The 56,287-nt window shown below is 74.9% G+C and carries 54 protein-coding genes (1 of these 54 cut by a window edge); 21 read left to right on the forward strand and 33 right to left on the reverse strand.

Annotated features, from left to right (window positions below; translation table 11 throughout):
* Nucleotides 1–134: 134 nt before the first annotated feature.
* The 6 genes from Q1K26_RS07725 to truB form a co-directional block, all read right to left on the reverse strand.
* On the reverse strand, nucleotides 135–1,457 hold the full coding sequence (locus Q1K26_RS07725; RefSeq protein ID WP_300008880.1) for a pitrilysin family protein: 1,323 nt from the start codon (nucleotides 1,455–1,457) through the stop codon (nucleotides 135–137).
* A complete protein-coding gene (locus Q1K26_RS07730; protein WP_300008881.1) occupies nucleotides 1,454–3,694 on the reverse strand; it encodes a polyribonucleotide nucleotidyltransferase in 2,241 nt (746 codons plus the stop codon). Before Q1K26_RS07730 ends, Q1K26_RS07725 begins: the two co-directional genes overlap by 4 nt.
* Nucleotides 3,695–3,895: 201 nt before the next feature.
* Nucleotides 3,896–4,165 (reverse strand): 30S ribosomal protein S15, encoded by a 270-nt coding sequence (gene rpsO / locus Q1K26_RS07735; RefSeq protein WP_300008882.1) that lies wholly within the window; start codon nucleotides 4,163–4,165, stop codon nucleotides 3,896–3,898.
* 172 nt (nucleotides 4,166–4,337) lie between these two features.
* Nucleotides 4,338–4,889, reverse strand: a complete 552-nt coding sequence (locus Q1K26_RS07740; RefSeq protein ID WP_300008883.1) for a helix-turn-helix domain-containing protein — start codon at nucleotides 4,887–4,889, stop codon at nucleotides 4,338–4,340.
* A 50-nt stretch (nucleotides 4,890–4,939) separates the two neighbouring features.
* Nucleotides 4,940–5,863, reverse strand: coding sequence for a bifunctional riboflavin kinase/FAD synthetase (locus tag Q1K26_RS07745; protein ID WP_300008884.1), 924 nt, complete (start codon nucleotides 5,861–5,863; stop codon nucleotides 4,940–4,942).
* Between the two features lie 125 nt (nucleotides 5,864–5,988).
* A complete protein-coding gene (truB, locus tag Q1K26_RS07750; protein WP_300008885.1) occupies nucleotides 5,989–6,864 on the reverse strand; it encodes a tRNA pseudouridine(55) synthase TruB in 876 nt (291 codons plus the stop codon).
* A gap of 174 nt (nucleotides 6,865–7,038) precedes the next feature.
* Here truB and Q1K26_RS07755 point away from each other — a divergent pair, with 174 nt between their 5' ends.
* The 6 genes from Q1K26_RS07755 to Q1K26_RS07780 all read left to right on the forward strand — a co-directional run bounded on the left by Q1K26_RS07755 (nucleotide 7,039) and on the right by Q1K26_RS07780 (nucleotide 12,019).
* Nucleotides 7,039–8,667: an ABC transporter ATP-binding protein gene (locus Q1K26_RS07755; protein WP_300008886.1), complete on the forward strand. Its 1,629-nt coding sequence runs from the start codon at nucleotides 7,039–7,041 to the stop codon at nucleotides 8,665–8,667.
* Nucleotides 8,664–10,388, forward strand: a complete 1,725-nt coding sequence (locus Q1K26_RS07760; protein ID WP_300008887.1) for an ABC transporter ATP-binding protein — start codon at nucleotides 8,664–8,666, stop codon at nucleotides 10,386–10,388. The genes Q1K26_RS07755 and Q1K26_RS07760 overlap by 4 nt, the downstream gene beginning before the upstream one ends.
* Nucleotides 10,389–10,413: 25 nt before the next feature.
* On the forward strand, nucleotides 10,414–10,647 hold the full coding sequence (locus Q1K26_RS07765) for an AbrB/MazE/SpoVT family DNA-binding domain-containing protein (protein ID WP_300008888.1): 234 nt from the start codon (nucleotides 10,414–10,416) through the stop codon (nucleotides 10,645–10,647).
* Nucleotides 10,631–11,092: a type II toxin-antitoxin system VapC family toxin gene (locus Q1K26_RS07770; protein WP_300008889.1), complete on the forward strand. Its 462-nt coding sequence runs from the start codon at nucleotides 10,631–10,633 to the stop codon at nucleotides 11,090–11,092. The genes Q1K26_RS07765 and Q1K26_RS07770 overlap by 17 nt, the downstream gene beginning before the upstream one ends.
* Nucleotides 11,093–11,376: 284 nt before the next feature.
* On the forward strand, nucleotides 11,377–11,604 hold the full coding sequence (locus Q1K26_RS07775) for a CopG family transcriptional regulator (RefSeq protein WP_300008890.1): 228 nt from the start codon (nucleotides 11,377–11,379) through the stop codon (nucleotides 11,602–11,604).
* Entirely contained in the window at nucleotides 11,576–12,019 is a 444-nt protein-coding gene (locus Q1K26_RS07780; protein WP_300008891.1) for a PIN domain-containing protein, read from the forward strand. Before Q1K26_RS07775 ends, Q1K26_RS07780 begins: the two co-directional genes overlap by 29 nt.
* A 301-nt stretch (nucleotides 12,020–12,320) precedes the next feature.
* Here the strand turns inward: Q1K26_RS07780 and Q1K26_RS07785 are convergent, their stop codons facing one another.
* The 11 genes from Q1K26_RS07785 to rimP form a co-directional block, all read right to left on the reverse strand.
* Entirely contained in the window at nucleotides 12,321–12,746 is a 426-nt protein-coding gene (locus tag Q1K26_RS07785; RefSeq protein ID WP_300008892.1) for a type II toxin-antitoxin system VapC family toxin, read from the reverse strand.
* Nucleotides 12,743–12,994 carry a hypothetical protein gene (locus Q1K26_RS07790; protein WP_300008893.1) on the reverse strand — a complete coding sequence of 84 codons (252 nt, stop codon included), beginning with the start codon at nucleotides 12,992–12,994 and terminating at the stop codon, nucleotides 12,743–12,745. The genes Q1K26_RS07785 and Q1K26_RS07790 overlap by 4 nt, the downstream gene beginning before the upstream one ends.
* Before the next feature lie 39 nt (nucleotides 12,995–13,033).
* Nucleotides 13,034–14,344, reverse strand: a complete 1,311-nt coding sequence (locus Q1K26_RS07795) for an MATE family efflux transporter (RefSeq protein ID WP_300008894.1) — start codon at nucleotides 14,342–14,344, stop codon at nucleotides 13,034–13,036.
* Nucleotides 14,341–14,952 carry a methyltransferase domain-containing protein gene (locus Q1K26_RS07800; protein WP_363320438.1) on the reverse strand — a complete coding sequence of 204 codons (612 nt, stop codon included), beginning with the start codon at nucleotides 14,950–14,952 and terminating at the stop codon, nucleotides 14,341–14,343. The genes Q1K26_RS07795 and Q1K26_RS07800 overlap by 4 nt, the downstream gene beginning before the upstream one ends.
* Nucleotides 14,949–15,938, reverse strand: a complete 990-nt coding sequence (locus Q1K26_RS07805) for a DHH family phosphoesterase (protein ID WP_300008895.1) — start codon at nucleotides 15,936–15,938, stop codon at nucleotides 14,949–14,951. Before Q1K26_RS07805 ends, Q1K26_RS07800 begins: the two co-directional genes overlap by 4 nt.
* 145 nt (nucleotides 15,939–16,083) lie before the next feature.
* A complete protein-coding gene (gene rbfA, locus Q1K26_RS07810) occupies nucleotides 16,084–16,536 on the reverse strand; it encodes a 30S ribosome-binding factor RbfA (RefSeq protein ID WP_300008896.1) in 453 nt (150 codons plus the stop codon).
* An 11-nt stretch (nucleotides 16,537–16,547) separates the two neighbouring features.
* Nucleotides 16,548–16,844 carry a DUF503 domain-containing protein gene (locus Q1K26_RS07815; protein ID WP_300008897.1) on the reverse strand — a complete coding sequence of 99 codons (297 nt, stop codon included), beginning with the start codon at nucleotides 16,842–16,844 and terminating at the stop codon, nucleotides 16,548–16,550.
* A 64-nt stretch (nucleotides 16,845–16,908) separates the two neighbouring features.
* Complete coding sequence (gene infB, locus Q1K26_RS07820; protein ID WP_300008898.1) at nucleotides 16,909–19,971, reverse strand: translation initiation factor IF-2; 3,063 nt, start codon at nucleotides 19,969–19,971, stop codon at nucleotides 16,909–16,911.
* Nucleotides 19,972–20,064: 93 nt separating this feature from the next.
* Complete coding sequence (locus Q1K26_RS07825; RefSeq protein ID WP_300008899.1) at nucleotides 20,065–20,424, reverse strand: YlxR family protein; 360 nt, start codon at nucleotides 20,422–20,424, stop codon at nucleotides 20,065–20,067.
* Between the two features lie 2 nt (nucleotides 20,425–20,426).
* Complete coding sequence (nusA, locus tag Q1K26_RS07830) at nucleotides 20,427–21,470, reverse strand: transcription termination factor NusA (RefSeq protein WP_300008900.1); 1,044 nt, start codon at nucleotides 21,468–21,470, stop codon at nucleotides 20,427–20,429.
* Complete coding sequence (rimP, locus tag Q1K26_RS07835) at nucleotides 21,467–22,000, reverse strand: ribosome maturation factor RimP (RefSeq protein ID WP_300008901.1); 534 nt, start codon at nucleotides 21,998–22,000, stop codon at nucleotides 21,467–21,469. The genes nusA and rimP overlap by 4 nt, the downstream gene beginning before the upstream one ends.
* A gap of 166 nt (nucleotides 22,001–22,166) precedes the next feature.
* Between rimP and Q1K26_RS07840 the strand changes: the two genes are divergently transcribed.
* Together Q1K26_RS07840 and Q1K26_RS07845 are read left to right on the forward strand one after the other, a co-directional pair.
* Entirely contained in the window at nucleotides 22,167–22,649 is a 483-nt protein-coding gene (locus Q1K26_RS07840; protein WP_300008902.1) for a hypothetical protein, read from the forward strand.
* A gap of 31 nt (nucleotides 22,650–22,680) precedes the next feature.
* A complete protein-coding gene (locus tag Q1K26_RS07845) occupies nucleotides 22,681–23,121 on the forward strand; it encodes a ferritin-like domain-containing protein (RefSeq protein WP_300008903.1) in 441 nt (146 codons plus the stop codon).
* 61 nt (nucleotides 23,122–23,182) lie between these two features.
* Here the strand turns inward: Q1K26_RS07845 and Q1K26_RS07850 are convergent, their stop codons facing one another.
* Nucleotides 23,183–24,220: an aminotransferase gene (locus tag Q1K26_RS07850; protein WP_300008904.1), complete on the reverse strand. Its 1,038-nt coding sequence runs from the start codon at nucleotides 24,218–24,220 to the stop codon at nucleotides 23,183–23,185.
* A 27-nt stretch (nucleotides 24,221–24,247) separates the two neighbouring features.
* Between Q1K26_RS07850 and Q1K26_RS07855 the strand changes: the two genes are divergently transcribed.
* From Q1K26_RS07855 to Q1K26_RS07865, 3 genes are all read left to right on the forward strand, one after another.
* Nucleotides 24,248–24,661 (forward strand): secondary thiamine-phosphate synthase enzyme YjbQ, encoded by a 414-nt coding sequence (locus Q1K26_RS07855; protein ID WP_300008905.1) that lies wholly within the window; start codon nucleotides 24,248–24,250, stop codon nucleotides 24,659–24,661.
* A gap of 56 nt (nucleotides 24,662–24,717) precedes the next feature.
* The gene (locus tag Q1K26_RS07860; RefSeq protein ID WP_300008906.1) at nucleotides 24,718–25,710 is read left to right on the forward strand and encodes a hypothetical protein; all 993 of its coding nucleotides are present in this window, start codon (nucleotides 24,718–24,720) and stop codon (nucleotides 25,708–25,710) included.
* Nucleotides 25,711–25,772: 62 nt separating this feature from the next.
* Complete coding sequence (locus tag Q1K26_RS07865) at nucleotides 25,773–27,524, forward strand: serine/threonine protein kinase (protein WP_300008907.1); 1,752 nt, start codon at nucleotides 25,773–25,775, stop codon at nucleotides 27,522–27,524.
* A gap of 47 nt (nucleotides 27,525–27,571) precedes the next feature.
* On the opposite strand, the gene Q1K26_RS07870 is transcribed toward Q1K26_RS07865, so the two are convergent.
* Entirely contained in the window at nucleotides 27,572–28,534 is a 963-nt protein-coding gene (locus tag Q1K26_RS07870; RefSeq protein ID WP_300008908.1) for an NAD(P)-dependent alcohol dehydrogenase, read from the reverse strand.
* Nucleotides 28,535–28,619: 85 nt separating this feature from the next.
* Between Q1K26_RS07870 and Q1K26_RS07875 the strand changes: the two genes are divergently transcribed.
* Nucleotides 28,620–29,270, forward strand: coding sequence for a TetR/AcrR family transcriptional regulator (locus Q1K26_RS07875; RefSeq protein WP_300008909.1), 651 nt, complete (start codon nucleotides 28,620–28,622; stop codon nucleotides 29,268–29,270).
* A gap of 28 nt (nucleotides 29,271–29,298) precedes the next feature.
* Here Q1K26_RS07875 and Q1K26_RS07880 read toward each other — a convergent pair whose 3' ends face one another.
* Nucleotides 29,299–30,165 carry a protein kinase gene (locus tag Q1K26_RS07880; protein WP_300008910.1) on the reverse strand — a complete coding sequence of 289 codons (867 nt, stop codon included), beginning with the start codon at nucleotides 30,163–30,165 and terminating at the stop codon, nucleotides 29,299–29,301.
* Nucleotides 30,166–30,282: 117 nt separating this feature from the next.
* On the opposite strand from Q1K26_RS07880, the gene Q1K26_RS07885 reads away from it, so the two are divergent.
* Nucleotides 30,283–32,376 (forward strand): cation:proton antiporter, encoded by a 2,094-nt coding sequence (locus Q1K26_RS07885; protein ID WP_300008911.1) that lies wholly within the window; start codon nucleotides 30,283–30,285, stop codon nucleotides 32,374–32,376.
* A gap of 23 nt (nucleotides 32,377–32,399) precedes the next feature.
* Here Q1K26_RS07885 and Q1K26_RS07890 read toward each other — a convergent pair whose 3' ends face one another.
* Genes Q1K26_RS07890 through Q1K26_RS07900 form a run of 3 tightly spaced genes read right to left on the reverse strand, consistent with a single transcriptional unit; the run spans nucleotide 32,400 to nucleotide 35,788 of the window.
* Nucleotides 32,400–33,779, reverse strand: a complete 1,380-nt coding sequence (locus Q1K26_RS07890; protein WP_300008912.1) for an FHA domain-containing protein — start codon at nucleotides 33,777–33,779, stop codon at nucleotides 32,400–32,402.
* A gap of 2 nt (nucleotides 33,780–33,781) precedes the next feature.
* Nucleotides 33,782–34,201 carry a hypothetical protein gene (locus Q1K26_RS07895; RefSeq protein WP_300008913.1) on the reverse strand — a complete coding sequence of 140 codons (420 nt, stop codon included), beginning with the start codon at nucleotides 34,199–34,201 and terminating at the stop codon, nucleotides 33,782–33,784.
* A 12-nt stretch (nucleotides 34,202–34,213) separates the two neighbouring features.
* Entirely contained in the window at nucleotides 34,214–35,788 is a 1,575-nt protein-coding gene (locus Q1K26_RS07900; protein ID WP_300008914.1) for a hypothetical protein, read from the reverse strand.
* Between the two features lie 190 nt (nucleotides 35,789–35,978).
* Here Q1K26_RS07900 and Q1K26_RS07905 point away from each other — a divergent pair, with 190 nt between their 5' ends.
* Nucleotides 35,979–37,778: a serine/threonine-protein kinase gene (locus tag Q1K26_RS07905; protein WP_300008915.1), complete on the forward strand. Its 1,800-nt coding sequence runs from the start codon at nucleotides 35,979–35,981 to the stop codon at nucleotides 37,776–37,778.
* A 13-nt stretch (nucleotides 37,779–37,791) separates the two neighbouring features.
* Here Q1K26_RS07905 and Q1K26_RS07910 read toward each other — a convergent pair whose 3' ends face one another.
* The 3 genes from Q1K26_RS07910 to Q1K26_RS07920 form a co-directional block, all read right to left on the reverse strand.
* Entirely contained in the window at nucleotides 37,792–39,540 is a 1,749-nt protein-coding gene (locus Q1K26_RS07910) for a proline--tRNA ligase (protein WP_300008916.1), read from the reverse strand.
* Nucleotides 39,541–39,667: 127 nt separating this feature from the next.
* Nucleotides 39,668–40,810 (reverse strand): homoserine O-acetyltransferase, encoded by a 1,143-nt coding sequence (locus Q1K26_RS07915; protein ID WP_300008917.1) that lies wholly within the window; start codon nucleotides 40,808–40,810, stop codon nucleotides 39,668–39,670.
* Nucleotides 40,811–40,824: 14 nt separating this feature from the next.
* Complete coding sequence (locus tag Q1K26_RS07920) at nucleotides 40,825–42,117, reverse strand: bifunctional o-acetylhomoserine/o-acetylserine sulfhydrylase (protein ID WP_300008918.1); 1,293 nt, start codon at nucleotides 42,115–42,117, stop codon at nucleotides 40,825–40,827.
* Between the two features lie 172 nt (nucleotides 42,118–42,289).
* Here Q1K26_RS07920 and yaaA point away from each other — a divergent pair, with 172 nt between their 5' ends.
* From yaaA to Q1K26_RS07940, 4 genes are all read left to right on the forward strand, one after another.
* Nucleotides 42,290–43,039 (forward strand): peroxide stress protein YaaA, encoded by a 750-nt coding sequence (yaaA, locus tag Q1K26_RS07925; protein ID WP_300008919.1) that lies wholly within the window; start codon nucleotides 42,290–42,292, stop codon nucleotides 43,037–43,039.
* A gap of 208 nt (nucleotides 43,040–43,247) precedes the next feature.
* Entirely contained in the window at nucleotides 43,248–44,171 is a 924-nt protein-coding gene (locus Q1K26_RS07930; RefSeq protein WP_300008920.1) for an RIO1 family regulatory kinase/ATPase, read from the forward strand.
* 363 nt (nucleotides 44,172–44,534) lie between these two features.
* The gene (locus tag Q1K26_RS07935) at nucleotides 44,535–45,869 is read left to right on the forward strand and encodes a DEAD/DEAH box helicase (RefSeq protein WP_300009085.1); all 1,335 of its coding nucleotides are present in this window, start codon (nucleotides 44,535–44,537) and stop codon (nucleotides 45,867–45,869) included.
* A gap of 187 nt (nucleotides 45,870–46,056) precedes the next feature.
* Nucleotides 46,057–46,788 (forward strand): HNH endonuclease family protein, encoded by a 732-nt coding sequence (locus tag Q1K26_RS07940; RefSeq protein ID WP_300008921.1) that lies wholly within the window; start codon nucleotides 46,057–46,059, stop codon nucleotides 46,786–46,788.
* Between the two features lie 2 nt (nucleotides 46,789–46,790).
* Here Q1K26_RS07940 and Q1K26_RS07945 read toward each other — a convergent pair whose 3' ends face one another.
* The 4 genes from Q1K26_RS07945 to Q1K26_RS07960 all read right to left on the reverse strand — a co-directional run bounded on the left by Q1K26_RS07945 (nucleotide 46,791) and on the right by Q1K26_RS07960 (nucleotide 50,290).
* Nucleotides 46,791–47,201: a YccF domain-containing protein gene (locus Q1K26_RS07945; RefSeq protein WP_300008922.1), complete on the reverse strand. Its 411-nt coding sequence runs from the start codon at nucleotides 47,199–47,201 to the stop codon at nucleotides 46,791–46,793.
* Nucleotides 47,202–47,229: 28 nt separating this feature from the next.
* Entirely contained in the window at nucleotides 47,230–48,483 is a 1,254-nt protein-coding gene (locus Q1K26_RS07950; RefSeq protein ID WP_300008923.1) for a deoxyguanosinetriphosphate triphosphohydrolase, read from the reverse strand.
* Nucleotides 48,484–48,485: 2 nt separating this feature from the next.
* Complete coding sequence (locus Q1K26_RS07955; protein ID WP_300009086.1) at nucleotides 48,486–49,094, reverse strand: YdcF family protein; 609 nt, start codon at nucleotides 49,092–49,094, stop codon at nucleotides 48,486–48,488.
* Nucleotides 49,095–49,267: 173 nt separating this feature from the next.
* A complete protein-coding gene (locus tag Q1K26_RS07960) occupies nucleotides 49,268–50,290 on the reverse strand; it encodes an XdhC family protein (protein ID WP_300008924.1) in 1,023 nt (340 codons plus the stop codon).
* Nucleotides 50,291–50,473: 183 nt separating this feature from the next.
* On the opposite strand from Q1K26_RS07960, the gene Q1K26_RS07965 reads away from it, so the two are divergent.
* A complete protein-coding gene (locus Q1K26_RS07965) occupies nucleotides 50,474–51,820 on the forward strand; it encodes a hemolysin family protein (RefSeq protein ID WP_300008925.1) in 1,347 nt (448 codons plus the stop codon).
* On the forward strand, nucleotides 51,817–52,812 hold the full coding sequence (locus Q1K26_RS07970) for a hemolysin family protein (RefSeq protein ID WP_300008926.1): 996 nt from the start codon (nucleotides 51,817–51,819) through the stop codon (nucleotides 52,810–52,812). Before Q1K26_RS07965 ends, Q1K26_RS07970 begins: the two co-directional genes overlap by 4 nt.
* A gap of 66 nt (nucleotides 52,813–52,878) precedes the next feature.
* Here Q1K26_RS07970 and Q1K26_RS07975 read toward each other — a convergent pair whose 3' ends face one another.
* The 3 genes from Q1K26_RS07975 to Q1K26_RS07985 form a co-directional block, all read right to left on the reverse strand.
* Nucleotides 52,879–54,276: a glycine--tRNA ligase gene (locus Q1K26_RS07975; protein WP_300008927.1), complete on the reverse strand. Its 1,398-nt coding sequence runs from the start codon at nucleotides 54,274–54,276 to the stop codon at nucleotides 52,879–52,881.
* Between the two features lie 188 nt (nucleotides 54,277–54,464).
* Complete coding sequence (locus Q1K26_RS07980; protein WP_300008928.1) at nucleotides 54,465–55,394, reverse strand: hypothetical protein; 930 nt, start codon at nucleotides 55,392–55,394, stop codon at nucleotides 54,465–54,467.
* 191 nt (nucleotides 55,395–55,585) lie between these two features.
* On the reverse strand, nucleotides 55,586–55,930 hold the full coding sequence (locus Q1K26_RS07985) for an antibiotic biosynthesis monooxygenase (protein ID WP_300008929.1): 345 nt from the start codon (nucleotides 55,928–55,930) through the stop codon (nucleotides 55,586–55,588).
* Between the two features lie 71 nt (nucleotides 55,931–56,001).
* Between Q1K26_RS07985 and Q1K26_RS07990 the strand changes: the two genes are divergently transcribed.
* On the forward strand, nucleotides 56,002–56,287 hold the 5' portion of the coding sequence (locus tag Q1K26_RS07990) for a metalloregulator ArsR/SmtB family transcription factor (RefSeq protein ID WP_300008930.1). Its footprint extends 140 nt past the window's final position; only the first 286 of its 426 coding nucleotides appear in the window; it begins with the start codon at nucleotides 56,002–56,004; the stop codon falls past the right edge of the window.

The raw sequence follows: 56,287 nt of genomic DNA on the forward strand, positions 1-56,287 counted from the left end.
CGCGTATCTTCCGCATCTGATGGGTGCCCTTCCGCCCGGGACTTTGATCTCTTCGCACAGACCATTTTCCCAGCTCAGCAGGGCACCCATCCTCATTTCGGGGCCCGTGTCGCGCACCTACCTGCGGATTCGGGTCAGACCAGGGCGCGGAGCGGATCCGGGAGGTCGTCCACCTCGTCGTAGGGGCCTACCACCGCGGCGGTGAGCGGCCCGGAGAGCAGCTCGCGCGCGACGTCCGCCACCTGCTCGGGCGTGACGGCGGCGATCCGGCCGAGGCTCTCGGCGAGCGTGCGCTGCCGGCCGTGGTCGAGCTCCGAACGCCCGAGCCGGTTCATCCGCGACGGGGTGTCCTCCAGCCCGAGGACCAGCCCGCCGCGCAGGTTGCCCTGCGCCCGCTCCACCTCGGCCGGGGTCAGCCCGCCCGCGGCCACCTCGCCCAGCACCGACCGGACGACCGAGGCGACCTCGCCGAGCCGTTCGGGCGCGCAGCCCGCGTAGACGCAGAACGTGCCGGCGTCGGTGTAGCCGGTGAGCCCGGAGTACACCGAGTACGCCAGGCCGCGCTGTTCGCGGACCTGCTGGAACAGCCGCGAGCTGGGCCCACCGCCGAGCGCGGTGTTGAGCACCGACAGCGCGCTGCGCCGCGGGTCGTGCCGCGACACCCCGGGGACGCCGAGCATGAGGTGGGCCTGCTCGGTGTCCTCGCAGCGCAGTACCAGCCGGGGGCCGCGTGGCAGCGCGACCGTGCCGGCCGGCCGTGGCGCCGCCGGGGCCGCCGCGCCCGCCCGGCTCGTGGCCGCGTCGAACGCCTTCTCGACGAGGGCGACGAGGTGCGGGTGCGCCAGGTTCCCCGCCGCGGCCACCACCATCCGCGGTGTCGTGTACTCGCCGCGCCAGAAGTCGTGGAGCGTGTCGCGGACCATCCCGCGGATCGAGGACTCCGAGCCGATCACCGGCCGGCCCAGCGGGTGGGAACCGAACAGCGACTCGTCGAACAGCTCGCCGAGCAGGTCCTCCGGGTCGTCGTCGCGCATGGCGATCTCCTCGAGCACCACTCCACGCTCGATCTCGACGTCGGCCGGCGCCATGACGGCGTCGGTGACGACGTCGGCGAGCACGTCGACGGCCATCGGGAGGTCGTTGTCGAGCACGTGCGCGTAGAAGCAGGTGTGCTCCTTCGCGGTGAACGCGTTGAGGTCGCCGCCGACGGCGTCGAACTCCTCCGCGATCCCCGCGGCCGTGCGGGTACGGGTGCCCTTGAACAGCAGGTGCTCGAGGTAGTGCGCGGCCCCTGCCTGGGCCGGGGTCTCGTCGCGCGACCCGATGGCGATCCAGATGCCCAGCGAGACCGAGCGGACCCCGGGCACCGTCTCCGACAGCACCCGCAGCCCGCCGGCCAGCTCCGTACGGGAGACGCCGGGGACGGAGGCCGTCCCCGGCGTCAGGAGGTCGGTCAAGAGGAAGCGACCTCGGCAGGCTCCGCGGGGGCGGTGACGTCACCCGCGGGGGTGGCGTCCCCCTCCTCGACCGGGATCAGGCTGATCTTGCCGCGGTTGTCGATGTCGGTGACCTCGACCCGGATCTTCGAGCCGACCGAGACGACGTCCTCGACCTTGGCGATCCGCTTGCCGTTGCCCAGCTTCGAGATGTGGACGAGACCGTCCTTGCCGGGCACCAGCGAGACGAACGCGCCGAAGGCGGCGGTCTTGACGACCGTGCCCAGGAAACGCTCGCCGATCTTCGGCAGCTGCGGGTTGGCGATGGCGTTGACCATGCCGATCGCGGCGTCGGCCGACTCGCCGTCCGACGCGCCGACGTAGACGGTGCCGTCGTCGTCGATGGAGATGTCGGCACCGGTCTGCTCGGTGATCGAGTTGATCATCTTGCCCTTCGGGCCGATCAGCTCGCCGATCTTGTCGACCGGGATCTTGATCGCGATGACGCGCGGCGCGAACCGGCTCATCTCGTCCGGGCGGTCGATCGCCTCGCCGATGACCTCCAGGATCGTCATGCGGGCGTCCTTGGCCTGGGCCAGCGCCGCGGCGAGGACGGCCGACGGGATGCCGTCGAGCTTGGTGTCGAGCTGCAGCGCCGTGACGAACTCCGGCGTGCCCGCGACCTTGAAGTCCATGTCACCGAACGCGTCCTCGGCGCCGAGGATGTCGGTGAGCGCGACGTAGCGCGTCTCACCGTCGACGGTGTCGGAGACCAGGCCCATCGCGATGCCCGCGACCGGCGCCTTGAGCGGCACGCCGGCGTTGTAGAGCGACATCGTGGACGCGCAGACCGAGCCCATCGAGGTGGAGCCGTTGGAGCCCAGCGCCTCGGAGACCTGGCGGATCGCGTACGGGAACTCCTCGCGCGAGGGCAGCACGGGCACCAGCGCCCGCTCGGCCAGCGCGCCGTGCCCGATCTCGCGGCGCTTGGGCGAGCCGACGCGACCGGTCTCACCGGTCGAGTACGGCGGGAAGTTGTAGTCGTGCATGTAGCGCTTGCGGGTGACCGGCGACAGCGAGTCGATCTGCTGCTCCATGCGCAGCATGTTCAGCGTGGTGACACCCAGGATCTGGGTCTCGCCGCGCTCGAACAGTGCCGATCCGTGCGCCCGCGGGATGATCTCGACCTCGGCCGAGAGGGGCCGGATGTCGGTGAGCCCGCGCCCGTCGATGCGCACGTTGTCGCGCAGGATCCGCTGCCGGACCGCCTTCTTGGTGATGGCGCGGAACGCCGCGCCGATCTCCTTCTCGCGGCCCTCGAACTTCTCGCCGAGCACGTCGAGCAGGCCCGCCTTGATCTCGTCGAGCCGGGACTCGCGCTCCTGCTTGCCGGCGATGGTGAACGCCGCGGCGACGTCCTCGTAGCCGGCGTCGGTGACCGCGTCGTAGGCGTCGGGCTGGTAGTCGAGGTACAGCGGGAAGTCCGCGGTGGGCTTGCCCGCCACCTGCGCCAGCTGCTGCTGGGCCTGGCAGAGGACCTTCAGGAACGGCTTGGCCGCGTCGATGCCGGCGGCGACCACGGCCTCGGTGGGCACCTGGGCGCCGCCGTCGCGCAGCGCGAGGACGTTCTCGGTGGCCTCCGCCTCGACCATCATGATCGCGACGTCGTCGCCTGCGATCCGGCCCGCGATGACCATGTCGAACGTGGCGGTCTCGAGCTGCTCATGGGTCGGGAACGCCACCCACTGCGTGTCGATGAGCGCGACTCGCACGGCCCCGACCGGGCCGTTGAACGGGATGCCCGAGATCTGGGTCGACGCGGACGCGGCGTTGATCGCCAGCACGTCGTAGAGGTCCTGCGGCGCGAGGCTCATCACCGTCAGCACGACCTGGATCTCGTTGCGCAGCCCGGTGGCGAACGTCGGGCGCAGCGGCCGGTCGGTGAGCCGGCAGGTGAGGATGGCGTCGGTGCTCGGACGGCCCTCGCGGCGGAAGAACGAACCGGGGATCCGGCCCGCGGCGTACATCCGCTCCTCCACGTCGATCGTGAGCGGGAAGAAGTCGAGGTGGTCCTTGGGGTGCTTCGACGCCGTGGTGGCAGAAAGGATCATGGTCTCGTCGTCGAGGTAGGCGGCGACGGAGCCGGCGGCCTGGCGCGCGAGGCGCCCGGTCTCGAACCGGACGGTGCGGGTGCCGAAGCTCCCGTTGTCGATCACGGCGGTCGTCTCGTGGACGGCGTCTTCGATGGGGTCGGTCAAGGTGCATCTCCTCGTGAGATGTCAGCCCCCGCCCCGGTGATCCTCGTCGGGCCGGCCTTCGATCGAAGCCGTCGGGGCCCGTCCTTCGCGACTGGGTGCCCGGCGGCCACTACCGAGGACCGGCGGATCTGCTGCCGGGCGCAGGGGGTGTGGATGGAGTTGTGACGGGCCGGGCCACCGGAGGGTGCCCGGCCCGGGAGGTCAGCGGCGGATGCCCAGGCGCTCGATCAGCGAGCGGTAGCGCGCGACGTCGACCTCACGCAGGTACTTGATGAGCCGGCGGCGGCGGCCGACGAGCAGCAGCAGGCCGCGGCGGGAGTGGTGGTCGTGCTTGTGGGTCTTCAGGTGCTCGGTGAGGTCGATGATGCGCTTGGTCAGCAGCGCGATCTGGGCCTCGGGCGACCCGGTGTCGCCCTCGTGGGTGCCGTACTGGTCCAGCACGGTCTTCTTCTGTGCGGCGTCGAGAGCCACGGTGGGATTCCTCTTTCGTCTACGGTGCCGTGCGGCCGGGCGTCGACACGTGGGACGCCCGGAAGACGGTCACGGCCGCCACGGACTGCAGCCGGACCCAGTACGCCAGGTTACCAGCCGGTCCGGCGACCGGTGTCCCGCCCCGGCACGGGCGGTGGGCGGCCGGACGGGGTCAGCCCGGCCGGCCCGCCGCCTGTCGCAGCACCTCGGCGAGCTCCGGGAACCCGGGGCCGAGCGTGGCGGCGGCCGCGGCGAGGCGGGCGGGCGCGGCGATGCGACGCAGGGCGTCGGCCGCGGAGCTCCCGCCCGCCGGGGGCGCGACCGGGGCGACCGGACGGAGCCGGACGGGCGGGGCGGGCGGCAGCGGGGTCGGGGAGAACTGCCAGTGCGCCCGCGCGACGTCGGAGAGCAGCACCTCCACCGCGCGCGGCGGGATCGGCTCGGCGGGTGCGCCGAGCTCGGTGCAGCGCTGGTCGAGCAGCAGCAGGCGGGCCAGCACCGCCGGATCGCCGATCTTGACCCGCCGCCCGCTCGCGAGCTGGCTGAGCATGGCGGCGCTGATCCCCAGCGCCCGGGCCAGCCGGGCCTGGGTGATGTGCAGGCCGGTGGTGAGCCTGCGCACCCGGTCGCCGAGCGGGGCCCCGTAGAGCTCCGCCTGCCGGGCTCGGTTCTCGACGACACCGGGCGGGTACGACCCGGTCCCGGACCGCGCAGCACTGGTCATGCACCGATGCTGGCATCCCGACCCCCTCGCCCGTGGGCGAACGGGCAAACTCACGCGAGCAGTTCCCGGGTCCGCGCGACGTCGCGGTGCATCTGTTCGACCAGCGCCGCGATGTCGTCGTAGTGCACCTGCCCGCGCAGCCGCGCCACGAGGTCGACGGCGACCTGGTGGCCGTAGAAGTCCTCGTCGACGTCGAGCACGTAGGCCTCGACGGTACGCACCCGGCCGGAGAACGTGGGGTTGGTGCCGACGGAGACGGCAGCGGGCAGCACGCGCTCCCCGATCGCGAACCGGCCCGCGTAGATGCCGTCGGCGGGCAGCGCGGTGTGGGGGGCGGTGGCGATGTTGGCGGTGGGGAACCCCAGGTCACGGCCGCGGCGCGCGCCGTGCACGACGACCCCCTCGACGCGGTGCGGGCGACCCAGCGCCGCCGCGGCCGCGGCGACGTCGCCCGCGTCGATGCAGGCACGCACGTAGGTGGAGGAGAAGGTGACGGTGTCGTCGCCGGTGAGGTCGAGACCCTCGACGGCGAAGCCGAAACGCTCCCCCAGCTCGACGAGCAGCGGGACGTCGCCCGCCGCCCGGTGCCCGAACCGGAAGTTGCGGCCCACCAGCACCACGGCCGCGTGCAACCGCTCCACCAGCACGTGGTGGGCGAACGCCGCGGGCTCGGTGCGGGCGAGCTCCGGGGTGAAGGGCAGCACGCAGAACGCGTCGATCCCCAGCTCGGCGGCGAGGTCCGCGCGCCTGCGCAGGGTGGTGAGCTGGGCGGGATGGCTTCCCGGCCGCACCAGTTCGGCGGGGTGCGGGTCGAACGTGACGAGCACGGCGGGCAGCCCGCGTTCCCGGGCACGCGTCACGGCGTGGCCGACGAGCTGCTGGTGGCCGCGGTGCATCCCGTCGAAGACACCCACCGTGACGACGCTGCGTCCCCATCCGGTCGGCACGCCGTCCAGACCCCGCCAGCGCTCCACACCCGGAGCCTACGACCCGATGCCGGACGGCGGCCGCAGCCCCGTCCCCGACCCCGGCCGCACCCCCCGTTGCAGCATGGCCACCTTCACGCAATGTCGTTGCGTGAAGGTGGCCTTGCTGCAACTCAGCCGGGCTCGTTCGCCGGCGCCAGCACGACCACCGGGCGGGCGTGCTCACCGCGGTCCTGCATCAGGGCCAGCACGCGGCCGTCCGGGGCGAACGTGCCGTGCACCCCCGGCCGGCCGTAGGGCGGCAGCGGCCTGCCGTGCCGGACATCGGCTGCGGCGGCCGCGTCGAGGTCGCGGCGCGGGAAGGCGACGGCCACGGCGTCGTCGAGGGTCAGCGACAGGGCCGGGTCCGCGTCCAGCTGCTCCAGCGTGCGGGCGTGGTCGAGGACGAACGGGCCGACGCGGATGCGGCGCAGCGCGGTGAGGTGCCCGCCCACGCCGAGCCCGGCGCCGAGGTCGCGGGCCAGCGCCCGCACGTAGGTGCCGGACGTGCACTCCACGGCGACGTCGAGATCGGCCCCGCTGCGGGCGAGCAGGGTGAACGCCGACACGGTGACCGGGCGGGCCGCGAGCACCACGTCCTCCCCCGCCCGCACCCGCGCGTACGCCCGTTGCCCGCCCACCTTGATCGCGCTGACCGAGCTGGGGACCTGCGCGAGGTCGCCGGTGAGCGCGGCGATGCCCGCGGCCACCGCGGGGTCGGTGACGCTCGACGCGTCGGCGGTGGTGAGCGTCTCCCCCTCGGCGTCGTCGGTGGTGGTGGCGGCGCCGAGCCGGATCGTGGCGGTGTAGGCCTTCGTGTCCAGCGCGAGGTGCCCGAGCAGCTTGGTCCCGCGACCGACGCCGCAGACGAGCACGCCGGTGGCCATCGGGTCGAGGGTGCCGGCGTGCCCGACCTTGCGGGTGCGCAGGATGCGCCGCAGCCGGGCCACGACGTCGTGCGAGGTGAGACCGGCGGGCTTGTCGACGACCACCAGGCCGGAGGGGTTCACGGCCGGAGATTCTCCCCGCCGTGCGGTCGGCCGCCCCGCCGGGTGCGTCGGCGGGGTGCGGCCGCGGGCGGTCGACGTCGGCCCGCGCGACGTTCACCGGAAGGGCCGCGCATCCGTGGGGTCCGAGAGATTAGTGTCGGCTCACTGATCGATCTCCCGCCCGAACGGACACCCATGACCACCCCCTCGGCCGTCCTGCGCGGCGCGGCACGGGGCCAGCGCCGCGACGTGGTGCTGGCGTCCCTGCTCGTCGCCGGGCACCAGCTCTCGGAGGCGGCCGTACCGGTGGTCGTCGGCGTGGTGATCGACCTGGCCGTGTCCACCGGTGACGCCTCGGCGCTGGGGCGCTGGCTCGGGGCCGTGGCCGGGGTGTTCGTCGTGCTCGCCTCCAGCGCCTACTTCGGGTACTGGCTCATGGTCCGCACCGAGAAGCAGGCCGCCCACGGGATCCGGCTCGACGTGACCCGTCGCGTGTTGCACCCGGCGGGCGGGGCGCCGGGACGCTCGGGCGAGCTGGTCAGCCTGGCCGGATCCGACGCCGACCGGGCCGGGCTGGTGTGTGTGGCGATCATCAGCGGGATCGCGGCGCTGTCCGCGCTCGCCGGGGGCGCCGTGGTCCTGATCAGCGCGTCGGTGCTGCTGGGGCTCGTGGTGCTCGTCGGGGTGCCGCTCGTGCTGGTCGCGTCGCGGCTGCTGGCGCGCCCGCTGGTCGGGCGCGCGGAGGCCGAGCAGGGCACGCTCGCCGCCGCCACCGGCATCGCCACCGACGTCGTCACGGGGCTACGGGTGATCAAGGGCATCGGGGCCGAGGCGGCGGCGGGCGAGAACTACCGCCGCGCCAGCCGGAAGGCCCTGACCGCCCGGCTCGCCGCGGTGCGGTTCGAGGGTGGCTACACCGCGGCGACCGGGATCATCACCGGGGTGTTCCTCGTCGTGGTGGCGTGGGTCGGCGGGCGGCTGGCGCTGGACGGCACGATCAGCGTCGGCGAGCTGGTGGCCGGGGTCGGGCTCGCGCAGTTCCTGATCGGCCCGCTGGAGCGGCTCACCGCCGTCGGGCCGCTGCTCGCCGGGGCGCGCGGCTCGGCGGAGCGGGTGGCCGCCCTGCTCGCGGCCGCGCCCGCCGTCCGGGCAGGCGACGCGGTGTTGCCCCCGGAGCCCGCGGGCGCGCTGCGGGTACGGGACATCGACGTCGGCGCGGGCGAGCACCTCGGCGTGGTGACCCTCGCCGCCGCCGACGCCGCCACCCTGCTCGACGTGCTGGCCCGCGACCGGGACCCCGGCAACGGCGCGGGCCCCCTGGTCCTGGACGGCACCGATCTCGCGGGCGTCGATCTCGACGAGGCCCGCCGCGCCGTGCTCGTGGCCCGCCACGACGCCACGCTGTTCGAGGGCACCGTCGCGGACAACACCGGCACCGACGCCGCGGCGCTGGCCGCGGCGGCCGCCGACGAGGTGCTCGACGCCCTGCCCGGCGGCCTGGACGCCGAACTCACCGAGCGCGGCCGCACCCTGTCGGGCGGGCAGCGCCAGCGCCTGGCCCTGGCCCGCGCGCTGGCCGCCCACGCCCCGGTCCTGGTGCTGCACGACCCGACCACCGCCGTCGACGCCGCCACCGAGTTCCGCATCGCCGCGGGCATCGCCGCGCTGCGCACCGGTCGCACCACGGTCATCCTCACCTCCAGCCCGGCCCTGCTCGCCCGCTGCGGGCGGGTCCTGCTGGTCGACGGCGCGACGGTGGTCGCCGCGGGAACCCACGCCGAGCTCGTCGAGGACGAGCGCTACCGGGCGGCGGTGCTGGCGTGAGCGACACCCTCCTGCCGATCGCGACCGCCGCCCGCACCCGTCGGTCGGTGGGCGCGCTGGTCCGCCCGCACCGGCGCCTGCTCGCCGGCACGGTCGTCACGCTGGTGGCCGCCGCCGCCTCGATCCTGGCCGTCCCTCCGCTGCTCGGCGCGATCGTCGACGTCGCGATCTCGCGCGGGGCCGTGGGCGCCGTCGACCTGCTGGCCCTGGGGATCCTCGCCGCGCTCGTCGCCCGGGCCCTGCTGTCGGCGCTGGGCACGGTGCTGGTGGCCCGGCTCGGGGAGATCGTGCTGGCCGGGCTGCGCGAGCGCGTGGTGAGCCGGGCACTGGGCGTGCGGATCGCCGACGTCGAGCGGGCCGGGTCCGGTGACCTGCTCCAGCGGGTCAGCGGGGACATCTCGGTGATCTCCGAAGGTATCCGCCAGGCCATCCCGATGCTGGTCATCGCGGGCCTCGACGTCGGCCTGACGCTGGTCGGGCTCGCCCTGCTGGACTGGCGCCTCGCGCTGGCCGGGCTCGTCCCGCTGCCCGTCTGGATCCTCGCCACCCGCTGGTACGCCCGCGTGTCCGGCGCCCTGTACGCCCGGGAGCGGGTGGCCGAGGGCGTGCGCACGCAGTCGCTGCTGGCCGGGGTCGGCGGGGCCGCCACCGTCCGGGCCTACCGGCTGCGGGCCCCGCTGCTGGCCCGGATCGAGGGCCACTCGGCCGCCGCGGTGCGCGCGTCGCTGCGGGCGATGCGCGCGCAGTCGAAGTTCGGCGCGATCCTCAACGGCGCGGAGCTGACCGGGGTGGTGGCGCTGCTCGTGGCCGGGTTCTGGCTGGTCCGCGCCGACGCCGTGACGGTCGGGGCCGCCACCGCCGCGGTGCTGTACTTCCTGCGCCTGTTCGACCCCATCGGCGCCCTGCTCTACCTGCTCGACGAGGCGCAGTCGGCGGGCGCGGCGCTGGCGCGGCTCGTCGGCGTCACCGACATGCCGGTGCCGGCCCCGCCCGCGGCCCCCCGGCGGCCGCGGGACGGGAGCGTACGGCTCACCGGCATCCGGCACGCCTACGACGGCGGGCCGGAGGTGCTGCACGGCGTCGACCTGGAGATCGCGGACGGCGAGCGCGTCGCGATCGTCGGGCCCAGCGGGGCCGGGAAGACCACGCTGGGCGCCGTGCTGGCCGGGGTGCAGGCCCCCACCGCGGGCTCGGTCGAGATCGGCGGGGTGGCGCTGGCCGACCTGGCGCAGCTGCGCCGCCACGTCGCCGTCGTCACGCAGGAGGTGCACGTGTTCGCCGGAACGGTGGCCGACAACCTGCGCCTGGCCCGCGCGGGCGCCACCGAGGTCGAACTGCTCGCCGTGCTGGAGCGCGTGGGCGCCCCGCTCGGGCTCGACGACGTCGTGGGCGACGGCGCCGACGAGCTGGGCGCCACTGTGGCCCAGCAGCTCGCCCTGGCGCGGCTGGTGCTGGCCGACCCGGCGGTCGCGGTGCTGGACGAGGCCACCGCCGAGGCCGGCAGCGCGGGCGCCCGCCGCCTGGAGGTGGCCGCCGACGCCGCGCTGGCCGGCCGCACCGCGATCGTCATCGCCCACCGCCTCACCCAGGCCGCCGCGGCCGACCGGGTCGTCGTGCTGGACAAGGGCCGGGTGGTGGAGTCGGGCCCGCACGACGAGCTCGTCGCGGCGGGCGGGAGCTACGCGGCGCTGTGGGCCGCCTGGGCGGGACCCCGTGGATAGCCATCTGGGCCGGTAGGATCCAGGCATGAAGGCAACCATCGACAGTGCCGGAAGATTGGTGATCCCCAAGCAGCTGCGCGACCGCCTCGGCCTGACCCAGGGCGAGGTGGAGGTGGAGGCCGACGGCGCGGATCTGCGGGTGCGGCCCGTCGCCGACGACACGCTCGCCGAGGAGGACGGATGGCTCGTCGTGCCGTCCACCGGGCAGCGGCTCACCGACGACGCCGTGCGGGAGATCCGCGATGCCGACCAGCGCTGAGCCCGATCCCGACCGGCCCGATCCCGACCACCCCGGCCCCGAGCTGCTGGTCGACACGAGCGTCGCCGTCGCGCTGAGCGTGGCCGACCACGAGGGCCGGGCGGCGGCGCGGGCGGCGGTCGAGGGCCGCCGCATCGGTCTGGCCGGGCACGCGGCGTTCGAGACGTACTCGGTGCTCACCCGTCTCCCCGCGCCGGCCCGCCGCACCCCCGCGGCCGTCGCCCGCCTGCTCGCCGCGAACTTCCCGCACTCGCGTTTCCTCGCCGCCGCGCGATCCGCCGAGCTGCTGGCCGGGCTGGCGAGGGCCGGGCTGTCGGGTGGATCGGTGTACGACGCGCTGGTCGGCGCCACCGCCGTGGAGCACGGGGTGCCGCTGGTCACCCGGGACCGCCGCGCGTTGGGCACCTACCGCGCCCTCGACGTCGACGTGGTACTCGCCTCGTGATCGTGGTGACGCCGTGGCGGGTACCTGCCTGATGGCGATGCACGCCGACCAGCTCGACGTGCCGCCCGCGGTGGCGCGCGCCCTCGTCGACACCCAGGCGCGCGAGCTGCTCCGCGCGGACTCGACTGCGCCGACCTGGAGTGCGAGCGCGGCCGGGCGTGGGCGTTCGCGCAGGCCATGGGCCTGGTCTGGTACTACGCCGACACCAACCCCGCGATGAGCACGCTGGGCAGGCGCACGCTGGACCGGCTGCTCGACGCCTGACGTATGTTACTGTGTATGGCATGCAGCGGACGACCATCTACCTGCCCGACGAGCTGAAGGCCCGTCTGGAGTCCGCAGCCCGGGAAGAGCGCCGGACGGAGGCCGACATCATCCGGGAAGCGCTGGACGCCGCGCTGCAGCGACGACGCAGGCCCCGTCCGCGGATCCCGCTGCTGCCCGGCACCGGGCTCGGTCGACCCGATGCCGCCGAGCGGAGCGATGAACTGCTCGACGGGTTCGGCGCCTGACGAGGTGCTGATCGACACCGGCGGACTTCTCTCCGCACTGTTCCCCGACCAGCACCGCCACCGGGAGTGCGCCGAGGCGCTCGAGGCGGCCCCAAGCCCCCTGGTCCTGTCTCCCTTCGTGCTGGCCGAGCTGGACTACCTCATCGGCAAGCTCGCCGGAGTCGACGCCCAGCTCGCCCTGCTCGACGAGGTCTCCCGCGGCGTGTACGAGCTGGCCGCTTTCTCCGCCTACGAGGTCGGGCTCGCCCGCAGGATCGCGGACACCTATCGCGACCTGCGCATCGGGCTCGCCGACGCCTCGGTCGTGGTGCTGTCGAACCGGCTGTCCGACCGGGACGTGCTGACCGTCGACGAGCGCCACTTCCGCGTCCTCGCCGGTGATCACCCGCTGCGACTGCTGCCGGCCGACGCCTGACGCCGTCGACGAGGTGCTGCTGCTCGACGAGCCGGACACCGCATCGGAACACGTTTCGGCCTCGACGTCCCCGGCAAGCGTTGGCTCGAGGAGCGGATCGGCGAGTCGGGCAGGAGCGTGCTGTTCGTCAGCCACGACCGGGACCTGCTGGCCGACACCGTGCAGCGCGTGCTCACGGTGGACCGTGCCGGCCGTGACGCGCCCCCTAGTCACCCGCGGCTTCGACCGCTTCGTCCTGTTCGCCGGTGACGGCGAGGTGCGCGAGACCCCGAGCCGGTGTGGGAGGTGAGCCGCTGAGCCCTCAGCCCGGCGGGCGCCAGTCGACCCCGGGAAAGCGCCCGAAGCCGGAGTCGTAGGTGATCACGGTGGCCCCGTGCTCCAGCGCGAGAGCCGCCAGGTGCGCGTCGTTCGTGAGGTTGCCGCCGGTGCCCGTGTCCCGCAGCAGCCCGGCCAGCACGGTCAGGTGGCGCGGCGTCGGTTCGAGCACGACGCCCGCGGGCTGGGCGAGCCAGGCCTGCACGCGGGCACACGCGCCGCCGGTGGACAGCGGAACGGGGAACAGCCCTACCTTCGTGGTGAGCCGCAGGAACGCGAGCAGCACGACCCAGCTGAAGCCGACCGCCTCGCCGCGGCTGAGCGCCCCGTCCAGCCAGGACCGCGACTCGTCGTGGCGGTCGGCCGCGGTGTTGACCGCGTAGAGCAGCACGTTCGCGTCGACGACGTTCACCGCCGGGTCCGCAGCTTCCGGACCAGCTCGTCGTCCTCCAGCTCGCCGGCCAGCACGAGTGCGCGGTCGAGGTTGACCGTCGGCGTGCCGAGATCGGCGGTCTCGGTCACGAACGGCGTGCCGCGGGTCGCCGCGGCCCCCTCCCGGATCGCGTCGTTGAGGGCCTGCTTGAACGAGACTCCCCGATCGCGCATCCGCTGCTGCACGAGGGCCGCCGTGTCGGCGTCCAGCGTCACCGTGGTACGCATGTCGGCATCATAGCATCACCCAACGAGATGTCATGATGCTCAACGCCGCACCGCCCCGGTCACCAGCCAGCGGTCCGAGCGCACCCGCAGACCGACGGCCACCAGCCGCGCCAGCATGAACACCGTCAGACCGGTCCAGATCCCGGCCAGGCCCCACCCGAACACCAGGCTCGCCCAGATCAGCGGTAGGAACCCGAGCAGCGCGGCGGCCAGCGTGGAGGTCCGCAGGAACGCGGCGTCGCCCGCGCCGAGCAGCACTCCGTCGATCGCGAACACCACCCCGGCCACCGGCTGCATCGCCACGAAGAACCACCAGGCGACGGGCACCAGCGCGAGCACGCTCGCGTCCCCGGTGAACACCGGTGGGAGCACCCCGACCAGTGCCGCGAACAGCACCCCGAACCCGACGCCGAGCACCAGCCCGTAGCGCGTGACCTGCCCCGCCAGGGCCCGCGCCCGGGCCGCCCCCACCGCACCGGCACCCAGCGCCGCCCCGACCAGCGACTGCGCCGCGATCGCCACGGCATCGAGCACGAGCGCCATGAAGAACCAGAGCTGCAGCACGATCTGGTGCGCCGCCACCGACGCCGCGCCGAACCGCGCGGCGACCGCCGCCGCGGACAGGAAGCACACCTGGAACGCCAGGCTGCGCGCGATCAGATCGCGGCCCAGCACGAGCTGGGCCCGCATCGTCGCGGGGTCCGGGGCCACGAAGCCCCGCTCGCGGTACAGCGCGGCCAGGAACAGCCCGGCCCCGAGGGACTGCCCGAGCACGTTCGCCGCGGCCGACCCCGGCAACCCCCAGCCGAGCACGTGCACGAACACCGGGCAGACGAGCGCGGAGAGCCCGTTGCCGGCCAGCACGTAGCGCAGCGGCCGGACGGTGTCCTGCACGCCGCGCATCCAGCCGTTGCCGGCCAGCGTCACCAGTATCAGCGGTGCCCCGAACAGCGCGACCCGCAGCCAGGACACCGCCGCGTCGGCGACCGGACCGCCGTCGGCGAACGCGGCGGCCACGGGTTCGGCGACCAGCTGGCCCACCACGAGCAGCCCGATCCCGACGGCCAGCGCCAGCCAGGTGGCCTGCACTCCCTCGGCGACGGCGTCGGCGCGGCGCCCGGCCCCGTGCAGCCGGGCGGCCCGGGCCGTGGTGCCGTAGGACAGGAAGTTCAGCTGGCTCGTGACCTGCGCGAACAGCACCCCGGCGATCGCCAGCCCGGCCAGGGGCACCACCCCGAGCCGACCCACCACCGCGGTGTCGACCAGCAGGTACAGCGGCTCGGCGGCCAGCACCGGCAGGGCGGGTGCCGCCAGGCGCAGCACCTCGCGGGCCGGGACCCGCTCCCTCACCGGCGCGGGCGGCGGCAGACGTAGACGAACGCGGGCGGCACGTTGCGCCACACCGTGGCGCTGACGAGCACCTCGTCGAACCTGGCGCGCAGGGTGGCCCGGAACCGCCGGGCCGCGGGCAGCGCCATTCCCTGCAGGTACGCGAACGTCGTGAACGCCCCCGTGTCGCCGATCGCCCGGGCGACCTCGCCGAGGACGTCGGCCTGGACCTCGTCGGGGAACAGCGCCCACGGCAGCCCGCAGATCACCGCGTCCGCCCGGTCGAGCCCGCGCTCGGTGAGGATCCTCCCGAGGTCGCGGGCGTCGCCGGGTACGACCTCCAGCGCGGGGAGGGTGCGGTTCAGGTAGGACACCATGTCCGGGTCCAGCTCGACGGCCAGGTGCCGGGCCCCGGTGGGGAGCCGCCCGGCGATCACCGCGCTGACCGCCCCGGTGCCCGGCCCGAGCTCCACCACGACCGGCGCGCCGTCGCGCGGCACGATCGAGGCCAGCACCGACGCCAGGCGCCGCGAGCTCGGCGCCACGGCCCCCATCGTGGACGGGCGGCGCAGCGCGGCGGACAGGAAGGCCCCGAGGGCGCGGGGACCGGAGGGGGGATCGGGGCTCACCCCGGCACCGTAGTCGCCGCCGGCACCGCGAGCGCCGTGCGCAACCCGGACAGGACCTGCTCCGCGGTGCCGTCCGCGGTGAACCCCGCGGCCGCGCGGTGGCCGCCACCGCCGAGCCGTCCGGCGGCGGCGGCCACGTCCACGCCGCCCGCGGACCTCAGCGACACCGACCAGCGCCGCTCCCCGACCTGCTTGAGGACGGCCGCCACCTCCGCCTCGGCCGCGGTGCGGACGATGTCGACCACCCCGTCGACCTCCTCGGGCCGGAAGCGCCGCACGTGCTCGGCCGCGATGACCGTGTGGGCCAGGCCGAGACCGCCCGCCGCGTCCGGGTCGAGCTCGCAGGCCACCAGCGCGGCACCGAGCGCGGCGAGCCAGGCGTGGGGATGGGTGTCCATGATCGGGCGCACGAGCGCCTCCGGATCGACCCCCGCCTCCACCAGCTCGGCCGCCATCCGGTGCGCCTGCGCCCCCGCGGTGCGGAACCCGCGGGTGTCGGTGACCAGCCCGGCGTAGAGGCAGCGCGCCACGTCGACGTCGAGCGGCACGTCCAGCGCCGCCAGCACCCGGTGCACCAGCACGACCGTGGCCTCGGCCGCGGTGTCGAGCACCTGCACGCCGCCGAAGCCGGGGTTCGACGCGTGGTGGTCGATCATGACCGACGCCCGGGCGGCGGCCAGCCGCCCGGCGAGCGCCCCCAGCCGCGCGGGCTCGGCCGCGTCGCAGGCCACGACCAGCTCCGGAGCCTCGGGCACCTCCGAGGGCGCCACGACGAGGCCGAGCACGTCGAGCGGGCGCAGCGTCTCCGGCACCGCGTCCGGGCTGGCGAAGGAGACCCGGACCGTGGCACCCCGCCTGCGCAGCGCGATCCCCAGCGCCAGCGCGCTGCCGAGCGAGTCGGCGTCGGGCTGGACGTGGGCGAGCAGCGTGACGTCGGCGGCCGCGGCGAGCAACGCGGCAGCCGTCCGGACGGGATCGGCGACCACGTGCGGTCCTTCCTGCGGAACGGTCCTCGGACCCGACGGAGCGTAGTCGCGCCCCGGCGGGGTCGCCCCTCTCCGCCCGGGTGGGTCGCAGGTGGCGACCGAGTTGTTACTCGGCGTCGCTGCTCGGCGTCGCTGCTCGTCGTCGCTACTCGTCGTCGACGTCGCGCTCGCGCGGCACCCGGTAGGGGTCGGGATCGCCTGCGGGGCGAGCGCCTGCGGCGAGCCGGGCCACCTCGGCGTCGGACTCCCGCGCCCGGGCGAGCATCTCCTCCATCCGGCGGGACTCGTCGGGCACGATGTCGGCGACGAACACCAGCGACGGCGTGTGCCGGATCCCGGTGCCCGCCCCCACCATCGACCGCAGCACGCCGGTGGCACTGGACAGCGCCGCCGCCGCCCCCGCCATGTCCGGCTCGGCGTCGACGGTCTCGCCGAGCACCGTGTAGTACACGGTGGCCTCGCGCAGGTCGCCCGTGACGCGGGTGTCGGTGATCGTCACCATCGCCAGCCGGGGGTCCTTGACCTCGTGCTCCAGCGCGGCGGCCACGATCTGCGAGATCCGCTTCGCGAGCCGTCGGGCCCGTGCCTGGTCCACCATCCGAGCTACTCCTACTCATCCTCCGGGCCGAGCACCCGGTGCCGGGCCGAGAGCAGTTCCAGTTCCGGCCGGGCGGCCACGAACCGCTCGCACCGAGCCATCACGTCCACGACATGGCCGTGGTCGGCCGCCACGCACGACACGCCGATCAGCGCGCGCCGGTGCAGGTCGAGATGGCCCGCCTCGGCCGCGGCGACCTCGAACCGGCGCCGCAGCTCCGCGACGACCGGCCGCACCAGCGACCGCTTCTGTTTCCGGGAGTGCACGTCGCCGAGCAGCACGTCGAACTCCACCGCGCCCACGTACATGTGCAGCTCCGCAGCTCGTGAGGGCGCAGCGGTGCTCGGAGCACCGCTGCGCCCTCACGAGCGGTCAGGCCCGCGGCTTCTCGCGAAGCTCGTAGGTCTCGATGACGTCGCCGTCCTTGACGTCGTTGAAGTTGCCGAGCGTCAGACCGCACTCGAAGCCCTCGCGGACCTCGACCACGTCGTCCTTGACCCGCCGGAGCGACGCGACGGTGAGGTTCTCCGCCACCACGACGCTGTCGCGCAGCAGGCGCGCCTTCGCGTTGCGGCGGATCAGCCCGTCCATCACCAGGCAGCCGGCGATCGACCCGAAGCGCGAGGAACGGAAGACCTGGCGGACCTCCGCGCGGCCCAGCTGGACCTCCTCGAACTCGGGCTTGAGCAGGCCCTTGAGCGCCTGCTCGATCTCGTCGATGGCCTGGTAGATCACCGAGTAGTACCGGATCTCCACGCCCTCGCGGTTGGCGAGCTCCGTCGCCTTGCCCTCGGCCCGGACGTTGAAGCCCAGGACGATGACGTTGTCGGCGATGGCCAGGTTGACGTCGCCCTCGGTGATGCCACCGACGCCGCGGTGGATCACCCGCAGCTGGACCTCGTCCCCGACCTCGATCTTCATGAGCGCGTCCTCGAGAGCCTCGACGGTTCCCGAGTTGTCACCCTTGATGATCAGGTTGAGCTCGTTGGTCTCCTTCAGGGCCTCGTCGAGGTCCTCCAGCGACACGCGCTTGCGACGCCCGGCCAGCTCGGCGTTGCGCTCGCGCGCCCGCCTGCGGTCGGCGATCTGGCGGGCCACCCGGTCCTCGTCGACGACGAGGAAGGTGTCGCCCGCGCCGGGCACCGAGGTGAAGCCGATGACCGCGACGGGACGCGAGGGGTAGGCCTCGGTGATGTCCTCGCCGTGCTCGTCGAACATCCGCCGGACGCGTCCGGAGGCGTCGCCCGCGACGATCGAGTCGCCGACACGCAGCGTGCCGCGCTGCACCAGCACCGTGGCCACGGGGCCGCGGCCCCGGTCGAGGTGGGCCTCGATCGCGACGCCCTGGGCCTCCATGTCCGGGTTGGCCCGCAGGTCGAGCGCCGCGTCCGCGGTGAGCAGGATCGCCTCGAGGAGCGCATCGATGTTGATGTTCTCCTTGGCGGAGATCTCCACGAACATCGTGTCGCCGCCGTACTCCTCGGCCACGAGGTTGTACTCGGTGAGCTGCTGCCGGATCTTGTCCGGGTTCGCGCCCTCCTTGTCGATCTTGTTGACCGCCACCACGACCGGCACGTTCGCCGCCTGCGCGTGGTTGATCGCCTCCACCGTCTGCGGCATGACGCCGTCGTCGGCGGCGACCACGATCACCGCGATGTCCGTGGACTTCGCGCCACGGGCACGCATGGCGGTGAACGCCTCGTGACCCGGGGTGTCGATGAAGGTGATCGGGCGCTCGTAGCCCTCCAGCTCGCTCACGACCTGGTAGGCGCCGATGTGCTGGGTGATGCCGCCGGCCTCGCCGCCCATCACGTTCGCCTTGCGGATCGTGTCGAGCAGGCGGGTCTTTCCGTGGTCGACGTGACCCATGACGGTGACGACCGGCGGCCGCACGACCAGGTCCTCCTCGCCGCCCGCGTCCTCGCCGTAGGAGATCGAGAAGCTGTCGAGCAGCTCGCGGTCCTCCTCCTCGGGGCTGACGACCTGCACGTTGTAGTTCATCTCGGTGCCGAGCAGCTCGAGGATCTCGTCGGAGACCGACTGGGTCGAGGTGACCATCTCACCGAGGTGGAACAGCACCTGCACCAGCGACGCCGGGTTGGCGTTGATCTTGTCGGCGAAGTCGGTGAGCGACGCTCCCCGGGCGAGCTTGACGGTCTCGCCGCGTCCCTTCGGCAGGCGGACGCCGCCGACCGAGGGGGCCTGCATCGAGTCGAACTCCTGGCGCTTCTGCCGCTTCGACTTGCGGCCCTTGCGGGCCGGCCCGCCGGGACGGCCGAACGCACCCGCGGCACCGCCGCGACCGCGCGGACCACCGGGACGGCCACCGCCACCGGGGCCACCGCGGAAACCGCCGCCTGCCGGGGCTCCTCCGGGACCACCCGGGCCGCCGCCACCGGGGCGGAAACCGCCGCCACCGCCGGGACCACCGGGACGGCCACCCGGACCACCGGGGCGGCCACCGGGACCGCCGGGACGGCCACCGGGGCCACCGGGACCGCCGCGGCCGCCGGGACCGGGACGCCCGGCTGCCGGGCGCGCCGGCATCATGCCGGGGTTCGGCCGCGGGGGCATGTTGCCCGGCGACGGGGGACGCGGACCGCCGGGGCGCGGGCCACCCGGACGCGGACCGCCCTGACCCGCACCGCCCTGACCCGGACCACCGGGACGGGGACCGCCCTGCGCGGAGCCGCCGGGTGCGGGGGCACCGCCGCCCTGACCGCCCTGCGCCGCAGCGCCGGGCTGGCCGCCCTGCGCGGGCGGGCCGGGGCGGGGCGGGGTGGCCCGCGGCGGGGCGCCGGAGCCGACCCCGAACGGGTTGTTGCCCACCCGCGGGGGACGGGGACCGGGCCGCGGACCGCTGGGCTTGGGCGGGACGACCGCCGATCCCGCGTCGGCCGCGGGCGCGGCCGGCCGGGACTGCTCGGCCGGACGGGACCGCTCGGCGGGCCGGGTCTGCTCGGCGGGCCGGGCCGGGCGTGCGGGGGCCGACGTCGGGTCCTGGGCCGCGGGCTCCTGGCGTGCGGGAGCGGCCGGGCCGGGCCGGGGACCGGGCCGCGGACCGCTGGGACGCGGCGCCTCGGTACGACCACCGGACGGCGTGGACGGGGACGCGGGGGCCGAGGACGGCCGGCCGGGAGCCTCGGCGGGCGAGGACGCCACCGACGGCGGGCCCGGGCGCGGCCCGGGGCGCGGCGGACCGGGGACGGGACCGCCGCTGCGCGACGCCCCACCTCCCCCGGGGCGACGGGCGGGGCCGTCACCGTTGGCGGTCCCACCGGAGACCGACTCCCGCAGCTTGCGCGCGACGGGTGCCTCGACGGTGGAGGACGGGGACTTCACGTACTCCCCGAGATCCTGCAACTTGCTCAGGACCTGCTTGCTGGAGATGCCGAGCTCTTTCGCGAGCTCGTGCACACGGGCCTTGCCTGCCACTGCACTCCTTGTTTCTCGGAGGCCGGCGGCTGGTCCCGCTCGACCTCGAACCTAGTGTCGAAGCACGTTCATGGTGCGATCTTCACAGCTGGCTCATGACGGGTCGACCTTGCTCTCATCCGTGACGGACCCGGGTGTCTCCCGGATCCCGTTGGCAACGATCAGGTGCTCGCGCACCGCGGCGACGTCCAGCTTCCCCGGGACGCGGAGCGCCCGCGGGAACGCCGAGCGGCGCTCGGCGCGGTGGAGACACTCCAGCGCGGGATGCAGCCAGGCACCCCGGCCGGGGAGTCGTCGGCGTGGGTCCGGGGTGAGCGCCCCGTGCACCACGACGACCCGCAACAGACCGTCGGCCTCCGACCTCGTCCGGCAACCGATGCACGTGCGCACCGGGGTGCGTCGAGCGGGTTGCCGGCCCGGGTCGTGGGCCGCCGCCGAGTGTAGCCCAGGCATCCTCAGCCGACCGACTCCGACTCCGATGAGGGCCGCTGGACGGCGGAATCGGCACCCGACGCCTCGCGCGGATCGGCGTCGCTGCGGATGTCGATGCGCCACCCCGTGAGCCTGGCCGCCAGCCGGGCGTTCTGCCCCTCCTTGCCGATGGCGAGGGAGAGCTGGAAGTCCGGGACGACGACCCGCGCGGACCGCGTGGCCGCGTCGATCACCGTGACCGACACCACCTTCGACGGCGACAGGGCGTTGCCGACGAACGTGGCCGGGTCCTCGGCCCAGTCGATGATGTCGATCTTCTCACCGGCCAGCTCGCTCATCACGCCGCGCACCCGCTGACCCATCGGGCCGATGCAGGAACCCTTGGGGTTCACCCCGGCCACGGTGGACCGCACCGCGATCTTGGACCGGTGACCGGCCTCGCGGGCCACCGCGACGATCTCCACCGTGCCGTCGACGATCTCGGGGACCTCGAACGCGAACAGCTTGCGCACCAGGTTCGGGTGCGTGCGGCTCAACGTGATCTGGGTGCCGCGCATTCCGCGGGTGACCCCCACGACGTAGCAGCGGATGCGGTCGCCGTGTTCGTAGCGCTCGCCCGGCACCTGCTCGGCCGACGGCAGGACCCCCTCGGTCTGCCCGCCGAGCGCGACGATCACGACGCCGCGGGCGTTGGCGCGGGCGTCGCGCTGCACGACGCCGGCGACGATCTCGCCCTCCTTGGTGGAGAACTCGCCGTAGGTGCGTTCGTGCTCGGCGTCGCGCAGGCGTTGCAGGATGACCTGGCGGGCGGTGGTGGCGGCGATCCGGCCGAAGCCCTCCGGGGTGTCGTCCCACTCGCGGGCGACGGCGCCCCCCTCGCCCGGCTCGTAGGCCATGACGCGGACCAGTCCGGTCTTGCGGTCGATGTCGATGCGGGCGTGCGGCTCGTGGCCGTCGGTGTGGCGGTACGCGGTGAGCAGGGCCGTCTGGATGGCCTCGATGACCGTCTCGAACGGGATGTCCTTGTCGCGCTCGATGGTGCGCAGCGCGGCGATGTCGACGTTCATGCTGGGTCCTCTGCGTCTTCTTCAGTTGTGTGGGGGGTGCCGCCGAGGCGGCGGATCTCGGCGTCGGGCGGTGACCGGAACTCCACCTGCACCGCGGCGTGCGCGACGTCGGCGTAGCGCAGCTCGCGCAACGCGCCCTCGACCAGCACCGTGACGGCGTCCTCGCCCGCCTCGCCCACGCGCGCCACCAGGGTGGCGCCCTCGCGCAGCCGTACCACCACCTGACGCAGGCGCGCGCGACGCCAGTGCCGGGGCAGCGTGAGCGGCCGGTCCACCCCGGGCGAGGTGACCTCGAGGGTGTAGGAGCCGCCGATCAGGTGCTCGTGCTGGTCGAGCTCGGTGGCGGCGGCGCGGGAGAGCCGGGCGATGTCGTCGAGGTCCACCCCGGTGTCGGCGTCCACGACCAGCTTGACGGTGTGGCGGCGGCCGGCGACCCGCACGTCGAGCTCGTCGAGCTCGAACCCGGCGTCGCGCACGAGCGGTTCGAGCACGCCGAGCAGCGGCTGCTGCACGGAGCGGGACGAGGACATGGCGAGTTCTCCTGGGGTCGGACCGCCCGATGGGCCCGTCAGCCTATCGCGCCACCGGCGGTGGTCCGGCCCACGCGCTCCGGCCGTCGGGGCCCGAGGAGCGCCTGGCAGGATGGGTGCCCACCGCCGGCGGCGTAGGGCCGGGACGGGTGCCGCGGGAGGGACGATGAGCAGCGCAGGGACCGAGCCACGGCGGCTTCCGCGGCGCCGCGTGCTCGCCGCCCTGGCCGTCGCCCCGGCCGCCATGGGCCTGCTGGGCGGGTGCTCCATCGCGCCGGCGGCGCCCCCGGAACCGGACTCCCTGACCCCGCTGGCCGACGCCGCCCGCGCCGACGCGGCACTCGTCGCGGCGGCCGTGGCCGCCGACCCGGCCCTGGCCCCCCGCCTGGACCCACTGCGCGACGCCCGCACCCAGCACGCCGACGCGCTCGACGCCGAGATCGCCCGCCTGGCCGCCACCCCGTCCGCGAGCGCGGCGCCCACGACCCCGCCGGCACCCGCCCCCGCGGGGCTCGCCGACGTGCGCGCGGCCGTGCAGGGCGCGGCCGCGGCCGCGACCGCCGCGGCGCTGGAACTGCCCGCCGACCGGGTCGGCCTGGTCGCGTCGATCTCGGCCTGCTGCGCCGCGTACGCGGCGGTGCTGACGTGAGTTCCGGCGGACGGGGGACGACGTGAGCGGCGTGTCCACGATCGACGAGTCGGCCACGAACGCGCTGCAGGACGCGCTGGCGGCCGAGCACGCGGCGCTGTGGTGCTACGGGCTCGTGGTGGTCTACCTGGACGCCGCGCAGGCTGCCCAGGCCCGCGCGGACGCCGACGCGCACCGGGCGCTGCGCGCCAAGGTCGAGACCACCCTGACCCAGATCGGTGCCCGCCCGGTGTCGGCGCAGCCCGCGTACGCCATCCCGCAGCCGGTGGTCGACGCAGGGTCCGCGGCCGCGCTCGCACTCGTCGCCGAGACCGACGCGCTGGCCGCGTGGCGCTCGGTGGTCGAGCGCACCGCCGACCGCCCCCTGCGCCAGGCCGCGCTCGACGCCCTGACCGAGGGGACCCTGCGCTGCAGCCGCTGGCGCGAGGCGACGAACACCCCGCCCCCCATCCCCCCCTTCCCCGGCCGCTGACCGCCCCACCCGCGAGTCGGGCCCTGCGTGCGCGCGAGTCGGGGCCTGCGTGCGAGTCGGGTCAGGTGAGCGCGTTCAGGGCGGCCGCGACGTCGTCCGCGGTGCAGTAGAGGCCGAACGCGAGACGCGCGGCGCCCGCCCGCTCGCTGCAGGCGACACCCGCCGCGGCGAGCCGGCGCGCCGCGTCGGGGGCAGGAACGGACACGATCGCCGACCCGGTGGGTCGCCGGCCCAGCCCGGCGCGCAGGGCGTCGCCGAGCCCGGCGCAGTGGGCGTGCACCGCGGCGCGGTCGAGCGTGGCGAGCCACGGCACGGCGACGGCTGCGCCCGCGTGGCCGTACCAGGCCGGCGAGGTGTCCAGCCCGCGCGCGTCGGACGCCAGCCGCGGCGGCAGGCCGTAGATGCTCGACCAGATGTCCTCGCCCGCGTACCAGCCGGCCTGCTCCGGGGGCAGCTCCCAGTCCGGGTGCACCGCCATCCAGGCGACACCTCGCGGGCTGAGCAACCACTTGTACCCGGCGCAGACCACGGCGTCGGCCCAGCCGAGGTCGGCGGCGAACCACCCGGCGGACTGCGTGGCGTCGAGCAGCACCCGGGTGCCGGGTCGGCCCCCTCCTCCGGCGGAGGGTGTCCCGCGGGCGGCGCGCAGTGCGTCGAGATCGGCGATCGCGCCGTCGGCGGACTGCACCACGCTGACCGCGACCGCGTCGAACCCGGCGGCCCGTTCCCCGATCTCGGCGAGGGGAGCCTCCACGAGCTCGTGCCCGCGGGCGGCCAGCGGCCAGGTGAGGCTGGTGAACTCGCCCTCGGACACGAGCACCCGCGAGCGCGGCGCGAGCCCGGCGGCGGCCAGGCTCACCAGCCCGGACACCGTCGAGCCGATCGCGACCCGGTCGGCCGCCACCCCCACCAGCCGTGCGTAGGCCGACCGCGCGAGCGCGACGGCGGCGTCGTGGCTCCCCGGGCGCCCGGCGCCGGTCCGCCACCCCGACACGGCGTCGGCGACGGCGTCGGCGGCGACCACCGGCGGCACCCCGATGCCCGCGGTGTTGAGATAGGCGTCGGGAACGTCGAAGTCCTGACCGAAGGCGTTCCGCACCGCACCAACCTACGACGGGCGACCCGCATGCACAGTGAGCTGATCGAGATCCGCAGCGGCCGGTCGGAGGCCGTCGTCGACCTCACCACCGAGATCGACGCGTTCCTCGCCGCGACCGACGCGACCGACGGGCTGCTGCACGTCTGGGTACCGCACGCCACCGCCGGGCTCGCCGTGATCGAGACCGGCGCGGGCAGCGACACCGACCTGCTCGACGCCCTGCACACCCTGCTCCCCGGCGACGACCGGTGGCGGCACCGCCACGGCAGCGCCGGACACGGCCGCGACCACGTGCTGCCGGCACTGCTCGCGCCGTCGATGTCGGTGCCGGTCCTCGGCGGACGGCCCGCGCTGGGCACCTGGCAGTCGGTGTGCCTGGTGGACACCAACGGCGACAACCCGGTCCGTTCGGTGCGCCTGTCGTTCCTGGCCGCGAGATGACCCGGGCGGGCCGACGGTCCGCAGCGCACCGCCGGTAGCGGCGTTAGGGTCGCGCCGTGACCACGCCGCGAGGGGGACCGCCCGGCCCCGATCCCGACGCGCCCCGGGACGTGCCCGCGCCCGACCCGTCGGTCACCGCGTGGGGTCCGCCTCCGCAGGGCCCACCCGGGCCATGGCCCGGACCGGCGCCCGGACCGGGACCGGGTGGTCCCGGATGGGGTGGCGGTCCGCAGCCCTCCGGCGGGTGGCCGGGCCCGCAGCAGGCGTGGGGCGCGCAGCCCCCTCCCGGGTACCCGCCGACCGGGCAGCAGTGGGCGCCGCAACCGGCGTGGGGCGCCCCGCCCCCCGGGTGGCCGCCCCCGCAGCCGCCGCGCCGGGAGCGCGGGCGGATCGTCGCGCTGGTCCTCGTCGGCGCGCTGGTGCTCGCCGGTCTGGGGGTCGGCGCGTTCCTGCTCGTCCGCACCACCACGGCCGGTGGGGGCCCGGGTTCGACGGTGCCCGCGGACTTCCGCACCGTCGCCACGCCGGCCCTGACCTTCGCCGTACCCCCGGGCTGGGAGGACAGCGCCGACGCGGCCCCCACCCTCGTGCTCGGTGCCGAACTCACCGGCCTGACCTACGGCCCGGCGTACTCGTGCGACGGCGGCGCCTACTTCCGGGGCGTCGCCGGGGTGGCGTTCGTGGCGGGCGAACGCCCGCCGGCCGCGGTGGCGGAGGCGTTCGGGCGCGAGACCGGCCGCCGGTTCTACGGATCCACCGGCGCCGAGCCCGGGGTGGCGCTCTCCGCGCCGCGTCCCGTCGACGTCGGCGGGACGACCGGACAGCTCGTGGAGGTCGCGGTCACGGTCCCCGTCGACGACGGTTGCCTCGCCACCTCCGGCACGATCCTGGTGCTCGCGGTGCCCGCGCCCGGAAGCGGTGCGGGTCCCGGCACGGCGGTGCTCCTCGTCAACGGGGACACCGTGGGCGGTCCGGCGTCGGCACCGCCGGTCCCCGACCGCGCCGCCCTCGACGCGATGGTCGCCAGCGCGCGGCTGCCCACCATCTGACCCCGGGTGGCGCCCGACCGCCGCCGACGGTCGATGATGAAGGTCCGACGGGCGGGAGGATCGTGGCGGCGCAGGCATCCGGGCGGACCGACGGGCAGACGTTCGGGCCCTACCGGCTCGACGGCCTGCTCGGCAGCGGCGGGATGGGCGAGGTCCACCGCGCCTACCACGTGGAGCAGGACCGCACGGTGGCGCTCAAGCTCCTGCACGCCGACCTCGGCGACGACGAGGAGTACCGCCGCCGGTTCCTGCGCGAGTCGCGGGTCACCGCGCGCCTGACCGACCCGCACGTGATCCCGATCCACAGCTGGGGCGAGATCGACGGCCGGCTGTACCTGGACATGCGCCTGGTCGAGGGCGAGGACCTCGCCGACGTCGTGGCCCGCACCGGGCGCCTCGCGCCGCTGCGGGCCGTCACGATCGTCGGGCAGGTGGCGCGGGCCCTGGACGCCGCGCACCGCTCCGGGCTCCTCCACCGCGACGTGAAGCCGTCCAACGTGCTGCTGGCGGCGGACGCGGGCGGCGACGGCGACTTCGCCTACCTGGTGGACTTCGGGATCGCCCGCTCCCTCACCAACGACACCACCGGGGCCGGCATCACCCGCGCCGGCACCGCGGTGGGCACGCTGGACTACATGGCGCCCGAGCGGTTCCTGGAGCAGCCCGTGGACGCTCGCGCGGACGTCTACGCGCTGGCCTGCGTGCTGCACGAGTGCCTGACCGGGGAGAAGCCGTTCCCGGTGCAGGGCCTGCCGTCGCTGATGAGGGCGCACCTGCGCACGCCGCCGCCACGGCCGTCGGCGCACCGGATCGCGGCACCGGTCGAGCTCGACGAGGTGGTCGCGCGCGGGATGGCGAAGGACCCGGCGCAGCGCTACCCGAGTGCCGGCGCGCTCGCCGCCGCCGCGCGCAAGGCGCTGGAGGGCCCGGCCACGGTGCCCGGCAGCGGGCCGGCGGCAGCGCCGGACGTCGCCCCGATCCGGCCGGCCCGCGGGGTGGCGCCGGAACCGGTGGCGCGGGCCGTCGCCCCCGACGAGCCGACAATCGCGCCGCGCGCCCCCGCCCCGCCCCCGGACGCCGGTCCGGCGCACCGGCCTGCCGTGGACCGGGCCGGGCCGCGCGGCCGGGCCGCCGGCCTCCCGCCGCCGGTGCCCGCGACCCCCCGCCAGCGGGCGGCGACCACGCGCGTGCCCATCCCGCCTCCCGGCCACCCCCTCGTCGGGCACCCGCAGCCGGTACCGCCCGCGGTGCCGCCGGCCCGCCGCCGGGGACGCGGCCTGCTGGTCGCCGCCGCCGTGGTCGTCGTCGCGGCGGTGGTGGCCGGCGCGGTGTACCTGCTCGGGCCCCTCGATCCGCCACCGCAGCCCGGTGGTGGGCCCACCGAGGCCCAGCGCGCGTTGCTGGCCGTGCTGCCGGTCGGTTACGGCTCGACCGACTGCGTGCCCGCCCCCGAGCGGGAGGGCGCCGCCGTCGACGCCGCCGTCACCTGCGCCGGTGGACCGGCGGACGGACCGAGCTCCGCGGTCTTCCTGCACTACCGCGACCTCGGTGCGCTGACCGACGCGCACGAGGCCGAGGTCACTGCCCGCGGGCTGCCCGTCGGGGACATCAGCACCTGCCGCGACGGCACCGCAACCTCCGGCGAGTGGGTGCGCGGCACCACAGGGGGCCTGCTCCTGTGCCGCGACGACGCCACCGCCGGCGCGGTGATCGAGTGGACCGAGACCCGGCTGCTGACGCGCGCCGTCGTCTCCCGCACCGACGGCGACTCCGCCGTGCTGTACGACTGGTGGTCCGCAGGCGGGTTCCTCTGACCGGCGCGAACGCCGGTGCGCACGTGTGCCCGGGTCAGGGGCCCGGGTCAGGGCCGCACGACGATGTTGCCGCGCTTGCGGCCGCTGTCGACCCGACGGTGGGCCTCGGCGATGCCGTCGAGGTTCCGGGGCGTCATGGCCGGGACCCGGTCGTGCACCACGGCGAGCGTGCCGTCGGCCACCAGGCCGAGCAGGTGCTCGAAGTCCGCGACCCGCTCGGGTGAGGTGCCCGTGGCGACGTCACCGCGGGCCCGGACCGTCTCCCCGAGGCCCGCGACGGCGAGCAGGAGCTTCCCGCCGGGGCGCAGCAGGCGCCGTCCGGAGGGGATCGACAGGCTGCCGACGGTGTCGAGCACCACGTCGAACCGCTCGGCCGTGGTGGCGAGGGCGTCGCCGGCGTAGTCGATGACGCGGGTCGCACCCAGCTCGGTGACCAGCGCCGCGTTCGGCGCGCTGGTGACCCCGACGACGGTCGCGCCGAGGTGCGCGGCGAGCTGCACCGCGTTGGTGCCGATTGCCCCGGATGCGCCGTTGACCAGCACGGTCGTGCCCGGCCCCACCGAGGCCCGGTCGCGCAGGAAGTACAGCGCCGTCGTGCCACCGAACAGCACCCCTGCCGCGTCGTCGTGGGAGATCCCGGACGGGACGCGGGCCAGCCTGCGTGCCGGCACGGCGAGGTACTCCGCGTGCGCGCCGAGCGTGACGCCCGTCATGCCGCACACCTCGTCGCCCGGCGACAGGCCGGAGACTCCCCTGCCGACCGCCTCGACGACCCCGGCGAACGAGCCGCCCAGGATCGGGCGGCGCGGCCGGACGACCCCGAAGGCCAGCCGCGCGAGGAACCCGAAGCCCGCGGGGAAACGGGCCGCGCGGATGCGCGCGTCGGCCGAGGTCACCGCCGCCGCCCGCACCCGCACCAGCACCCCGCCCGGCCGCGCCTGCGGCCGGGGCACCTCCGCGACCCGCACGACCTCCGGTGAGCCGTACCGGTCGACGACCGCTGCCCGCATGACTGTCTCCTTACACCCGTAAGTTCCGCTCGAATGCTAACCTTACAACTGTAAGTCGGCAACTCCGTACGTAAGGACGAACGCGATGCCCCGGCGGCCCGCGCTCACCCGGGAGCGCATCATCGACGCGGCGGTGCGCGTCGCCGACCGCGGTGGCCGCGAGCAGGTGAGCATGCGCACCGTCGGCAGGGAGCTCGGCGTCGAGGCGATGTCGCTCTACCACCACCTCGCCGGCAAGGACGCCCTGCTCGACGGGCTCGCGGACTGGGTCTTCAGCCGGATCGCCCTGCCCGCTCCGCGGGACCCGTGGCGCCAGGCGATGATCGACCGTGCCGCATCGGCCCGGCGGGCACTGGCCGCCCACCCCTGGGCGCTCGGGCTCATCGAGTCGCGCCGCTCGCCCGGCCCGGCCCTGCTGCGCCACCACGAGTCGGTGCTCGCGTGCCTGCGCCACAACGGCTTCCCCGTCGCACTGGCGTCGCACGCGTTCTCGGTGATCGACGCCTACGTGTACGGGTTCGTGCTCACCGAGCTCACCCTGCCCTTCGACGCGGGCGAGACCGCGGAGGACTTCGTGTCCGGGATCCGCCGGGCGCTGCCGGCCGACGTGTACCCGTGCCTGGTGGAGATGATCACCGAGCAGGTCGTGGGGAGGGACTACGTCTTCGCCGACGAGTTCGCCTTCGGGCTCGACCTGATCCTCGACGGCCTCGACGGGCAGCTGGGCGCGGCCTAGCGGTCGCCGGGCCCGCGCGGCGTGGCGGTCAGCCGGCGGCGGCCAGGCCGGCCAGCCGGTCGGCCACCTGTTCGGCGGTGGCGAGCCGCGCGGTGCCCTCGGCCAGGCAGGCGCGCACCAGCGCCGCCTCCCCCGGGGCCAGACCGGCGTGCACCTGCGGCTGCGCGGAGAGCACCTTGCGGATCGCGAGCAGCGGCTGGGAGTCGGGCAGCTCGCCGTAGAGCCCCTCACCGGCCAGCGCCCGGTGGATGGTGGCACCCAGAGCCCACACCTCGGTGCGCCGGGAGGGTCGGGCCCCGGCGAGCAGGTCGGGATCGGTGAACTCCACGGAGCTGGCGCGGCCCATGCCGGTGAGCGTGGTGCCCGGGCTCAGGTAGCGGGCCAGGCCCAGGTCCGACAGCCGCCCTCCGGTGGGAGCGCCGCGCTCCTCCCCGGCCAGCAGCACGTTGGCCGGCTTGATGTCGCCGTGGGCCAGCCCCGCCTCGTGCAGCGCGTGCGCGGCCCGGGCCGCGTGCTCCAGTGCGGTGACGACGGTCCCCCGCGTGAGCGGACAGCCGGGCGCGGCGAGCGAGCCGAGCGGGAAGTACTCCATCGCGTACACGAAGCTGTCCTCGAGGACGGCGTCGTACACGCGCACCAGGTGCTCCGAGCGCACCGCGGCGAACGCCCGCAGCTCGCGCACCCCGCGCTCGTAGGCCTGCTCCCCGACCCGGTCGCCGAACACCTTGAGCGCCACGAACTCCTCGGCCAGGCCGAGCCGCACCGGCGGCCGGGCCAGGTAGTAGCGGCCGTGGTTGCCCTCCCCGAGCAGCCGGACGATCTCGTAGTCGGCGACGGCCGCGGGCAGGCGGGCGGGGCCGGTCGACGCCGAGGCGCCGGTGACGGGAGCGTCCACGTCGACTCCTGGACCTTCGTCGGCGGATCCTCACGCCCCGCCGTGACGGCTAACATACGCCCGCCGCTGCGCCCGGTGGCGCGCTCGCAGGGGTCACGCGCCCGGAGGGAATCCCGGATGGATCTGAAGCACGTGATCGCGTTCGTCCTGCTGGACATCGCGATCGTGGTGGTGGCCGCCCGCCTCGTGGGCCGGCTGTTCCGGCGGCTGGGCCAGCCCGCGGTGATCGGCGAGATCGTGGCCGGCATCGCGCTGGGGCCCACCCTGCTCGGGGCGCTGCCCGGGCAGCTCGACCAGGTCCTGTTCCCGGCCGACGTCCGGCCCTACCTGTCGGTGATCGCCCAGCTCGGGCTGGCGCTGTTCATGTTCATCGTCGGGCTCGAGGTCGACCTGTCCCTGATCCGCGGCCGGCAGCGGATCGCGGGGGCGGTCGCGGCCGGGTCGCTCGTGCTGCCCTTCGCGCTGGGCGCCGGGGCCGCGCTGATCCTGTACCCGCTGCACGCGCAGGCACAGGGCGAGACCGTCAACCCGCTGGCGTTCGTGCTGTTCCTCGGCGTCGCGATGTCGATCACTGCGCTGCCGGTGCTCGCCCGGATCCTCACCGAGCGCGGCATGCAACGCACCCGGATCGGTGTGCTCTCGCTGGCCTGCGCCGCGATCAACGACGTGCTGGGCTGGTCGCTGCTGGCGATCGTCGTCGCGGTGGCGGCGGGGGGTAGCCTCGGGGGCGCGCTGGTGATCATGGGTTGGACGGTGCTGTTCGTCCTGGTCATGTTCTTCGCGGTGCGCCCGCTGCTGGCGCGCCTCGTCGCCTGGCACGCCCGGGCGGGCCGGCTCACCCCCGACATCCTGGCCGTCGTGCTCGCCGGGCTGTTCCTGTCGGCCTGGGTGACCGACCTGATCGGCGTCCACGCGATCTTCGGTGCGTTCCTGTTCGGGGCGGTCATGCCCCGCCGCGACGCCGCGGCCCTGAGCCGGGAGATCCTCGAGCGCCTCGAGCAGGTCAGCCTGCTCCTGCTGCTGCCGGTGTTCTTCGTCGTCGCCGGGCTGCAGGTGGACATCGGGGCGATCGGCCTGTCCGGCGTCTGGCAGCTCGCGCTGATCCTGCTCGCGGCCGTCGCCGGCAAGTTCCTCGGGGCCGCCGTAGCCGCGCGCACGCAGGGGATGTCGCAGCGCGAGTCGGGCGCGCTGGGCCTGCTGATGAACACGCGCGGGCTCACCGAGATCGTCATCCTGCAGGTCGGGGTCCAGCTCGGGGTGCTCGACCCCACGATGTTCACCCTCATGGTGATCATGGCCCTGGTGACGACGGCCATGACCGGGCCGCTGCTGCGGGTGTTCTACCCCGACCGGGTGCTCGCCCGCGAGCTGGCCGCGGCGGAGCGGGCCGAGCTGGGCGAGGTCGACGCGTACACGGTGCTCGCGGTGATCGAGGATCCCGCGGGCGGGCGCCCGGTCGCCGAGCTGGCCCGCGACCTCACCGGCCGCGAGCACCCCGCCCGGGTCGTGCTGTGCCGGCTGCTGCCCGCGCAGGTGGAGCTGGAGGTCGCGAGCGGGCTGGGTGCGGAGCTCGCCATCATCGCCGCCGCGGGTGACGAGCTGCGCGTGCTGGCCCGCGAGCTCGAGGCGTGCGGCACGCCGTGCTCGGTGGTGGCCCGCTTCGCCGCCGAGCCCGGCGCCGCGCTGTCCGCACTCGCCATCAGCGTGGCCGCGGACGTGGTGCTGCTCGCCGAGGACTCCGACGATCCCGCCCGCGCCGCCGCCCAGGTCGCGGCGCTGGCCGCGGTGCCGGAGGCCACCGTGGTCGCCGCGCGGATCCCCGGCGGGCCCGGCGCCGCCGGGGCGGCGCTCGCGCTGATCGACGGCGCGGCAGCCGGTCGGGCGGTGCTGCGGATGGCCGCGCACCTGGCGCTGCGGTCCGCGCAGGAGGTGGCGGTGGAGGCGCTCGACGGCCGCCGCGGCTCGCGGCGCTCGACCGCGGCCGCCGCCGCGCTGGTCCGGCGCGGGGTGGCGGCGCGCCCGTCGACCCCGGAGGACCTGCCCGGGGCCGCCGTCGCGGTGCTCCCCGACTCCGCGCAGGCCCCCACCGGCCTCCCGGAGCCGACGCTGCTGTTGCGGGTCCGGCCGGCCGCGGTGGACGTCGACGACGACCTGGGCCAGGCGCTCGCCCGCATCACCGTGGGGCAGCCCCAACCGGCGAGCCCCGACTAGAAGACTTGGCCACGACCGGGACCTCAGCGCACCCCGGACGGCGACTCGAACACGAACGTCCGCCCGCCCAGGCGCACCCTGGTGCCGGGCACCAGCCGACGCGACTGGCGCGCGGGCACCGGGGTCCACGCCGGGTCGCCCGGGGCCGCCACGAACGTGCCGTTGCGCGAGCCGGAGTCGACGAGCACGACGTCCCAGCCGTCGACCCGCACCTCGGCGTGCACGCGCGACACCGCACCGGAGCGGTCCTCGACCACGATCGAGCGCAGCGTGCCCGACCGCACCCGCTCGTCGGACTCGGGCATCCGGCCGACCAGGTACTCGGCGTCGACGGTGTAGGTGGCGCCGTCGTCGAACACCAGCAGCCCCAGCGGCGGCCGGGCCCCGATCACCAGCACGCCGGTACGCTCGTTCATCCGGATCCCGCACAGCACGCAGAAGTGGGAGCGCGGGTCGTTGAGGTGCCCGCGCGAGCACAGGTGTCCACGGGCCTCCCCCTCCCGGGGCGTCACCGGCACGCCGGTCGTCGGGTTCGGAGCCGCCGTCGACCGGCTGCCCGTGCCCACCGGCTCCCCCGCATCCAGCGGGGCCCGCGGCGGTTCGGCCGGCGCCACCCCGATGATCGCGTCGGAGCGCCGGGGCGGCCGGGCGGCCTGCGCCGCGCTCGGGATCGGGCCGGTGTCCTCCGGATCGCGACCGGGCCCCGACTTGCCCAGATTGGGCGGGTCGGCAGCAGGCGGGTCGGCGGCAGGCGGGTCGGCGGCGGAGGGGACGGCGGCGGGAATCGGCGGCTCGTCCGCTGCGGGATCCGGGACCGGCTCCGCGTCGGTCAGCGTCGGCTCGGCGTTGATGTTCGGGACGTCCTCGATTCTCGGGACGCCGTGGCGGGCCCCGGCGACCACGGCGGGCTCGGGCCCGGCGGAGGAGGCGACGGAGGAGGAGACGAGCTCGACCCCGCCGCCCGCGACGACCCCGCCGCGCAGATCCAGCAGTTCGGTGACCGGGCCGGAACCGTTCGCCGCCCCGTCGAGGGCCAGCCGCACCGGGCCGCCGCGGTGCGGGACGAGCCGGTCGGTCCAGGCCGCCGCGTCGGCGCCGGTGAGCACCGTGTCGCCCACCCGGGCCCGCACCGCGCCGGACAGGAACACGGCGGTGGCGTCACCGGTGGAGGCCACGGTCCCGAAGTCGAGGCCGTGCGGCGGGGCGTCGCTGCCACCGAGCCACATCGCGAGCCTGCGGGCGAGCGGGCGACCCGGGTCCGGGCCCGCCGCGGCGCGGCAGATCTCCAGCAGCCGGTGCAACGTGGCCGGGTCGGGGCAGCGCGCCACGCAGAGGATCCCCGGATAGCGCGCCACCAGGCCGTCGCCGGGGAGCACGACGGCCCGTGCCGTGTCGGTACCCATGATCAGATCAGCCTCCCGCCGCGGAAGCGCCAGTGCACGAACGGCACGCGCATCGGCCCGTTGACGACGAGCCACACGATGATCCAGGTGGTGAGGAACTGGACGAGGAAGGCCCCGAACGGCACCTGCGCCGGCAGGCCGGGGACGGCGCCTGCGCTGATCAGCAGCCACAGCAGCGCACCCTCGTTGACGAGCGTGACCAGCCCGAAGAACGTGGGCCAGTCCTTCTCCCAGCGGAACTGCTGGATGAAGTGGTAGACCAGCTCCCAGCCGACGCCGAGGACGGTCACGGCCAGCAGCACGACGTAGGTGGTGGCGTAGCTCTGCCCGATCAGCGGGGTGAGCAGCAGCGTCCAGATCCCGCCGACGACGAGCAGCACGAACACCCGGGTCTGGATCCGGCCGTTCAGGGTGGGGAGCACGGGTCGTTCCTCTCAGATCTTGCGGCCGCGGGCCCACAGCCACCACTGCCGGGTGGAGCGGACCGGTCCGAGGTTGGCGCAGAAACCCAGTGTGGCGAGGTCGTCGGCGATCTCCTGGGCGGCGATCTGCAGTCCGAGGAAGGTGTCGACGCCGGGGAAGTATCCACCGAGGGTGGCCGTGCCGGAGGCGTACATGCGGCCCGGCTCGCTGCGGGTGCCGCGCACCTCGAAGCTGCGCTCGACGTCGAGGCGGCCCAGCGGGTTGCGTCCCGCGCCGCCGTGGTCGAGCAGGTCGGCCAGCACGCGGTGCTCGCGGATGTCGGCCTCCAGCCCGGTGCAGTCGATGACGCCCATCACGCGCACGTCCCGCGGGCCGTGCTCGGTCGTCAGCGAGGCGTCGACGGTGCCGGGCGGGCCCGGCGTCAGGCCGGTGATCTCCCCCTGGAACGCGTGGTACCAGCGCTCCCGGCGCCCGCGCCGCATCTGCTCCTGCCAGTTGCGCCGGATCGGGGTGTTGGTGCCGCCGAAGAGCTTGTAGAGCTCGGCGCGGTCCTGACCCTCCAGCTTGCGCACCCGGGCCTTGAGCTGACCGCCCCACACCGACTTCGGGTAGTTGAAGCCCTGGTAGGCCCAGCCGTCGCCGCCGCGGCGGCGCATCCAGACGTGCGGCCCGTGGGCCCCCCGCACGAAGGTCCGGAACACGTGCAGGATCTGGGTCTGCAGCCCGCGGGCGTCGCGGTCGTCGACGAGCCGCTGCAGCACCCGCGAGGCCACGATCCCGCCCCCGCGGACCAGCACGGTGCCCGGCGCGGCGTGCAGGCGCTGGTAGATCTGCTCGTGCGGCTCGTAGGCGTTGACGACCGAGGAGTAGTCGCGGTGCTGCTCGCGGTAGGCCATGAGGTCGGGCAGGAACTTCAGGCCCGGGTACCCGACGGCCACGTGCACGTAGCGGCTGCGGAAGGCCACGCGCCGCGTGGGGCTGGTGCCCTCGGCCGGGGTGAGGATCGTGAAGTAACCACCACCGATCCGCCTGCGCACCATCCGCACCTGGCCCTTGACCACGGTGTCGGCGTAGGAGATGCGGTCGTGCTCGCGCTCCATCGACTCGAACGCCTGCCCCGCCCTCGGTGTGTAGTAGTCGTCGAAGATCGGCTCGACGGCGATCTGGATCAGCGGCTTCACCGACCGCGTCGCCAGCGCCTCGCGCACCGCGTAGCTGGGGAAGCCCCAGATGTTGTCCGGGCAGGACGCCGAGTCGCTGCGCAGCCGCTCGGCGCGCGGGATCTGCGAGACCCGCGTGAGGTACTCGTAGCTCTCCCAGGGGCTCTCCAGCTGGGTGAGCACGCGGATCGCCGAGGTCGGGACGCCGCAGATCCGCAGGTAGTCCACCGTTACGAAGGAGCCGATGCCCCCGCCGACCGACACGAACGGGACGTCGACGACCGGGATCCCGGCCCGCGCCACCTGGTCGTCGGACCACCAGTCGGTGGCGATCAGCTCAGGCGTGAGGTCGCCGGGCTGCACCGCACCGGGCGCCGGGTCCGGCCCCGCGGCGGCACCCGGGAGCCGGATGGTGTCCTCGCGCATGGTCCACTCCCCTGGATACGTGACGGCGTCGCGACGAGCGGATCACATCCTGCCGTCACCGGGACCGGTCCCGGCAGCGGGTGTTACCCATTCGGTGCACCGGAGTGGTAGCACCCGCGACCCTGCGCGCGACAAGGTCCAGGGTGGGTGCGGGACCGGGACCGGCCCACGACAGAGCGGGAGAAGTGACGTGTTGGACTCGACGTTCGGGCCGTACCGCATCGAGGAGCTGCTCGGCCGCGGCGGCATGGGTGAGGTCTACCGGGCCCACGACACCGACACCGACCGCCGGGTGGCGCTGAAGGTCCTGCCGCCGCACCTCGCGGAGGACGCGGAGTACCAGGAGCGCTTCAAGCGCGAGTGCCGCGCCGCGGCCCGGCTGCGCGAGCCGCACATCGTGCCGATCCACCGCTTCGGCGAGATCGACGGCCGGCTCTACCTCGACATGCGGCTCGTGGAGGGCACCGACCTCGCCACCTGGCTCAAGACCCACGGTGCGATGGCCCCGGACGTCGCGGTGTCGGTGGTGTCGCAGATCGCCGCCGCCCTCGACGCCGCGCACGCCGAGGGTCTGGTGCACCGGGACGTGAAGCCGTCCAACGTGCTGCTCGCCGGCGTCACCGGCGGGCAGGTCGACCGCGAGGTGTTCGCCTACCTGTTCGACTTCGGCATCGCCCGTGCCCAGGAGGGCGTGGGCGAGGACCCCGCGCTCACCCGCGCGGGCACGATGCCCGGCTCGCTGGCCTACATCGCGCCGGAGCGTTTCGCCGGGGTCGAGGGCGATCCGCGCGCCGATGTGTACTCGCTGGCCTGCGTGCTGCACCAGGCGCTCACCGGGCGCCCGCCGTTCGAGGGCGACATGGCCACCCTGATGCACAGCCACCTCAACGCCCCGCCACCGCGGCCGAGCACCGCACGGCCCGACCTGCCCTCGGGGCTGGACGCGGTCGTGGCCCAGGGCATGGCGAAGGACCCCGCCCAGCGCACGGCGTCCGCGGGAGCGCTGGCCACGGCGGCCCGCGCGGAGATCGGCGGCTGGCGCACCGACCCCGCGAGCGCGGACGCCACGGCCGCCTGGGCCGGATCGGCGGCCCCGCCCGACCTGCACAAGGCGTCCCCGCCGCCCGGCACGGCCGTCATCCCGCCCGGGTGGAACTCCTCCCCGCAGGCAGCGCCGTCGTGGAACGCCGCGTACGGCCAGCAACCCGAGTACGGCCAGCCCGCCTACGGCCAGCAGCCCGCCTACGGCCAGGCCCCGACCCAGGCCTGGGGCGGGCAGCCGCCGTGGGCGGGCGGGTCGCACCCGTCCAACCCCACCTACCACCCCCCGCAGCCGCCGCCGAGGAAGAACCGGACGGGCCTGATCGTCGCCGCCGTGCTGGTCGTGCTCGCCGCGATCGGTGGCGGCGTCGCCTTCGCACTCACCGGCGGGTTCGGCGGGGGTGGGGGCGTCACGCCGGTGGCCCAGCCGCCCGCGACGACGCCGCCGGTCACCACCGGGCCCACGACGATCCCCCCGACATCGACGGCGGCGACCCCCGCGACCGACCTGCTGCTCGCCGAGCTGCCCCTCGGCTACGGCGAGTCCAACTGCGAGCCCCAGGCGCTGACGGGCGCCACGGCGTTCGTGGCGTGCCCGTCGAACCCGACGACCGGCGTCGGGCCGACGGGCGCGACGTTCGCGCGCTACGCGTCGGTCGCGGAGATGGACGACGCCTTCGAGTCGCTGGCCGCGGCGGAGGGGATCGCGGCCGAGCCCGGGCTCATCGAGGACTGCGGCGCCAACGTCGACGCCCGGGCGATCTACTCCCGGGCCAGCGGGTCACTGGGCGGGCAGCTGGCCTGCTTCACCGACCCCGAGGACGGCTTCGCCTACCTGTTCTGGACCGACGAGTCGGCCGTGGCGATCGGGTACGTCAGCAACGCGGGGTCCGACGCGGCCGCGCTCTACGACTGGTGGACCTCGGTCGACTTCGTCGCGGAGCGCTGACCCGACCGCGGCGTCAGCCGCCGTGCACGGCGGCCCGCAGGTGGGCCACGGCCGCCTCGAGCGCGATCTCGCTGCGCTCGCCGCTGCGCCGGTCCTTGACCTCGACCAGCCCGTTCGCCAGTCCCCGGCCGACCACGACGATCGTGGGCACGCCGATCAGCTCGGCGTCGGCGAACTTCACCCCGGGCGAGGCCTTGCGGTCGTCGAGCAGCACCCGCAGGCCGGCGGCGTCCAGCTCACCGGCCAGCGTCTCGGCCCCGGTCGCGATCTCCTCGGTCTTGCCGGCCACCACGAGGTGGATGTCGAACGGGGAGACGCTGCGCGGCCAGACCAGCCCGGAGTCGTCGTGGTTCTGCTCGGCGATGGCCGCGACCAGCCGTGAGACGCCGATGCCGTAGGAGCCCATCGTGATCCGCACGGGCTTGCCGTCGGGCCCCAGCGCGTCCAGCGCCGCCGCGTCGGCGTACTTGCGGCCGAGCTGGAACACGTGCCCGATCTCGATGCCGCGCGCGGCCTCCAGCGGACCGGAGCCGTCCGGGGCGGGGTCGCCCGCGCGCACCTCGGCGGCCTCGATCGTGCCGTCCGGGGTGAAGTCGCGTCCGCACACCAGGTCGACGACGTGGTGGTCGGGCTTGTCCGCACCGGTCACCCAGGCCGTGCCGTCGACGATGCGCGGGTCGACGAGGTAGCGCACGCCGTTGGCGGCCAGCGACGCCGGACCGATGTAGCCCTTGACCAGGAACGGCGCCCGGACGAAGTCGGCCTCCTCCAGCAGCGCCACCTCGGCCGGCTCCAGCGCGGCCTCCAGGCGCTTCATGTCGACCTCGCGGTCGCCGGGGACCCCGACGCCGAGCAGCGTCCACTCCGTCGTCCCCGGCCTGCGGGTCTTGACCAGCACGTTCTTGAGGGTGTCCGCCGCGGTGAACGTGCGGCCGAGCCCGGCCCCGTTCAGGAACGTCACCAGCGTCTCGATGGTCGGCGTGTTCGGCGTGTGATGGGCCTGCGCGGCGGGCAGGCCCTCGATCTCCCGGGCGGGCGGGGCGGGCGTGGTGACGGCCTCGACGTTGGCGGCGTACCCGCCGGGGCTGCGGACGTAGGTGTCCTCGCCGGTCGGGGCGACAGCCAGGAACTCCTCCGACGCCGAGCCGCCCATCGCGCCCGACGTGGCCGCGACGATCACGTAGTCCATCGACAGCCGGTCGAAGATCTTCACGTAGGCGGCGCGGTGCTTGGCGTAGGACTCCGCCAGGCCGTCGTCGGTGAGGTCGAACGAGTAGGAGTCCTTCATGAGGAACTCGCGACCGCGCAGGATGCCCGCGCGGGGCCGCGCCTCGTCGCGGTACTTGTTCTGGATCTGGTAGAGCATCACCGGGTAGTCCTTGTAGGAGCTGTACTCGCCCTTGACGACCGCGGTGAACAGCTCCTCGTGCGTGGGACCGAGCAGGTAGTCGTTGCCGCGGCGGTCCTTGAGGCGGAACAGGTTGTCGCCGTACTCGGTCCAGCGGCCGGTGGCCTCGTAGGGCTCCCGCGGCAGCAGCGCGGGGAAGTGGATCTCCTGGGCGCCGATGGCGTCCATCTCCTCGCGCACGACCTGCTCGATCGCCCGCAGCACCTTCAGCCCCAGCGGCAGCCACGAGTACACCCCCGGGGCGACGCGGCGGACGTAGCCGGCGCGGACGAGCAGCCGGTGGCTCGGCACCTCCGCGTCGGCCGGGTCCTCGCGCAGGGTCCGGAGGAACAGCGACGACATCCTGGTCAGCACCCGCAGAAGACTAACGACCCACCCCGACCCCCGTCCCCCCGGTTCCCGCCCCCGCACTTCGGAGCCGTACTGCTGTTCCGGGGCCACCGGAAGTGCGTTGCGGCTCCGAAGTGCGGTCGGGGAGCGGCTAGTGCTGCGCGAGCAGCTCGGTCAGCAGCGCGCCCACCTGCTCGGCCTCGATGAGGAAGCCGTCGTGGCCGTACGGGGACTCGATGATCCGCGCCGGGCCGGAGCCGGGGATGCCGGCGGCCAGCTCGTGCTGCTGCTCGGGCGGGTAGAGCCGGTCGGTGCTCACCCCGCCCACCAGCGTGCGGGCCGTGACCAGCGCCAGCCCGGCCGCCACGCCGCCGCGGCCGCGCCCGACGTCGTGGGCGTTCATCATCTCGGTCAGCCGCACGTAGGAACCGGCGTCGAAGCGGCGCACGAGCTTGGCCGCGTGGTGGTCGAGGTAGCTCTCGACCGAGTAGCGGCCGCCGTGCCAGGGGTCCTCGCCGTCCTGCGGGTCCCGGCCGAACCGCTCGGCCAGCTCGAACCCGCTGCGGTAGCTCAGGTGCGCGATCCGTCGGGCGATGCCCAGGCCGCGGTGCGGGCCCTCCCCGGGGGCGGCGTCGTGGTAGTCGCCGCCCCGCCAGCCGGGGTCGCTGCGGATGGCCGCGATCTGCGGCGACGCCCAGCCGATCTGGTCGGCCGAGGTGGCCGCCGGGCAGGCCAGCAGGCACAGCCGCTCCACCCGCGACGGGTGCGACGCCGCCCATTCCAGCGCCCGCATCCCGCCCATCGACCCGCCGACGACGCACGCCCACCGTCCGACGCCCAGCGCGTCGGCCAGCACCACCTCGGCGGCCACCGCGTCGCGCGGCGTCACCAGCGGGAAGCGGCTCCCCCACGGGCGCCCGTCCGGTGCCGTCGACGCCGGACCGGTGCTGCCCTGGCAGCCGCCGATGACGTTCGGCGCCACCACGAACCAGCGTGCCGGGTCGAGCGGGCGCCCCGGGCCGACCAGGGTGTCCCACCATCCCGGCGTGGGGTGGCCGGGCCCGGCGGGGCCGGTGAGGTGGGTGTCGCCGGTGAGCGCGTGCAGGACCAGCACCGCGTTGGACGCGTCGGCGTTGGGCGTGCCCCACGTCTCGTAGGCGATCCGGACCCCGGGGATCGTGGCCCCGGACTCCACGGCGAACGGGCCCGGCAGCGAGATCCACCGGCGCCGGCCGGGGTCGCTCCCCTCCCGCCACGCACCGGTGGCGGGAGGGGAGCTGACAGTGCTGGTCACCGCTGGATCATGCCTCAGGCGCCCTTGGCCGCCCGGAAGCCCGCCTCGAGGTCGGCCTTGATGTCCTCGATGCCCTCCAGCCCGACCGAGAGCCGCACCAGGCCCGGGGTCACGCCGGTGGCGGCCTGCTCCTCGGCGGTGAGCTGGCTGTGGGTGGTACTGGCCGGGTGGATCACGAGGCTGCGCACGTCGCCGATGTTGGCGAGGTGGCTGTGCAGCTCCAGGGCGTCGACGAACCTCTTGCCCGCCTCGACCCCGCCCACGATGTCGAACGCGACGATCGCGCCCGCGCCGCGCGGCAGGTACTTCTGCGCCGCCGCGTGGAACCGGCTCGAGGGCAGGCCCGCGTAGTACACGGTCTCCACCTCGTCACGCGCCTCCAGCCACTCGGCCAGTGCCTGCGCGTTGGAGGTGTGGCGCTCCATCCGCAGCGACAGCGTCTCGATGCCCTGGATGAGCAGGAAGCTGTTGAGCGGGGCGATGGCCGGGCCGATGTCGCGCAGCAGCTGCACCCGCAGCTTGATCGCGTAGGCGAGCGGGCCGAGCGCGTCGGTGTAGACCAGGCCGTGGTAGCTCGGGTCCGCGGTGGTGAGGCCGGGGAAGCGCTCGGCGTGGTCGGCCCAGGGGAAGGCGCCGGAGTCGACGACGACGCCGCCGATCGCGGTTCCGTGCCCGCCGAGGAACTTCGTGGCCGAGTGCACGACGATGTCGGCGCCGTGCTCGATCGGACGCAGCAGGAACGGTGTGGGGACGGTGTTGTCCACCACCAGCGGTACCCCGACCTCGTGGGCGACGTCGGCCACCGCGCGGATGTCGAGCACGTTGTTGCGCGGGTTGCCCACGGTCTCGGCGTAGAACAGCTTCGTGTTCGGCCGCACCGCGGCCCGCCACCCGTCCAGGTCGTCGTCGTCGACGAACGTGACCTCGATGCCCAGCTTGGGCAGCGTGTAGTGGAACAGGTTGTAGGTGCCGCCGTAGAGCGAGGCGCCCGAGATGATGTGGTCGCCGGACTCGGCGATGTTGAGGATCGCGAGCGTGGTGGCCGACTGCCCGGACGCCAGCGCGACGGCGGCGACGCCGCCCTCGAGCGCGGCGACGCGCTGCTCCACGACGTCCTGCGTCGGGTTCATGATCCGCGTGTAGATGTTGCCGAACTCGGCCAGGCCGAACAGGGCGGCGGCGTGGTCGGTGTCGCGGAAGGCGTAGGCCGTGGTCTGGTAGATCGGGGTGGCCCGGGCTCCGGTGGTGGGGTCGGGCGCGGCACCGGCGTGGACCTGCTTGGTCTCGAAGGACCAGGATTCGGACATACGTGTCTCCAGAGAGAAAGGGGCGTGCAGGAGCGGTCAGCGGCCGGGTCGACAGGCCGTGCTCGTGACGCGCATGTAGTCCACATGCCGGCGGGTCACGAGGCGGATCACGGACCCGACCCTAAAGGGGTCGCCACCTCGGCACAACGGCCCGCCCCGCTACCGTTCGGGTGTGCTCGTGCTGCTCCCCCCGTCGGAGACGAAGATCGACGGCGGCGACGGGCCACCCCTGGCGCTGGAGGCGCTGAGCCACCCGGGGCTCGACCCCCTGCGCACGGACCTCGTCGACGCGCTGGTCGAGCTCGCGGCCGACGTGCCCGCCGCCCGTGCGGCGCTGGGCCTCTCGCCGGCGCAGGACGGCGAGATCGCCCGCAACGCCGCGCTGCGCACCTCGCCCACGATGCCCGCCCTGCACCGCTACACCGGTGTCCTCTACGACGCCCTCGACGTGCGGTCGCTGCGCGGCGCCGCCGCCGGGCGGGCCCGCGAGCGCCTGGCCGTCTCCTCGGCGCTGTTCGGCCTGCTGCGCGCCGAGGACCCGGTGCCGGCCTACCGGCTCTCGGCGGGCTCGGCGCTGCCCGGCCGCGGCACGCTGGCGGCGGCGTGGAAGCCGCTGCTCGAACCGCTGCTGCGCGGCGTCGCCGACGACGGGCTGGTCGTCGACCTGCGCTCCGGGTCCTACGCGGCGCTGGGGCGCGTCCCCGGGGCGGTGGGCGTCGACGTGCTGGCCGAGCGCGCGGACGGTCGCCGCAGCGTCGTCAGCCACTTCAACAAGGCCCACAAGGGCCGCATCGCCCGGTTACTGGCCGGCACGCGCGCCGAACCGACCGACGCCGCCGCGGTGGCGGTGCTGCTGCGCCGGGCCGGCCTGCGGGTCGAGCGCCCGACCCCGACGGGCCTGCACGTCGTCATCCCGGCCTGACCCGCCCGTAAACGGGTTGCGGGCCGTCGCGGGACCCGCCAGGGTGTGCCCGACCGGCCGGAGGGTCCGCCGGAGCCGATCGCGAGGAGGTGTCCGTGTCCATCGCCGCCCGGGTCGACGCACGCCCTCGTCCGATCCCCTCCGCCCCTCGCTGACACAGGCGCGGGGCGCCACTCCACAGGAGCCCCCGTTGTCCCGGTTCGAACCCATGCGTTCCCGTCGGCGCCGCTTCGACGACGAACCCCGCACCCCCCGCCGCCGCGTCCCGCTCACCGAGCTGGACGAGCGCGCGGGCTCCGATCCCGACGGCCCGCCCGAGGGCGACCGATGGTCCACATGGGACGGGGCCGAGCACGGCCCCGACCCGTTGCCGCACTGGGTGATCACCGAGCACGCCGCGGTGGACACCGAGCTCGGCGTGGTCAAGACCGGCAAGGAGGCCGACGTCCACCTCGTCGAGCGCGCCGTGCCCGGCACCGGGCGCGGCGTGCTCATGGCCGCCAAGCGCTACCGCTGCGCCGAGCACCGCATGTTCCACCGCGACGCCGGCTACCTGGAGGGCCGGCGCGTACGCCGCTCCCGGGAGACCCGCGCCATGGCCAACCGCACCGGGTTCGGCCGCGACCTGCTGGCCGGCCAGTGGGCGGGAGCGGAGTTCGCGGCGCTGGCACGGCTGTGGAGCAGCGGCGTGGCGGTCCCCTACCCCGTGCAGGTCCACGGAACCGAGCTGTTGCTGGAGTTCCTCGGCACCGACGACGGCACCGCGGCACCCCGGCTCGCGGAGCTGCGCCCCGACACCGAGACCCTGTGTGACCTCTGGCACCAGCTCGTCGACGCGCTGCTCGGGCTGGCCCGCCACGGGCTGACCCACGGAGACCTGTCGGCCTACAACCTGCTGGTGCACTCCACGCCGTCCGACCCGCGCAGGCTGGTCCTGATCGACCTCCCGCAGGTCGTGGACGTGGTCGGCAACCCGCAGGGGCCCGAGTTCCTGGCCCGCGACGTGCGGCGGATCGGGGACTGGTTCGCCGCACGAGGCCTGCCGCCGCAGGTCGGGCAGCCCGACATCCTGCTCGACGAGCTGCTCGTCGCCGTCGGGATGCCGGGTGCGACGGGAACGTCACAGCGGTAGGCGTCGATGGGTGTCGGGCCGGCGCGCTAGGGTGGATCTCGAGCGCCCGGCCCGACACACGGTCCATCGCCGAGCGCACCTGCAGTACCTACTCGGGCGCAACGTCTGCGCTCCGGCTCGTCTGTCGAGTCTCAGCCCGTCATCTCGGCGCTGCTTCTCCGCGCGACGTGCCACGTCCCGGAGGTCTACTTGTCATCCCCCAGCTCTGCTCGCCGTGCGAACTTCTCGGCGAACCCCCGCCCCCGCCGCTCCGGCGGCGGCGGCCGTCCCACCTCGGGCCGCGGGCGCGGCCCGGCCGCCCACACGCAGCGCCCCTCGGCACCGTCGGTGCCCGAGGTCCTGTGGACCGTGCCGGAGAGCGGCATGCCCACCTTCGCCGAGCTCGGTCTCCCCGAGGCGATCGTGCGCGCCCTGGACGCCGAGGGCTTCACCGAGCCGTTCCCGATCCAGGCCGCCACGCTGCCCGACACCGTCGCCGGGCGTGACCTGCTCGGTCGCGGCCAGACCGGCTCGGGCAAGACGCTCGCCTTCGGCCTGGCGCTGCTCTCGCGGCTCGCCGGCGGCCGCGCGCAGCCCCGCCGTCCCCGCGGCCTCGTGCTGGTCCCCACCCGGGAGCTGGCCACGCAGGTCGTGGACGCGCTCACGCCGTTCGCCAGGGTGCTCGGGCTGACCACCACCTCGGTCGTCGGGGGCATGTCGTTCAACCGGCAGGCCGCCGAGCTGGGCCGCGGGATCGACCTGCTGGTCGCCACCCCCGGCCGACTCACCGACCACACCACGCAGCGCACCTGCGACCTGTCCGGCATCGAGATCACCGCGATCGACGAGGCCGACCGGATGGCCGACATGGGCTTCCTGCCCCAGGTCCGCAAGATCCTCGACCTCACCCCGCAGGGCCAGCGGCTGCTGTTCTCCGCCACCCTCGACGGCGACGTGGGCACCCTGGTGCGCCAGTACCTCACCGACCCGGTCACGCGCTCGATCGCCTCCTCCACCGCGCAGGTGGAGACGATGGACCACCACGTGCTGCACGTCGACCTGGCGTCCAAACCCCGCGTGATCACCGAGATCGCCGCCCGCGACGGGCGCACCATCCTGTTCGTGCGCACCAAGCACGGCGTGGACCGGTTGGTGAAGGGCCTGCGCCGCGACGGCGTCAACGCCGGTGCCCTGCACGGCGGAAAGGCGCAGAACGCCCGCAACCGGGCGATCGCGGAGTTCAAGGACGGGCAGACGCCCGTGCTGGTCGCCACGGACGTGGCCGCCCGCGGCATCCACGTCGACGACGTGAGCCTCGTGGTGCACGTCGACCCGCCCGCCGACCCGAAGGACTACCTGCACCGCGCGGGCCGCACCGCCCGCGCCGGCGACGCGGGCACCGTGGTCACGATGGTCACCCCGCCGGAGCGGCGCGACGTCGAACGGCTCACCCGGCTGGCGGGCGTGCGGGCCACCCACACCGACGTCGCGCCCGGCGACGCAGCGCTGACCCGGGTCACCGGCGCGCGCACCCCGTCCGGCGTGCCGATCATCGATCCCCCCAAGCCCGCCCAGCAGCCGCGAGGCAGCGGTGGCGGCCGTCGGCGCGGCGCACCCGGGGCCGGCGGCGGCATCCGGGGCGGGCGTGGCGGACAGGGCGGACGTGGCGGCCAGGGGGGCGGGCGTCCCCGCTCCGGCGGGCGACGCAGCGCGGCCTGACCGACCGCACGACAGCGCAGGCGCGGCACCCCGACACCGGGGTGCTGCGCCGTCGTCGTCGCGGGGCGAACGCCGACCCTGCGTTCCCGACGCCGGACTCGCCGGGTCGGGACGGCGGAGTCGCGTGCCGGAGGCGCGACGGCGTGCCCCCCGGCCCCGACGCGCGGGCACCCGGCATCCTGTGGGGGTGCGCCGACCCCTGCTCGTGACGATCCTCGCGGCGGTGCTGCTCCTGTGCGGCTGCACCGCGATCGACGTCCCCGCCCTCGACCTCCCCGATCTCGGCGAGATCACCGTCGGTCCGGTCCCCACCCCCACCGGCGACGCCGCAGCCGCGCTCGCCACGCTGCCGGTGAAGGGCCGCGCGCCGAAGACCGGCTACGAGCGCGACCGGTTCGGCCAGCGCTGGGCCGATGTCGACCGCGACGGCTGCGACCAGCGCAACCAGGTGCTCGCCCGCGACCTCACCGCCGTGGAGTTCCGGCCGGGCACCCGGGACTGCGTGGTGCTGTCCGGAGCGCTGCTCGACCCCTACACCGGAGAGGGCGTGCCGTTCCTGCGCGGCCAGGACACCAGCGCCGACGTCCAGATCGACCACGTCGTCGCGCTGTCCAACGCCTGGCAGACCGGCGCGCAGCAGCTCGACGCCGACGTCCGCGAACTGCTCGCCAACGACGTGCTGAACCTGCTCGCCGTCGACGGGCCCACCAACGGTTCCAAGGGCGACGGCGACGCCGCCACCTGGCTCCCGCCCGCACGCGGCTACCGCTGCGCCTACGTGGCCCGGCAGGTCGCGGTGAAGGCGAAGTACGGCCTGTGGGTCACCGCGGCGGAGTCCGAGGCGATCGCGCGGGTGCTGCGCGCCTGCCCGGGTGAGCCGCTGCCCGCCTCGACCGTGCCGTCCGGCCTCACCGGGTGACACTAGACGGCGACGGTGCGCCCGCCCGGCTCGACCGGCGCGTCCACGTCGACCACGCGGGTGCCCAGCGGGATCAGCGCCAGCCCGGCCATCTTGAACGACGCCACCCCGAACGGGATGCCGATGATCGTGACGCACAGCAGCAGCCCGGCCAGCACGTGCGCGAGGAACAGCTCCCACCCGAACAGCACGATCCAGATGACGTTGCCCAGCAGGGAGGCGACCCCGGCGCCGCGGTGCACCACGACGCGCCGCCCGAACGGCCACAGCGCGTACCCGGCGAGCCGGAACGACGCGATGCCGAACGGGATGGTGATGATCAGCACGCAGGCGATGACCCCCGCCACCGCGTAGAGGATCGCCAGCCACCACCCGGCCAGCAGGAACCACAGGACGTTGCCGACGGTGCGCATGTACCCACTATGCCCGGCTCCGCGGCGATCAGCGGGCGGCGGGCGTCCGGCACAGCGCCGCGTGCCGGGAGACGGCCTGCTGGTCGGTGAACACCGCCACCTGGTCGACGACGACCCGCAGCCGCGCCGCGTCGTCGTGGGCGGCGAGCCAGTCCTCGGCGAGCACGGGGTCGAGCGTGCCGGGCGCACCGGCGAGCAGCGCGGCACCCAGCTCGGCCATCAGCTCCCGCTGCCGGGCCTGCATCGCCAGCCGCGCGGGGTCGCTCATCACGTAGTGCAGCGCCACGGCCTTGAGCAGCGCCACCTCGGCGGCGGCCAGGGGGGGCACGACGAGATCCGCGCCGTAGCGCGTGAGCGTCCCCTCACCGTGCACGGCACGGGTGGCCTCCACCGCGGCCAGCACGAACCGCCCGACGAGATCGCTGGTCAGGCGCTTGAGCGCGACGTGGGCCGAGGTCGCCGCGGACACCGACCGGAAGCCGCGCACCGCGTCGACGACGGGCAGTGCGACCAGCGCCTGACCGGCCTCCAGCAGGGCCGCCGGATCGGCGCCGAACGCCCGCGCGGCCGTGGCCGCCAGCGCCGCCCGCTCCGAGGGGGACCCGAGCACGGCGAGGTCGATGCGCCCGGACAGGATCCCGTCCTCCACGTCGTGTACCGAGTAGGCGACGTCGTCGGACCAGTCCATCACCTGTGCCTCCAGGCAGCACCGGTGCTCGGGCGCGCCCTCCCGGATCCAGGCGAACACGGCGGCGTCGTCGGCGTAGGCGCCGTACTTGACCATCCCGGGGCGGCGGGTCCAGGGGTACTTGCTCGACGCGTCGAGGGTGGCGCGGGTGAGGTTGAGCCCGCTGGAGCCGACCTCGTCGCCGATCTTGGGCTCGAGCCGGGTGAGGATCCGCAGCGTCTGCGCGTTGCCCTCGAAGCCGCCGCACGCCGCGCCGAACCCGTCGAGGGCCACCTCGCCGTTGTGCCCGAAGGGCGGATGCCCGATGTCGTGCGCGAGCCCGGCGGTGTCGACGACGTCGGGGTCGCAGCCCAGCTCCTCGGCGATCCCCCGCCCGATCTGCGCCACCTCCAACGAGTGGGTGAGCCGGGTGCGCGGGATGCCGCTGATCTCCGCGCCCTCCCCCGGCCCGACGACCTGGGTCTTGCCGGCCAGCCGGCGCAGAGCCGCCGAGTGCAGCACGCGAGCGCGGTCCCGCGAGAACGGGCTGCGCCGCTCGGAGCCCCGCTTGAACGGCTCGGGGGCGACCCGTTCCCGGTCGTGCGCGCTGTACATGCTCAGCCGAGCCCGGAGGTGTCCGTGTCGACGGAGGCGTGGGTGAGGCGGTAGAACAGCAGCGCCGCGGTCTCGCGCAGGATGTAGCGGAACTGGGTCTCCCGCGTCTGGACGACGGGGCCGCTGCGGGTCGGCGAGGTCCACGCGTCGAGCCCGGCGTCACGGGCCATCGTGCGGGCACGCAGCGAGTGCCACGGGTCGCTGACCAGCAGGACGCTGTTCCAGCCGCCGTCCTCGGCGACGTCGGCCACGGCCGCCACGCTGCCGAGGGTGTCCGAGCCCTCCCCGACGGCCACGACGGCGTCGGCCGGCACGCCGCGGTCGATCAGGTACGCGCGCCCGGCGTCGGCCTCGGTGGTGGCGTCCCCGGCCCGCCCCCCGCCGGTGGTGACGATCAGCGGCGCGAGGCCCTCCTCGTAGAGCACCTGGGCGTGCCGCAGCCGCCACGAGAAGATCGAGCTCGGCTCGCCGTCGTACTGCGCGGCGCCGAGCACCACCACCGCGTCGACGGGCCGGCGATCGTCCACCCGAGCCACCTGCCACACCCGGAACGCGGTGCCGCCCGCGATCAGCGCCGCCACCAGCAGGGCCCCGGCGACGAGCCGGAACACCCAGCCGTGCCCGGTGCGCGCGGTCCGGACCGGACGGGCGGAGCGGGCCGGACCGGCGGAGCGGGGCGGGCGGCGCTCACCTGCCGAACCCGGGGACCGCCGGGCCGGGACGGTCGGCGCCTCGGCCACACCCAGCGGCCCGCGCAGCCGCCGCGTCGGCCGGTCGGCGTTCGTCATCCGCCGATCCGGCCTTCCGCCGCGGCCAGCGCGCTGCCGGCCCGACCGGACCGGGCGGCCACCACCTGCGCCACGATCGACACGGCCGTCTCGGCCGGGGTGCGGGCGCCGATGTCGAGGCCCACCGGGCCGCGCACCCGGGCCAGTTCGTCCTCGGTGAGGCCCGCGGCCAGCAGCCGCTCGCGGCGCGCCGACTGGGTGCGGCGCGAACCGAGCGCACCGAGGAAGCCGCGGCCGTGCCGGATCCCGGCGAGCAGCGCGGCGTCGAAGGCGGGGTCGTGGTCGAGCAGCACCAGCACGTCGGCGTCGGAGAAGGCCTCCACGGCGGCGACGGTGGCGTCGAGGTCGCGCTCGGTGCGACCGCCCCAGCCCAGCAGCGCGGCCTGCGCGAGCACGGCGTCGCCGATCGCCCCCGCACCCACGACCAGCACCGAGGGCACGGGTACCCACAGGTCCAGCAGCAGGTCGCCGCGCTCGGTGGGCACCTGCTCGGTGACGGTGGCCCCGCGGCGCAGCAGGGTGCGGGCCGCCGTCGCCGCGGCCTCGTCCAGCTCGGGGGACCCCAGCGAGCCGGTGACCGTGACCAGCTCGGGCCCGGCGAGCACGACCGCGGCGGAGCCGTCCGCGGTGGACACCAGCGCCGCGGGGAGCCCGGACTCCAGCGCCGCGCCGAGCGCCCGGGCGTGCCCGGCCGGGAGCGGGTGCCCGAGCAGGGTGGCCCCGCCGGCGCAGGCCAGGCCGGCCTCGAGCGCGGCAGGCTCGGTGACGTGCGCGTCGCGCGACTGCGGCGCCGCCAGCGACGCGGCGGCCAGCGGGCGCACCGAGTCGTCCAGCGCGCCGCGGTAGAGGATCCCGGCGAGCGCCCCGCCGGTGGACCCGACGACGAGCTGCCCGCTCTCGACGGTGCCGAATCCGTGGCGCTCCAGTACCCGCACCACGCCGACGTCGCCCTCGTCGGCGAAGCGGCGCAGGGCACCGCCGAGGTCGCGGAGGCGTGAGGTGGCGTCGGGAGCGGTCACGTGTCCAGGGTAGCGACGGAACGCCGGGGCCGTATCGTGGCGGGTGATCGCGCGCGGATCCGGGAACCCCCGCCGCAGCCGCGTCGTTGAACCGGGCGACACGAGCCCGGCTCGGGCCCCTCACGGATAAGGAACCATGGACCCGTCCGATAGTACGTGCACCGCCCTCGCAGGGCGGTGCACATGATCGTCTCTACCGTCCTCTCCCTCCTGCTCGGCGTACTCGTCGTGGTCGCGATCACCGCGCTGACCGGCTACTTCGTCGCCCAGGAGTTCGGCTACATGGCCGTCGACCGCTCCCGGCTCAAGGCCCGCGCAAGTGCGGGTGACGCCGGCGCGAAGCGGGCGCTGACCATCACCGACCGCACCTCGTTCATGCTCTCCGGCGCGCAGCTGGGCATCACCGTCACCGGCCTGCTGGTCGGGTACGTGGCCGAGCCGCTGATCGGCGAGAGCGTCGGCGCCCTGCTCGGCGGCGTCGGGATCCCGACCGGTGTCGGCATCGCGATCGGCACCGTGCTCGCGCTGCTGTTCGCCACCGTCGTGCAGATGGTGTTCGGCGAGCTGTTCCCGAAGAACCTCGCCATCGCCCGGCCCGAGCCGGTGGCCCGCGCGCTGGCGCTGTCCACCGGCATCTACCTGCGCCTGTTCGGCTGGCTCATCCGGATCTTCGACGCCGCGTCGAACCTGCTGCTGCGGGCGCTGCGGATCGAGCCGGTGCACGACGTGGAGCACTCGGCCACCCCGCGCGACCTGGAGGCCATCGTCGACGAGTCCCGCGACAGCGGCGACATCGACGAGGAGCTGTCGGTCCTGCTCGACCGCGTGCTCGACTTCACCGACCGCACCGCCCGCGCGGCGATGATCCCCCGCCCGCGCGTGGCCTCGGTGCAGGCCGACGAGACCGTGGCCGACCTCGTCGCGATCATGGCGTCGGGGCACTCCCGGCTGCCGGTGCTCGGCGACGGCGCCGACGATGTCGTCGGCGTGATCTGCCTGCGCGACGTGCTGGAGCTGGAGGGGCGCGACCTCAGCGGGGTCCGCGTGGCCGACGCCGCCCGGCCGGCCGTCATGGTCCCCGCGTCGCTGCCGCTGCCGGCCGTGCTGGCGGCGCTGCGCGAGGCAGGCGACGAGTTCGCCTGCGTCGTCGACGAGTACGGCGGCCTCGCCGGCGTCGTCACCATGGAGGACATCGCCGAGGAGCTGATCGGCGAGATCACCGACGAGCACGACCCCGCGGGCCGCGACGCCATCCGCGTCGGCGACGGCGAGTGGACCGTGCCCGGCACCTACAACATCGACGAGGTGGAGCGGCTCATCGACACCGACCTGCCCGACGGCGAGTTCCACACCATCGGCGGTCTGGTCATCGACCGGCTGCAGAAGCTGCCCGAGGTCGGCGACACCGTCGACCTGCGGGCCAGTGACCGGCGCCTGTCGGTCACCGTCTGCACGGTGGAGCGGCGCGTGCCGGCCACCGTCCGGCTCGCCTGGGCCGACGACCCGGCCGGCTCGGAGGTGTCGGCGTGAGCGTCGCCGTCTCGCTGTGGGTCACCGTCGCGCTGGTCGCCCTGAGCGCGTTCTTCGTCGCCATCGAGTTCGCGCTCGTCGCGGCGCGGCGCTACCGGCTGGAGGAGGCCGCGGAGACCAGCGCCGCGGCCCGGGCCGCGCTGAGGAGCGCGAAGGACCTCTCGCTGCTGCTCGCGGGTTCCCAGCTGGGCATCACGCTGTGCGTGCTCGGCCTCGGTGCCGTGAGCAAGCCCGCCGTGGAGGAGATCCTCGCGCCGCTGTTCGGCGGGCTGAACGAGGGCGTGGCGAGCGTGCTCGCCTTCGTGCTGTCCCTCGTCGTCGTCACGTTCCTGCACCTGGTGGTGGGCGAGATGGCCCCGAAGTCCTGGGCCATCGCGCACCCCGAGCGCTCGGCCACGATGCTGGCGCTCCCCATGCGCGGGTTCATGGTGCTCACCCGGCCACTGCTGGTGGCGCTCAACGGCATGGCCAACTGGTGCCTGCGCCGGGTGGGTGTCGAGCCGGTGGACGAGCTCGGCGAGGGGCGCACCTCCGAGGACCTGCGCGAGCTGGTGGACCACTCGGCCAACACCGGAACGCTGGACGTCGAGCAGCGCGACCAGATCCTCAGCGCGCTCGACCTGGACCGCGCACCGCTGCGCGAGATCGTGCGCCCCCGTGACGAGCTGGTCGGCGTGCCGCGCACGGCGGACGTCGAGGAGATCCGGGCGGTCTCGCGCGCCAGCGGGCACCTGCGGCTCGTCGTCACCGACGGGGAGCGGCCGGTGGGAGTCGTGCACGTCCGCGACGCACTCGCCGCTCCCGCCGGCACCACCGCGGCCGACCTCATGCGCCCGGTGCCGACGCTGCAGGCCGAGACGCCCATCCACGACGCGCTGCGCGCCATGCGCGAGCGGCGCAACCACCTGGCGCTGGTGGACTCCGGCGGCGAGCTGCTCGGCCTGGTCACCCTGCAGGACCTGCTGGACCGGCTGCTGCCCGCACCGGCGTGAGCGACGAACGGCACTCCCGTCCGCTCCTGGTGGACGGGAGTGCCGTTCGTTCGCCGTCGGGGTGGCTCAGCAGCCGATCAGCCGGCTCGCGATGTAGCCCTCGACCTGGTCCAGCGCCACCCGCTCCTGCGCCATGGAGTCGCGCTCGCGGATCGTCACGGCCTGGTCGCTCAGCGTGTCGAAGTCGACGGTGATGCAGAACGGGGTGCCGATCTCGTCCTGGCGGCGGTAGCGGCGCCCGATGGCGCCCGCGTCGTCGAACTCGATGTTCCAGTTCCGGCGCAGCTGCGCGGCGAGGTCGCGAGCCTTGGGCGAGAGGTCGGCGTTGCGGCTCAGCGGCAGCACCGCGGCCTTCACCGGCGCGAGGCGGCGGTCCAGGCGCAGCACGACGCGCTTGTCGACGCCGCCCTTGGCGTTGGGTGCCTCGTCCTCGGTGTAGGCCTCGACGAGGAACGCCATCATCGACCGGCCGACCCCGGCCGCGGGCTCGATCACGTACGGCCGGTACCGCTGCCCGGTGGCCTGGTCGTAGAACGACAGGTCCGCGCCCGAGTGGTTCGAGTGCGTGGTCAGGTCGAAGTCGGTGCGGTTGGCGATGCCCTCCAGCTCGCCCCACTCCTGGCCCTGGAACCCGAAGCGGTACTCGACGTCCACGGTGCGCTTGGAGTAGTGGGAGAGCTTCTCCTTCGGGTGCTCGTAGTGCCGCAGGTTGTCGCGCGCGATGCCCAGGTCGACGTACCAGTCGGTGCGCTGGTCGATCCAGTACTGGTGCAGCTCCTCGTCGGTGCCGGGCTCGACGAAGTACTCCATCTCCATCTGCTCGAACTCGCGGGTGCGGAAGATGAAGTTGCCCGGCGTGATCTCGTTGCGGAAGCTCTTGCCCATCTGACCGATGCCGAAGGGCGGCTTCTTGCGCGACGTGGTCTGCACGTTGAGGAAGTTGACGAAGATGCCCTGCGCGGTCTCCGGGCGCAGGTAGTGCAGCCCCTCCTCGGACTCCACCGGGCCGAGGTAGGTCTTGAGCATCATGTTGAAGTCGCGCGGCTCGGTGTACTGGCCGCGGGTGCCGCAGTGCGGGCACGGCACGTCGGACAGGTCGTCCTCCCCGGCCGGCTTGCCGGTGCGCTCGGTGTACTCCTCGGCGAGCTGGTCGGCGCGGAAGCGCTTGTGGCAGCTGCGGCACTCCACCAGCGGGTCGGTGAACACGCCCACGTGCCCGGACGCCACCCACACCTGGCGCGGCAGGATCACCGAACTGTCGATGCCCACGACGTCCTCACGGCCGGTGACCATGTTGCGCCACCACTGCCGCTTCACGTTCTCCTTGAGCTCCACGCCCAGCGGCCCGTAGTCCCACGCCGACCGGGTGCCGCCGTAGATCTCGCCGGAGGCGAAGACGAACCCGCGGCGCTTGGCGAGCGCGACGATTGTCTCGATCTTGGCGGATGACGGCGTGCTGGCCACGGGTACTCCTGGAACTCCGAAGGTAGAACGGAAGGGCTCAGGGTAGCGACCACCCGGAACCGGCTTCCGACAAGGCGCCCACCGGGGTCTCGCGCACCGAGCGGGCGTTCGCGCGCCCACCGGGGTTTCGCGGAGCGCCGGCCGCGCGCGGAACCCGGTTCGGCGCGCGAAACCCGGGATGCAGGCGCTCAGCCCGGACCGAGCGCCCGCCGCAACCCGCGCGCGACGCCGTCGAACGGAGCGAGCTCCGCCCACGTCCACCGCACCACGCGGCGGCCGGGCTGCCGGATCGCGTCCTCGCGGACCTTCTCCGCAAACACCGCGTCACCCGCGCTCTGCCCGGGCCGCAACAGCCCCCCGTACTTCACGCGACCGTCGAACTCGCCGACGACCTGGTGCTCCTCCCACCAGAAGTCGACCCGACCCAACGACCGGCCCTCGGTGGAGTGCAGCACCACCTGCAGCGCGGGCGCCGGGAGCCCGGCCGCCGCCATCGCCACCCGGCTGCGCGACTCCCCCACGCTCTCCGCCAGATCGGTGGCGAAGCCGAGCACCCGGCCGGCCGCCGCGCCACCGTGGCGGCGCGGATACCGGGCGAGCGCGGCCGCCAGATCCCCGTGCCGCCCGCCCTGGCCCGACCTGCGGGCCAGGTGGAGCGCGCTGTCGGTCACCACGACCGCCTGCTCGAACGGGAGCACCCTGGCCAGGTCGGCGACGGTGCGAGCGACCGAGGTGACGGCGATCCCGCCGACCAGGACGATGTCGTCGGGCTCGAGCGGCAGGACGTGCAGGTGGAGATGCCGGCTGCGCCGCCCACCCGATCGCCCTCGGCGCGTCACGTGCACCCGGTCGAGCGGCACGTCCCACACCGCGAGCCCGTGCACGACGGCCGCGGACACGTGGCTGACCACCGTGCCGGGCCCGAGCTGCGCCACCGCCGCCCGGACCGCGAGCAGGTGCCGGGCCTCCGGCGTGCCCAACCGCTCGTCGTCGGGCTCGACGTACGCCCCGCGCCGCACCGCGACCAGCCGCCGGGCCAGCCGGCGCGTCTCGTCGTCGGTGTAGCCGCTCGCGAGCAGGTGCGAGCGGAGCATCAGCCCGCCTGATCCGTTTCCCATGGGTCGAGACTGCAGCCGATCCGGGCCGGCCGACACCCCGCCGCCCGATCTGTGGATGGGCGTCCGGACATGGGGACAACCGCCGCACCACGCCACGGCTCGCGCGCCCGACCGGCCCTCGCGCGCCGCCGACGCCCCGCGAGACCCGGCTCGGCGCGCGCAACCCGGCTCGGCGCGCGGGGCCCGGCCGGTCAGGTGCGCAGGCTGGGGTGCCCGGTCGCCGCGCCGGCCGACGCGTCCACCAGCGTCTCGTAGGTCGCGGGCTCGTCGGCCAGTGCCTGCGACAGCAACGGGACCACGTGCTCGCGCACCGGGAACGGCGACAGCGCACGCCGGTAGGCGTCCACCGAGGTGAAGCGGACGACCAGCACCCAGCGCTGTGCCGAACCACCGGTACGGGGGTCGTCGACGGCACGACCGAGCCGGCCGTCCAGTGCCCCCTCGGAGGCGGTCAGCAGCTCCAGCGCCCGTCGCCCGCGGGCGAGGAACGCCGGGGCGTCGGCGGGATCGACCGCGAAGCGGCACACGAGCAGCACGGCTCCGCAATCTACCGACGCCTACGATGGGGGCGCGGGGGCGGCCGACGCCCCCGGGATCGGAGACACGGATGTCGATCGTCGCGGGTGCGGGAGCCGCCGGGGAGGCGATGGCGGTCGAGACGGACGGAACCGGCGACACGAGCAGGGCGAACCAGGCGGACGGGACCCACCACGCCGAGGGCCGGGCGGCCGTGGCCCCGGGGCCGGTCCGCACGCCGCGCACGCTCGCCGCGGCGGGCGACCTGCTGCGGGCCCTCGCCGCCCCGGTGCGGATCGCGATCGTGCTGCAGCTGCTGGAGTCCGCGCGCTGCGTCCACGATCTCGTCGACGCGCTCGGCGTCACGCAGCCGCTGA

It is taken from the genome of Pseudonocardia sp. (assembly GCF_029263155.1).
GTDB lineage: Bacteria > Actinomycetota > Actinomycetes > Mycobacteriales > Pseudonocardiaceae > Pseudonocardia.

Excerpts from the sequence above, each read along its gene's own strand:
- Q1K26_RS07740 (WP_300008883.1), bottom strand. The coding sequence starts at position 4,889 with ATGACCAGTGCTGCGCGGTCCGGGACCGGGTCGTACCCGCCCGGTGTC.
- Q1K26_RS07755 (WP_300008886.1), top strand. The coding sequence starts at position 7,039 with ATGACCACCCCCTCGGCCGTCCTGCGCGGCGCGGCACGGGGCCAGCGC.
- Q1K26_RS07765 (WP_300008888.1), top strand. The coding sequence starts at position 10,414 with ATGAAGGCAACCATCGACAGTGCCGGAAGATTGGTGATCCCCAAGCAG.
- Q1K26_RS07770 (WP_300008889.1), top strand. The coding sequence starts at position 10,631 with ATGCCGACCAGCGCTGAGCCCGATCCCGACCGGCCCGATCCCGACCAC.
- Q1K26_RS07775 (WP_300008890.1), top strand. The coding sequence starts at position 11,377 with ATGCAGCGGACGACCATCTACCTGCCCGACGAGCTGAAGGCCCGTCTG.
- Q1K26_RS07780 (WP_300008891.1), top strand. The coding sequence starts at position 11,576 with ATGAACTGCTCGACGGGTTCGGCGCCTGACGAGGTGCTGATCGACACC.
- Q1K26_RS07790 (WP_300008893.1), bottom strand. The coding sequence starts at position 12,994 with ATGCGTACCACGGTGACGCTGGACGCCGACACGGCGGCCCTCGTGCAG.
- rbfA (WP_300008896.1), bottom strand. The coding sequence starts at position 16,536 with ATGGTGGACCAGGCACGGGCCCGACGGCTCGCGAAGCGGATCTCGCAG.
- Q1K26_RS07815 (WP_300008897.1), bottom strand. The coding sequence starts at position 16,844 with ATGTACGTGGGCGCGGTGGAGTTCGACGTGCTGCTCGGCGACGTGCAC.
- Q1K26_RS07825 (WP_300008899.1), bottom strand. The coding sequence starts at position 20,424 with ATGCCTGGGCTACACTCGGCGGCGGCCCACGACCCGGGCCGGCAACCC.
- nusA (WP_300008900.1), bottom strand. The coding sequence starts at position 21,470 with ATGAACGTCGACATCGCCGCGCTGCGCACCATCGAGCGCGACAAGGAC.
- rimP (WP_300008901.1), bottom strand. The coding sequence starts at position 22,000 with ATGTCCTCGTCCCGCTCCGTGCAGCAGCCGCTGCTCGGCGTGCTCGAA.
- Q1K26_RS07840 (WP_300008902.1), top strand. The coding sequence starts at position 22,167 with ATGAGCAGCGCAGGGACCGAGCCACGGCGGCTTCCGCGGCGCCGCGTG.
- Q1K26_RS07855 (WP_300008905.1), top strand. The coding sequence starts at position 24,248 with ATGCACAGTGAGCTGATCGAGATCCGCAGCGGCCGGTCGGAGGCCGTC.
- Q1K26_RS07870 (WP_300008908.1), bottom strand. The coding sequence starts at position 28,534 with ATGCGGGCAGCGGTCGTCGACCGGTACGGCTCACCGGAGGTCGTGCGG.
- Q1K26_RS07875 (WP_300008909.1), top strand. The coding sequence starts at position 28,620 with ATGCCCCGGCGGCCCGCGCTCACCCGGGAGCGCATCATCGACGCGGCG.
- Q1K26_RS07885 (WP_300008911.1), top strand. The coding sequence starts at position 30,283 with ATGGATCTGAAGCACGTGATCGCGTTCGTCCTGCTGGACATCGCGATC.
- Q1K26_RS07890 (WP_300008912.1), bottom strand. The coding sequence starts at position 33,779 with ATGGGTACCGACACGGCACGGGCCGTCGTGCTCCCCGGCGACGGCCTG.
- Q1K26_RS07900 (WP_300008914.1), bottom strand. The coding sequence starts at position 35,788 with ATGCGCGAGGACACCATCCGGCTCCCGGGTGCCGCCGCGGGGCCGGAC.
- Q1K26_RS07920 (WP_300008918.1), bottom strand. The coding sequence starts at position 42,117 with ATGTCCGAATCCTGGTCCTTCGAGACCAAGCAGGTCCACGCCGGTGCC.
- Q1K26_RS07930 (WP_300008920.1), top strand. The coding sequence starts at position 43,248 with ATGCGTTCCCGTCGGCGCCGCTTCGACGACGAACCCCGCACCCCCCGC.
- Q1K26_RS07935 (WP_300009085.1), top strand. The coding sequence starts at position 44,535 with ATGCCCACCTTCGCCGAGCTCGGTCTCCCCGAGGCGATCGTGCGCGCC.
- Q1K26_RS07945 (WP_300008922.1), bottom strand. The coding sequence starts at position 47,201 with ATGCGCACCGTCGGCAACGTCCTGTGGTTCCTGCTGGCCGGGTGGTGG.
- Q1K26_RS07950 (WP_300008923.1), bottom strand. The coding sequence starts at position 48,483 with ATGTACAGCGCGCACGACCGGGAACGGGTCGCCCCCGAGCCGTTCAAG.
- Q1K26_RS07965 (WP_300008925.1), top strand. The coding sequence starts at position 50,474 with ATGATCGTCTCTACCGTCCTCTCCCTCCTGCTCGGCGTACTCGTCGTG.
- Q1K26_RS07980 (WP_300008928.1), bottom strand. The coding sequence starts at position 55,394 with ATGGGAAACGGATCAGGCGGGCTGATGCTCCGCTCGCACCTGCTCGCG.